This window comes from Streptomyces sp. NPDC093801 (assembly GCF_040701585.1).
Lineage (GTDB): Bacteria > Actinomycetota > Actinomycetes > Streptomycetales > Streptomycetaceae > Streptomyces.
Genome location: NZ_JBFBDP010000020.1, coordinates 1 through 57,531, shown reverse-complemented (window position 1 = coordinate 57,531; position 57,531 = coordinate 1). Strand labels below are relative to the sequence as shown.

Annotated in this window: 48 protein-coding genes (1 of these 48 only partly in view); 21 read left to right on the top strand and 27 right to left on the bottom strand. The window is 73.6% G+C overall.

The features are described from left to right. Window positions 1–223, bottom strand: partial view of a TetR/AcrR family transcriptional regulator gene (locus tag AB0469_RS23395; RefSeq protein WP_366453370.1) — the 5' portion only. It extends 521 nt beyond the left edge of the window; only the first 223 of its 744 coding nucleotides appear in the window; its start codon is at window positions 221–223; its stop codon lies beyond the left edge, outside the window. 271 nt (window positions 224–494) lie between these two features. Between AB0469_RS23395 and AB0469_RS23390 the strand changes: the two genes are divergently transcribed. Next, window positions 495–1,265, top strand: a complete 771-nt coding sequence (locus AB0469_RS23390; protein ID WP_366453369.1) for a class I SAM-dependent methyltransferase — start codon at window positions 495–497, stop codon at window positions 1,263–1,265. Window positions 1,266–1,367: 102 nt separating this feature from the next. Here the strand turns inward: AB0469_RS23390 and AB0469_RS23385 are convergent, their stop codons facing one another. The 4 genes from AB0469_RS23385 to AB0469_RS23370 form a co-directional block, all read right to left on the bottom strand. After that, complete coding sequence (locus AB0469_RS23385; RefSeq protein ID WP_366453368.1) at window positions 1,368–2,438, bottom strand: alpha/beta hydrolase-fold protein; 1,071 nt, start codon at window positions 2,436–2,438, stop codon at window positions 1,368–1,370. Between the two features lie 160 nt (window positions 2,439–2,598). Next, window positions 2,599–4,185 carry a molybdopterin-dependent oxidoreductase gene (locus tag AB0469_RS23380; RefSeq protein WP_366453367.1) on the bottom strand — a complete coding sequence of 529 codons (1,587 nt, stop codon included), beginning with the start codon at window positions 4,183–4,185 and terminating at the stop codon, window positions 2,599–2,601. A 444-nt stretch (window positions 4,186–4,629) separates the two neighbouring features. Then, window positions 4,630–4,800, bottom strand: coding sequence for a hypothetical protein (locus tag AB0469_RS23375; protein WP_366453366.1), 171 nt, complete (start codon window positions 4,798–4,800; stop codon window positions 4,630–4,632). Window positions 4,801–5,005: 205 nt separating this feature from the next. Beyond that, complete coding sequence (locus AB0469_RS23370; protein WP_366453365.1) at window positions 5,006–6,691, bottom strand: ricin-type beta-trefoil lectin domain protein; 1,686 nt, start codon at window positions 6,689–6,691, stop codon at window positions 5,006–5,008. Between the two features lie 203 nt (window positions 6,692–6,894). Here AB0469_RS23370 and AB0469_RS23365 point away from each other — a divergent pair, with 203 nt between their 5' ends. The 10 genes from AB0469_RS23365 (at window position 6,895) to AB0469_RS23320 (ending at window position 19,389) form a co-directional block, all read left to right on the top strand. Next, window positions 6,895–7,536: a TetR/AcrR family transcriptional regulator gene (locus tag AB0469_RS23365; RefSeq protein WP_366453364.1), complete on the top strand. Its 642-nt coding sequence runs from the start codon at window positions 6,895–6,897 to the stop codon at window positions 7,534–7,536. 39 nt (window positions 7,537–7,575) lie between these two features. Beyond that, entirely contained in the window at window positions 7,576–8,496 is a 921-nt protein-coding gene (locus AB0469_RS23360) for a serine/threonine dehydratase (protein WP_366453363.1), read from the top strand. Window positions 8,497–8,609: 113 nt separating this feature from the next. Further along, on the top strand, window positions 8,610–8,969 hold the full coding sequence (locus AB0469_RS23355) for a hypothetical protein (RefSeq protein WP_366453362.1): 360 nt from the start codon (window positions 8,610–8,612) through the stop codon (window positions 8,967–8,969). Window positions 8,970–9,321: 352 nt separating this feature from the next. Then, on the top strand, window positions 9,322–10,659 hold the full coding sequence (locus AB0469_RS23350) for a sugar ABC transporter substrate-binding protein (RefSeq protein WP_366453361.1): 1,338 nt from the start codon (window positions 9,322–9,324) through the stop codon (window positions 10,657–10,659). Further along, a complete protein-coding gene (locus AB0469_RS23345; protein ID WP_366453360.1) occupies window positions 10,656–11,558 on the top strand; it encodes a sugar ABC transporter permease in 903 nt (300 codons plus the stop codon). The genes AB0469_RS23350 and AB0469_RS23345 overlap by 4 nt, the downstream gene beginning before the upstream one ends. Beyond that, window positions 11,555–12,376 carry a carbohydrate ABC transporter permease gene (locus AB0469_RS23340; RefSeq protein WP_366453359.1) on the top strand — a complete coding sequence of 274 codons (822 nt, stop codon included), beginning with the start codon at window positions 11,555–11,557 and terminating at the stop codon, window positions 12,374–12,376. The genes AB0469_RS23345 and AB0469_RS23340 overlap by 4 nt, the downstream gene beginning before the upstream one ends. Before the next feature lie 33 nt (window positions 12,377–12,409). Further along, window positions 12,410–15,433 (top strand): glycoside hydrolase family 38 C-terminal domain-containing protein, encoded by a 3,024-nt coding sequence (locus tag AB0469_RS23335; protein WP_366453358.1) that lies wholly within the window; start codon window positions 12,410–12,412, stop codon window positions 15,431–15,433. 162 nt (window positions 15,434–15,595) lie between these two features. Next, window positions 15,596–17,611: an NADPH-dependent 2,4-dienoyl-CoA reductase gene (locus AB0469_RS23330; protein ID WP_366453357.1), complete on the top strand. Its 2,016-nt coding sequence runs from the start codon at window positions 15,596–15,598 to the stop codon at window positions 17,609–17,611. Window positions 17,612–17,666: 55 nt separating this feature from the next. After that, window positions 17,667–18,080: a PaaI family thioesterase gene (locus AB0469_RS23325; RefSeq protein ID WP_366453356.1), complete on the top strand. Its 414-nt coding sequence runs from the start codon at window positions 17,667–17,669 to the stop codon at window positions 18,078–18,080. A gap of 4 nt (window positions 18,081–18,084) precedes the next feature. Next, a complete protein-coding gene (locus AB0469_RS23320; protein ID WP_366453355.1) occupies window positions 18,085–19,389 on the top strand; it encodes an MFS transporter in 1,305 nt (434 codons plus the stop codon). Window positions 19,390–19,411: 22 nt separating this feature from the next. Here the strand turns inward: AB0469_RS23320 and AB0469_RS23315 are convergent, their stop codons facing one another. The 6 genes from AB0469_RS23315 to AB0469_RS23290 form a co-directional block, all read right to left on the bottom strand. Next, window positions 19,412–19,879 carry a hypothetical protein gene (locus tag AB0469_RS23315; RefSeq protein ID WP_366453354.1) on the bottom strand — a complete coding sequence of 156 codons (468 nt, stop codon included), beginning with the start codon at window positions 19,877–19,879 and terminating at the stop codon, window positions 19,412–19,414. Between the two features lie 160 nt (window positions 19,880–20,039). Then, window positions 20,040–21,605 carry an alpha/beta hydrolase gene (locus AB0469_RS23310; RefSeq protein WP_366453353.1) on the bottom strand — a complete coding sequence of 522 codons (1,566 nt, stop codon included), beginning with the start codon at window positions 21,603–21,605 and terminating at the stop codon, window positions 20,040–20,042. 174 nt (window positions 21,606–21,779) lie between these two features. Further along, entirely contained in the window at window positions 21,780–22,229 is a 450-nt protein-coding gene (locus AB0469_RS23305) for a hypothetical protein (protein ID WP_366453352.1), read from the bottom strand. Window positions 22,230–22,393: 164 nt separating this feature from the next. After that, entirely contained in the window at window positions 22,394–23,446 is a 1,053-nt protein-coding gene (locus tag AB0469_RS23300; protein WP_366453351.1) for an SCO0930 family lipoprotein, read from the bottom strand. A gap of 158 nt (window positions 23,447–23,604) precedes the next feature. Beyond that, window positions 23,605–25,065, bottom strand: coding sequence for an NADH-ubiquinone oxidoreductase-F iron-sulfur binding region domain-containing protein (locus tag AB0469_RS23295; protein ID WP_366453350.1), 1,461 nt, complete (start codon window positions 25,063–25,065; stop codon window positions 23,605–23,607). Then, complete coding sequence (locus tag AB0469_RS23290; protein ID WP_366453349.1) at window positions 25,062–26,093, bottom strand: hypothetical protein; 1,032 nt, start codon at window positions 26,091–26,093, stop codon at window positions 25,062–25,064. Before AB0469_RS23290 ends, AB0469_RS23295 begins: the two co-directional genes overlap by 4 nt. Before the next feature lie 456 nt (window positions 26,094–26,549). On the opposite strand from AB0469_RS23290, the gene AB0469_RS23285 reads away from it, so the two are divergent. Beyond that, window positions 26,550–27,830, top strand: coding sequence for a helix-turn-helix domain-containing protein (locus AB0469_RS23285; protein WP_366453348.1), 1,281 nt, complete (start codon window positions 26,550–26,552; stop codon window positions 27,828–27,830). An 83-nt stretch (window positions 27,831–27,913) separates the two neighbouring features. On the opposite strand, the gene AB0469_RS23280 is transcribed toward AB0469_RS23285, so the two are convergent. The 4 genes from AB0469_RS23280 to AB0469_RS23265 form a co-directional block, all read right to left on the bottom strand. Then, window positions 27,914–29,311 (bottom strand): DUF1996 domain-containing protein, encoded by a 1,398-nt coding sequence (locus tag AB0469_RS23280; RefSeq protein ID WP_366453347.1) that lies wholly within the window; start codon window positions 29,309–29,311, stop codon window positions 27,914–27,916. Window positions 29,312–29,325: 14 nt separating this feature from the next. Next, window positions 29,326–30,039, bottom strand: a complete 714-nt coding sequence (locus AB0469_RS23275) for a DUF4142 domain-containing protein (RefSeq protein ID WP_366453346.1) — start codon at window positions 30,037–30,039, stop codon at window positions 29,326–29,328. A 266-nt stretch (window positions 30,040–30,305) separates the two neighbouring features. After that, complete coding sequence (locus tag AB0469_RS23270; RefSeq protein ID WP_366453345.1) at window positions 30,306–31,664, bottom strand: radical SAM protein; 1,359 nt, start codon at window positions 31,662–31,664, stop codon at window positions 30,306–30,308. An 89-nt stretch (window positions 31,665–31,753) separates the two neighbouring features. Then, window positions 31,754–32,671 carry an AraC family transcriptional regulator gene (locus AB0469_RS23265; RefSeq protein ID WP_366453344.1) on the bottom strand — a complete coding sequence of 306 codons (918 nt, stop codon included), beginning with the start codon at window positions 32,669–32,671 and terminating at the stop codon, window positions 31,754–31,756. 104 nt (window positions 32,672–32,775) lie between these two features. Here AB0469_RS23265 and AB0469_RS23260 point away from each other — a divergent pair, with 104 nt between their 5' ends. Further along, a complete protein-coding gene (locus tag AB0469_RS23260) occupies window positions 32,776–33,684 on the top strand; it encodes an MBL fold metallo-hydrolase (RefSeq protein WP_366453343.1) in 909 nt (302 codons plus the stop codon). Window positions 33,685–33,754: 70 nt separating this feature from the next. Here the strand turns inward: AB0469_RS23260 and AB0469_RS23255 are convergent, their stop codons facing one another. Genes AB0469_RS23255 through AB0469_RS23240 form a run of 4 tightly spaced genes read right to left on the bottom strand, consistent with a single transcriptional unit; the run spans window position 33,755 to window position 36,681 of the window. After that, window positions 33,755–34,375, bottom strand: a complete 621-nt coding sequence (locus AB0469_RS23255) for an ATP/GTP-binding protein (RefSeq protein WP_366453342.1) — start codon at window positions 34,373–34,375, stop codon at window positions 33,755–33,757. Then, window positions 34,356–34,718, bottom strand: coding sequence for a DUF742 domain-containing protein (locus tag AB0469_RS23250; protein ID WP_042814753.1), 363 nt, complete (start codon window positions 34,716–34,718; stop codon window positions 34,356–34,358). Before AB0469_RS23250 ends, AB0469_RS23255 begins: the two co-directional genes overlap by 20 nt. Beyond that, a complete protein-coding gene (locus AB0469_RS23245) occupies window positions 34,715–35,101 on the bottom strand; it encodes a roadblock/LC7 domain-containing protein (RefSeq protein ID WP_366453482.1) in 387 nt (128 codons plus the stop codon). Before AB0469_RS23245 ends, AB0469_RS23250 begins: the two co-directional genes overlap by 4 nt. Before the next feature lie 17 nt (window positions 35,102–35,118). Further along, window positions 35,119–36,681 (bottom strand): ATP-binding protein, encoded by a 1,563-nt coding sequence (locus tag AB0469_RS23240; protein ID WP_366453341.1) that lies wholly within the window; start codon window positions 36,679–36,681, stop codon window positions 35,119–35,121. A 213-nt stretch (window positions 36,682–36,894) separates the two neighbouring features. Here AB0469_RS23240 and AB0469_RS23235 point away from each other — a divergent pair, with 213 nt between their 5' ends. Then, window positions 36,895–37,635, top strand: a complete 741-nt coding sequence (locus AB0469_RS23235; protein WP_366453340.1) for a PP2C family serine/threonine-protein phosphatase — start codon at window positions 36,895–36,897, stop codon at window positions 37,633–37,635. 10 nt (window positions 37,636–37,645) lie between these two features. Next, on the top strand, window positions 37,646–38,404 hold the full coding sequence (locus tag AB0469_RS23230) for a DUF72 domain-containing protein (RefSeq protein ID WP_366453339.1): 759 nt from the start codon (window positions 37,646–37,648) through the stop codon (window positions 38,402–38,404). Window positions 38,405–38,435: 31 nt separating this feature from the next. Here AB0469_RS23230 and AB0469_RS23225 read toward each other — a convergent pair whose 3' ends face one another. Next, window positions 38,436–39,386 (bottom strand): serine hydrolase, encoded by a 951-nt coding sequence (locus AB0469_RS23225; protein WP_366453338.1) that lies wholly within the window; start codon window positions 39,384–39,386, stop codon window positions 38,436–38,438. 251 nt (window positions 39,387–39,637) lie between these two features. Here AB0469_RS23225 and AB0469_RS23220 point away from each other — a divergent pair, with 251 nt between their 5' ends. Next, window positions 39,638–39,847 carry a hypothetical protein gene (locus AB0469_RS23220; protein ID WP_366453337.1) on the top strand — a complete coding sequence of 70 codons (210 nt, stop codon included), beginning with the start codon at window positions 39,638–39,640 and terminating at the stop codon, window positions 39,845–39,847. Here AB0469_RS23220 and AB0469_RS23215 read toward each other — a convergent pair. Then, window positions 39,813–40,958: an extracellular solute-binding protein gene (locus AB0469_RS23215; protein ID WP_366453336.1), complete on the bottom strand. Its 1,146-nt coding sequence runs from the start codon at window positions 40,956–40,958 to the stop codon at window positions 39,813–39,815. The genes AB0469_RS23220 and AB0469_RS23215 overlap by 35 nt on opposite strands. Window positions 40,959–41,080: 122 nt before the next feature. After that, window positions 41,081–43,789, bottom strand: coding sequence for a SpoIIE family protein phosphatase (locus tag AB0469_RS23210; RefSeq protein WP_366453335.1), 2,709 nt, complete (start codon window positions 43,787–43,789; stop codon window positions 41,081–41,083). A gap of 462 nt (window positions 43,790–44,251) precedes the next feature. On the opposite strand from AB0469_RS23210, the gene AB0469_RS23205 reads away from it, so the two are divergent. From AB0469_RS23205 to AB0469_RS23190, 4 genes are all read left to right on the top strand, one after another. Beyond that, window positions 44,252–45,328 carry a medium chain dehydrogenase/reductase family protein gene (locus AB0469_RS23205; protein WP_366453334.1) on the top strand — a complete coding sequence of 359 codons (1,077 nt, stop codon included), beginning with the start codon at window positions 44,252–44,254 and terminating at the stop codon, window positions 45,326–45,328. Window positions 45,329–45,475: 147 nt separating this feature from the next. Further along, entirely contained in the window at window positions 45,476–45,694 is a 219-nt protein-coding gene (locus AB0469_RS23200; protein ID WP_366453333.1) for a hypothetical protein, read from the top strand. Window positions 45,695–45,808: 114 nt separating this feature from the next. Further along, the gene (locus AB0469_RS23195; protein ID WP_366453332.1) at window positions 45,809–46,297 is read left to right on the top strand and encodes a hypothetical protein; all 489 of its coding nucleotides are present in this window, start codon (window positions 45,809–45,811) and stop codon (window positions 46,295–46,297) included. A 25-nt stretch (window positions 46,298–46,322) separates the two neighbouring features. Continuing rightward, complete coding sequence (locus tag AB0469_RS23190; protein ID WP_366453331.1) at window positions 46,323–49,670, top strand: CHAT domain-containing protein; 3,348 nt, start codon at window positions 46,323–46,325, stop codon at window positions 49,668–49,670. A gap of 25 nt (window positions 49,671–49,695) precedes the next feature. On the opposite strand, the gene AB0469_RS23185 is transcribed toward AB0469_RS23190, so the two are convergent. The 5 genes from AB0469_RS23185 to AB0469_RS23165 all read right to left on the bottom strand — a co-directional run bounded on the left by AB0469_RS23185 (window position 49,696) and on the right by AB0469_RS23165 (window position 55,019). Further along, a complete protein-coding gene (locus tag AB0469_RS23185) occupies window positions 49,696–51,312 on the bottom strand; it encodes a protein kinase (RefSeq protein WP_366453330.1) in 1,617 nt (538 codons plus the stop codon). A gap of 361 nt (window positions 51,313–51,673) precedes the next feature. After that, window positions 51,674–52,804: an alpha-hydroxy acid oxidase gene (locus AB0469_RS23180; protein ID WP_366453329.1), complete on the bottom strand. Its 1,131-nt coding sequence runs from the start codon at window positions 52,802–52,804 to the stop codon at window positions 51,674–51,676. After that, window positions 52,801–53,925, bottom strand: a complete 1,125-nt coding sequence (gene hppD / locus AB0469_RS23175) for a 4-hydroxyphenylpyruvate dioxygenase (protein WP_366453328.1) — start codon at window positions 53,923–53,925, stop codon at window positions 52,801–52,803. Before hppD ends, AB0469_RS23180 begins: the two co-directional genes overlap by 4 nt. 79 nt (window positions 53,926–54,004) lie before the next feature. Further along, on the bottom strand, window positions 54,005–54,220 hold the full coding sequence (locus AB0469_RS23170) for an MbtH family protein (protein WP_366453327.1): 216 nt from the start codon (window positions 54,218–54,220) through the stop codon (window positions 54,005–54,007). 25 nt (window positions 54,221–54,245) lie between these two features. Continuing rightward, window positions 54,246–55,019 carry an alpha/beta fold hydrolase gene (locus tag AB0469_RS23165; protein WP_366453326.1) on the bottom strand — a complete coding sequence of 258 codons (774 nt, stop codon included), beginning with the start codon at window positions 55,017–55,019 and terminating at the stop codon, window positions 54,246–54,248. A 584-nt stretch (window positions 55,020–55,603) separates the two neighbouring features. Here AB0469_RS23165 and AB0469_RS23160 point away from each other — a divergent pair. Next, a partial coding sequence (locus tag AB0469_RS23160) for a condensation domain-containing protein (RefSeq protein ID WP_366453325.1) occupies window positions 55,604–57,531 on the top strand: 1,928 nt, incomplete at its 3' end.

Genomic DNA, 57,531 nt, shown 5'->3' with positions numbered 1-57,531 from the left:
GCTCGTCCTTGTTGGCCACGTGCCGGTAGAGGGAGGTGGCGGCCGTGCCCATCTCGCTGCCGAGCTTGCGCATGCTCAGCGCCTCGATGCCTTCGGCGTCCAGCAGCCGTACGGCCGCCGCGACGATCTGCTCCTGGCTGAGCGCGGGCTGCTCCTTCTGCCGGCGGGGCCGCGTCCAGACGGAGGGGACGGGCGGCGGGCTCTGCTGCTCTGATGAGGACATGCTCCCAGCCTAGCGCGCTGCGCACACTGTACGCAGCGCGCGTACGCCCGGATGGAGCGCGGGCGGGAAAGGTGCTCCGGGTCCGGCCGGAACACCCTCGTGACGGGCCTGGACGGGGGTGGGGGCGGACGGGCGGGACGGGGCGGCAGGGCGCGGCCGGGTGGCCCCCAGACGGCCGCCAGGCGGCCGTGACGGCGATCCGCGCACAGGCTCTGACCTGGGGATATGAGGCCGATCTCGCTATGATGTCCCCCTGGTGAAAGGGGAGTTCATGGACCGGAACATACGCTCGGTGGACGACGTGCTCAGCCTGCTGGACGGCCTGTTCGCGCCGGGGGCGGACCGCTGGACGGCCGACGGCGCGGACTGGTGGGACGGCTTCTACGCCGACCGCTCCAGGCCGGTGCCGTTCTTCGTGGCCAAGCCGGACGAGAACCTCGTCTCCTACCTCGACCGCGGCCTGATCGTCCCCGGCCGCGCCCTCGACCTGGGCTGCGGGCCGGGCCGCAACGCCCTCCACCTCGCCTCCCTGGGCTTCGAGGTGGACGCCGTCGACCTGTCCCCGACCGCCCTCGACTGGGCCCGGGACCGCGCCCGGGAGGCGGGCGCCGACATCCGCTTCCACCACGGCGACGCCTTCGCGCTCGCCGCCTCCGGTGCCCTCGGCGGCCCCTACGACCTGGTCTACGACTCCGGCTGCTTCCACCACCTGCCGCCCCACCGCCGCATCAGCTACCTCGGCCTCCTCGAACGCTCCCTCGCCCCCGGCGGCCACCTCGGCCTCACCTGCTTCGCCGCCGGTGCGATGGGTTCCGAGCTCTCCGACGCCGAGCACTACCGCCGGGGCGGCCTCGGCGGCGGCCTCGCCTACGACCCCGAGTCCCTGCGCCGGATCTTCGCCGGCCTGGAGGAGCGCGAGCTGCGCCGGATGCACGACGAACCGGAGGAGGCCCCGCACTTCGGCGAGGCCTTCCTCTGGACGGCCCTCTTCCGCCGGCCCGCCGACGCCCCCACCGGCCCCGTCCGGCTCGGCACGGCGTGACGGACGCCCCTCGGGGCGCGCGGTGACGGGGAGGGCGGTGACGGGGAGGGCGGTGACGGGGAGGACGGTGACCGGGAGGACGGTGACCGGGGAGGACGGCCGCTACGACGGGTTGACGGGCGCGGACAGCTCCGAACTCAGCCAGCCCAGCGCGTCCGGGTACATCCCGGTCCAGGTCTGGAAGTTGTGGCCGCCGGCCGGGCGGACGAGGGTCTTCACCCGGACCCCGCTGCCCTGCGCCGCCCTGCTGAAGGCGGCCAGCTGCTTCGGCGGGCTGTCCCGGTCCTGTGCGGAGGTCGCCAGGAACAGCCCGACGTCCTCCCCCTTCGCCTGCCCGACCAGCCACATCGGGCTGTTGTGCTCCCGCAGAACCGGATCGGGCAGCACCTCGGGGTCCCCGGTCAGCGGATCCGGGTCCAGGGCCGCACCCGCGCGGAACACCTTCGGATACTGCAGGGGCAGCTTCGCCGCGCAGAACGCCCCCGTCGACACGCCCATCAGCCCCCACCCCTTCGGCTCGGGAAGGGTCCGGAAGTTCTTCTGCACCAGGTCCGGGACGTCCCGCGCGAGCCAGGTGGCGATCTTGCGCTGCGGGGTGTCGGTGCAGTCGGTGTTCACCCCGCCGGGATACACCTCGGGGATCACCAGGATGAACGGGTGCGCCGCCCCCAGCCGCACCAGCTGCTCCAGCGCGTCCGGCATCGAGCCCAGGTCGAGCCAGGAGCGCGGGGTGCCCGGGTAGCCGTGCAGCAGCGTCAGCACCGGGAAGCGGGTCTTCTGTGCGCCCGGGGCGTCGTACTCGGGTGGCGTCCACACGGTCACCTGGCCGGCCAGCTTCGAGTGGCTGCCCCGGAAGTAGGTGGTCCGCGTGCCGTTCTCCCCCGGGGTGAAGCGGGCCCGGCCGACCGGGGGACCGGTCATCGCCGAGGCGTTCGCGCCCGCGCCGGTGCCCAGCAGGTCGTCCCAGGAGGCGTAGAGCCCGTAGCCGTCGTTGATCCACGCCGCCACCACGCCGATCGCCGTCAGCTGGCACAGCCCGATCATCAGCACCCGGGCCGCCCAGCGCACCACGCGCGGCCCCGGCACCCGGTTCCACAGCAGCAGCGCGAGGAGCACCGCCAGCACGGTGACGGCGATCATCGTGGCGAGGAACGACGTGCTGGTCAGTTCCACGGCGTCGGCTCCTGACGTACGGCCCCACAGCGTCATGTCCCCGGGACGCCCGGCATCCACGGGTACTCCCGGAATCTACTGCCATCCCCGGAATCCACGGGTATACCCGGTATCCGCACGCACATCCGGTATTCCACCACAATGTACGACTCCGGAGCCGCTACGCGTGGACGCTCACCGTGACCGAGTGCCAGCCCGTCGCCCCGTCGGGGAGGGTGCCCCGGCGCTCCTGCGTCTGTGCCTCTCCCCGCCCGTCGGTGGCGCGGACCTCCAGCGTGTGCTCCCCGGGCGCCGCCTGCCACGGCCACACCCACTGCCGCCAGGTGTCGTTGCCGTCCGCGTCGCCGAGCCGGGCCTCGTGCCAGGGGCCGCCGTCCGCCCGGACCTCCACCCGGGAGATCCCCCGGTGCTGTGCCCACGCCACCCCGGCCACCGCCACGGGCCCCGGCGCGAGCTTCGAGAAGGGGCGGGGGGTGTCGATCCGCGACTGCGTCTTGACGGGGGCCTGCTGCGCCCAGGAGCGGCGCACCCAGTACGCGTCGTAGGCGGCGAAGGTGGTCAGCCGCAGCTCGGTCAGCCACTTGCAGGCGGACACGTACCCGTACAGGCCGGGTACGACCATCCGGACCGGGAAGCCGTGCGCGAAGGGCAGCGGCTCGCCGTTCATCCCGACGGCCAGCAGGGCGTCGCGGCCGTCCATCACCGTCTCGACGGGCGTGCCGATCGTCATCCCGTCCACCGAGCGCGCCACCAGCTGGTCGGCCGGGCCGCCCCGCGAGGGCGGCCGTACGCCGGCCTCGCGCAGCAGGTCGGCGAGGCGCGCGCCGAGCCAGCGGGCGTTGCCCACGTACGGGCCGCCGACCTCGTTGGACACGCAGCACAGGGTGATGTCGTGCTCGGTCAGCGGGCGGGCGAGCAGATCGGCCAGGGTGAGGGTCAGGGGCCGGGATACCCCCTCGCCGTGGACGGTCAGCCGCCAGGAGCCGGCGTCGACGCGGGGGACGACGAGGGCGGTGTCCACCCGGTAGAACTGCGCGGCCGGGGTCACGAACGGCCCCACGCCGGGCACCTCCAGGTCCGCCCCGGCGGGCACCGGCGGGGCGGGCACGGCCGGGGGCGGCAGGACCAGGTCCGCCCGGGAGGCGGTGGCCCCGGCCGAGCCGTGGGCGCCCAGCCGCCGTCCCGCGTACCCGGCCACCGCCGAGGCGGTGACGGTGGCGGCGAGGAGGCGGCCGAACCCGCGCCGGTCCATCGGCCAGGTCCCGCCGGGCCGCCCCGCCGCCGGCCGGGGCCGCCGCAGGGCCGTGACCAGCAGGTACAAGACCGAGGCGGCGACCGCTCCGGCGACCAGGGAGGGCAGCGCGTCCTTCCACCCGGCCTCTGGGCGGCCGAGCGCGGCCGCGGCCCCCAGCAGTCCCACGGCCGCCGCGAGCGCGCATCCGGCGCGCAGACGGCGTACGGCGAGGATCCCGGTGGCGGCGGAGAGCACGGCGAGGACGACGACGACCCCGAGGGCCAGCACCAGCTTGTCGGAGGTGCCGAAGGAGCGGACGGCCCACTCCTTGACGGTGGCGGGCGTCCGGTCCACCACGGCCCCGCCCACCGCGGTGAGCGGGGCGGCCTCCGGCCGGACGAAGGCGGCCGCGAGCGCGGCCGCCGCCAGCCCGGCGAACGCGGCGGCCCCTCCGCAGACGGCGCCGGCCCAGTCCGGGGGGCGGTGCGCCGGGTCGGCCTGCACACGTGTCATGGGGTCACCTCCGCGCCGGCCGGCCGGACGACACGGACCCGGAGCGGTCCGCGCGGCCGCCTCGCAGCCCTCCCGCCAACATAGCGCCGCCCACCCCGTCCGCTACCCCGCCACCACCCCGCCGCGCCCGCCCCGCCGTGCCCGCGCCGGCCCGCCGTGCCGCGCCCGTCCCGCCGCGCCCGGCCCGTCCCGCCGCGCCCGCCCCGTCGTGCTGCGCCCGCCCCGCCGTGCCCGCGCCGGCCCGCCGTGCCGTCCGTGCCGCGCCCGTGCCGTTGCGCCCGCGCCGTTGCGCCCGCGCCGGTCAGCCGTGCCGTGCCCGTGCCGGCGAGCCCGCCCTGCCCGTGCCCGCGTCGGCCCTGCCCGCCCCGCCTCGCCCGCGCCGGGCGGGCGCGCCCTGTCACGGCCGCGTCCGTTGCCGCCCCGTCTTCCGTCCGCGGCGGCCGGTCAGGTGTCCGGGGCCCCCGGGGGATCCGCCGCCGTCTCCCGGCCGTCGCGCCCGGCGGACGCCGGGGCGGGGGCGGACGGTCTGCGTTTGCGGAGTTCCACCACGCCGTCGGTGATCCCGGCGGCCGGCGGCGCGGGGGGCCGGGGGCCCTCCTGCGCGTTCTCGTACATCTCGGTGCACTCCTGTCGGCTGGCCCGGCCCGTGGGCGCCGGAAGGGGGCGGCCGCAGGATCGTTCCGGCTGCCGCCCCCGCTGTTGCGGGCCAGTGAACCCAGCGCCCGTGCCGGGCGGGGCCGCCCCCGAGGCGATTCCCCCGGACGAGTGAAGCCCCGCCCGCCGGGAGCCGCCGCCGCCCCCGGACCGGCGCTCCGTGCCGTCAGACCGGCAGGGACCAGGCCTGGTCGGCCCGGTGGTCGCCGCAGTCGGCCAGCCGCAGCCGTTCGGCCGGGGCGTCCGCCGTCGCCGGAGCCGGCGGGGCCGTCAGGCACGTCCCGCTCGACTCCTCCACCAGGGAGCCGTCCCGCCGGTGCCGCCAGCTCTGCCCGGCCCGGCGCCCCGGTGCGCAGTCCGCCAGCTGTACGAGCCCCCCGCCGCCCGCGGTGAGGCACTGGCCGGCCAGCCTCAGCCGTCCGCCGCCGCCCAGGGTCCAGCGCTGGTCGGCCCCGGCGGTGCAGGCCGCGAGGACGACCGCGCCGACGCCGCTGGTGCTCGCCCCGTCGGCGCACTTCGCCCCGAGGCCGTTGATCTGCCCGGTGGGCACGGCCGCGGCACAGCCCCGCGGGGTGAGCCGCCACACCGCCGTGTCGTGCGCGGCGAGCCGCCCGGTCAGCGCGTCGCCGGCCTCCGTGCGCCGGCCGCTCCACAGGTCCTCGGCGTCCACGGCGCAGGGGGCGGGCAGCCCGATGTCGGCCAGCGGCACGGACACGGCCCGTGCCGTGCCGGAGCGGTTGAGCACCGCCACGGCCCGGTCCCCGTTCGCGAGCGGCCGGACCAGCACGTCGAAGCCGGCGTTGGAGGAGACGACCGCGCCCTGACGGCCCAGCGGGTCCTGGTCCAGCGCGATCAGGCGGGTGTTCCCGAGGGCCGCGAGTCCGCCCGGGCTGAGCGAGGCGACGTCGGAGGACAGGATGAAGGGGGCCGCCATCATCGCCCACAGGCCCACCTGGCTGCGGCCCTCCGCGTCGCTCAGACCGGGGGCGCCCGCGATCAGGAAGTCGGGGTCGTTCCAGTTGCCGGGGGCCGCGTACCGGCCGAGCCAGCGGTTGTACCCGTAGTTCCCCAGCACCGAAGCCCAGCGCGAGGTCTGCGGCGCGGCCGGCGCGTAGACCTTGATGTCCTTGCCCTCGCGCCACAACTGGCCGCTCTCGCCGACCCAGTCGAGGACCTTGTGCCAGTCGGAACCGCCCCACTCGCCCTGTTGGAAGTAGGCGGGGGCGGAGGCGGAGAGCACCATCGCGCGCCCGCTGTCGCGCAGCGCCCGGGCCACCGAGCCGTACGCGTCCCGGTAGGCCTGCTCCTTCGTCTTCCCGGGCGGCACCCACAGGTTGCAGCCGTCCATCTTCACGTAGTCCACGTTCCACGAGGCGAACAGCCTGGCGTCGCGGGCGTAGTGGTCCGCGCCGCCGCCCTGGGGGGCGCCGCTGCCGGGGTAGCGCTCGCAGGTGAGGGAGCCGGCGTCCTCGTAGATCCCGAACTTCAGCCCCTTGGCGTGGAGGTGGTCGCCGAGCCAGGCCATGCCGTGCGGGAACTTCACCGGGTCGGCGACCAGGTTCCCCTGCGCGTCGCGCTCCTTGAGCATCCAGCAGTCGTCCACGGTGACGGTGTCGTACCCCTTGGCGGCGAGGCCGCTGGAGACGAGCGCCGCGGCGTTGGCGACCACCTTCGCCTCGTCGATGTCGCACATGTAGTGCGCCCAGTTGTTCCAGCCCATGGGCGGGGTCAGGGCGAGCGGGGTGTCCGAGGTCGCGGTCGGCTCCGCCGTCGCCGGGGCGGGGCAGAGCGTGAGGGCGAGCAGGGCGGCCGCGGTCAGACAGGGGAGTGAGGCGCGCAGGCGAGGCGGCACGGGGTCTCCTTGGCGTGGTGCGTACCGACGGGGATCGTGCCTCAGTGCAGCGGTGCGGCTACCCGCTGTCAACACGAGTCGATGCATATGTCCCGATGACCAGCAATTTGGCCGCAGCTGCCGTCCCGCGGCCGTGTCGGGGAGCGGGGGAGGGGGGTCATTGCGATACGCTGTATGTGACGATGGCTGATACGGTGTATCCCATGCCGAGACGATCAGCGGCCCTCGACCGCGCCACCCCCGAGGCCATCGCCGTCGCCGCCCTGCGCATCCTCGACGAGGAAGGGCCGGCGGCCCTGAGCTTCCGCGCCCTCGCCGACCGCCTCGACGTCTCCCACGCCACCGTCCAGCGCCGCTGCACCGACCTCGCCGGCCTGCTGGACCTGTGCACCGAGCACCTCGCCGCCCGGCTCCCCGACATCCCCGCGGGCACCGACTGGGCCGAGGCCGCCGAACTGCGCTTCGGCGCCCTCTACCGGCTGCTCACCGCCCACCCCGGGCTGCTCGTCCTGCGCGGCGGACGGCCCTGGCTGGGCCGCCAGCTGCTGGCCCGGCTCGTCGAACCCGCGCTCGCCGACAGCGTCGCCGCCGGGATGAGCCCCGCCGAGGCCATGACGGTCTACCGCCGGATGTACCTCCTGACCCTGGGCAGCGCCGCCTTCGTCGACCACCGCGATCCCGCCGGGGCCACCGCCGCCTCCCGGGCCGCGCTCGCCGCGCTCGACCCGGCCGAGTTCCCGGTCCTCGGCGGCGCCCCCGCCGAGCTGCTGCCCCCGCTGACCGACCACGAGGTGTACTACGGCGCCCTGCGCCAGCTCATCGCCGCCGCCCGGCCCACCGCCTGAGCGGCCACCGCCCCGCACCACGAGAGAGGCCGCCCCGCCATGGAACTGCAGCTCGACCACGCCGCCGTCCGCGCCGCCGCCGCCCGCACGGCCGGCGCCGTCCGGCCCGTCGCCGTCGCACCCGCCGCCGAGGGCCTCTGGTTCGCCCTGGAACACCTCCAGCACACCGGCTCCTTCAAGGCCCGCGGCGCCCACAACTTCCTCGCCGCCCACCGCGAGGCCGGGGCCCTCCCGGCCGCCGGCGTCACCATCGCCTCCGGCGGCAACGCGGGCCTCGCCTGCGCCTGGGCGGCCCGCGCCCAGGGCGTGCCCGCCACCGTGTTCCTCCCCGTCACCGCCCCGCGCGTCAAGGTGGAGCGGCTGCGCGGCTACGGTGCCGACGTACGGCTCGTCGGCGACCGGTACGCCGAGGCGCTGGAGGCCTGCCACCGGTTCGCCGCCGACAGCGGGGCCCTGAGCAGCCACGCCTACGACCACCCGCTCGTCGCGGCCGGCGCCGGAACCCTGCTCGACGAGATCCGCGCCGCCCTGCCCGGGCTGGACACCGTGGTCGTCGCGGTCGGCGGGGGCGGGCTGTTCGCCGGAGTCGCCACCGCCGCACGGGCCCACGGCGTACGGGTGGTCGCCGCCGAGCCGGAGCACTGCCGGGCCCTGAACGCCGCCCTGGAGGCGGGCCGCCCCGTCGACGTCCCCGTGGACTCCGTCGCCTCCGACTCCCTCGGGGCCACCCGCGCGTCCGCCGACGCCCTGGCCGCCGCCCGGCAGGACAACGCCGTGTCCGTCCTCGTCCCGGACGAGGCGATCACCGCCGCCCGGCGCGCCCTCTGGGAGGAGCACCGGATCGTCGTCGAGGCCGGGGCCGCGACCGCCCTGGCGGCCGTGCGCACCGCCCCGCGGCCCCTGGGCGAGCGGGTCGCCGTCGTCCTGTGCGGGGCGAACACCGACCCCGGGGACCTCTGACTCCGAGACGATCGTCGCCCCGGCCCGCGACTTTCGAGTACGGCGCGCCCGTCCCGGCCCCTGCGAGGCTCCGCGGTGTCAGCAGGAAACACGAGGGCACGGAGGAACGGGCCATGGCTCAGCGCAAGGGTTGTCTCATCGGTTGCGGAGTGGCGCTGGTGCTGGGAGTCGGAGTCCTCGCCGCCCTCTTCCTCGGCCTGGGGAAGATGGTCGACGTGGCCGAGAAGACCCTGCTGGACCCGAAGGTCTACGCATCGGTGAACGTCGGCGACCCCGAGGCCGAGGTCCGCGCCAAGCTGCCCTCGGGCGAGACCTTCGTCAAGAGCGCCCTCAAGGAGGGCGGTCCCGCCGAGCCCGCGGGCAGCGTGTGCGCCTGGTACGTGTCCAGCGACGACAAGGCCGCCGAGGACGTGCTGCGCCTCTGCTTCAAGGACGGCAAGCTGGCCGAGAAGGCCCGGTACCGGATGAAGTAGCGCCCCGTGGCTTCGTCACGGCCGGGGAGCCCCTTTGCGGTAAACCGCATTAGTGCGCCGCGCCGATTCCCCGTCGCGGCCCTCCGGCGGACCGTCGATAAGAAGTCAAACCCGGCCCGGGAAGCCCCTCGGGCGGCCCGGGTCCGGTGCGGGTACGAAGCCTTCTGCCGAAACGCATCAGTCCAGTTCGGGACCTTCGGGACGGCCCGGTTCCCGCCTTCTGCCGGCGGCTGCGGACGCGGGTTCCCCCGGCCACCGGGATTCCGGCCGCATTGACGCGCCCGGCGCGTGCGGACAGCCTGGGGCACCGCCCTCCGGCGCCGGAGCCGGAACTCCCACGAAGGCGGCGACGATGACCCGTTCCCACCCGATCCGCACGGCCGTCGCCACCGCGGCGGCGGCCGGCCTCCTCTCCCTCTCCGCCTGCGGCCTCGGCGGCGGCAGCGGCGGCGGTGCGGGCGAGGCGCACAGGACCGGCAGGGTGGCCGGGGAGATCACCTTCCGGACCCTCCAGCTGAAGCCCGTGTACACGGCCTACGTCCAGGGGGTCATCGACTCCTTCGAGCGCAAGTACCCCGACGTCACGGTGAAGTGGGAGGACGTCCCGGGCGACGGCTACAACGAGAAGCTCGTCGCCGACGCCCGGGCCGGGGCCCTGCCCGACGTGGTCAACCTCTCCACCGACTCCTTCCAGCTCCTCGCGGACCGCGGCATGCTCGCCGACGTGGCCGCCCTCGACGGGGGGCTCGTCCGGGAGTACGTCCCCGGCGCCTGGGAGCAGTTCAAGCTGCCGGGCAAGGGCGACGGGGTCTACGCCTACCCCTGGTACGTGACCCCCGAGATCCTCACCTACAACCAGGACCTGTTCACCGCGTCCGGCCTCGACCCCGACCGGCCGCCCACCACCGTCGAGCAGTTCTTCGACTGCGCCGAGCAGATCGCCGCGCGCTCCGGCGGCCGGTACGCGGCCTTCATGGCCGACCCCAAGGGCCGGCTGCCCGGCGACTGGCAGAAGATGGGCGTGCCCCTGCTCGACCCGGCCGGCGACCGCTTCACCTTCGACACCGACCGGGCCGTCGCCTGGGCCGAACGCATGAAGGACCTGTACGCCAAGGGCGCCATGCCCAAGGAGTCCCTCCTGAAGGCCGACGACATCAACCAGCTCTACGGCAGCGGCAGACTCGTCTTCGGCCCCGGCTCCCCGGGCTTCGTCAAGGACGTCAAGGCCAACGCCCCGCAGGTCTACGCGAAGACCAGGGTCGCGGGCGCCGTCACCGGCACCCTCGGCCACATCGGGATCTACGCGCAGTCCCTCGGCATCCGCAAGGACACCGCGCACCCGGACGCCGCCGCGGAGTTCGCCGCCTGGGTCACCAACGGCCCCAACCAGGTGGAGTTCTCCCGCCGGGCCACCATCTACCCCTCCAACGCCCGGGGCCTGGCCGACCCGCGCTTCGCCGACCGGGGCGACGGCAAGGACGCCGAGACGCTGGCCCGCGCGATCGGCGCCGAGCAGCTCAGGACGGCCGCACTCGACGCCAACACCCCCGTCCAGTGGACCAGCCAGGTCGGCGACGCGGTCACGCGCGAGATGCAGAAGGCCATCACGGGGGAGCAGGACGCCCGGACGGCCGTGCGCAAGGCCCAGGAGGAGGCCAACCGGCTGCTGGCCGCAGCGGACAAGAGGTGACGGCGCCGCAGCGCGCAGGGGGGCTGCCGCACCGCAGGTGGTGGAGCCCGTACCTGTTTCTCGCCCCCGGGCTGGCCGCCGTGCTGCTGTTCAGCCTGTGGCCGTTCGTCAACACCGTCGTCCTGTCCCTCACCGACGCCCGGGTCCTGGACGGCGGGAGCTTCGTCGGCCTCGCCAACTACCGGCGGGCCCTGGCCGACCCCGACTTCTGGGTGGCGGCCGCCAACAGCGTGCTCTACCTGCTGGTCGTCGTGCCCTGCCTGGTCGTGCTGCCGCTGGGGCTGGCCGTCCTGGTCCGGCGGGAGGTCCCGGGCATCGGCCTGTTCCGGTCCGCCTTCTACACGCCGGTGATCGCCTCCGCCGTGGTCGTCGGCCTGATCTGGCAGTGGCTGCTGCGCAGCGACGGGGCGGTCAACGCCGTCCTGGGCCGGCTGCGGCTGGTCTCGGAGCCCGTGCCCTTCCTGACCGAGAGCACCCTGCTGCTGGCCTCCGCGATGATCGTCACGGTGTGGAAGGGCCTGGGCTACTACATGGTCTTCTACCTGGCCGCCCTGGGGAACGTGCCGGGCGCGCTCTACGAGGCGGCCGCCCTCGACGGCGCGGGCCCGGTGCGCCGGTTCGTCAGCATCACCGTCCCGTCCGTGAAGCCGATGATGCTGCTGGTCGGGACGCTGTCGGCGATCTCGGCCCTGCGGGTGTTCACCGAGGTCTACATCCTGGGCGGGGAGAGCGGCGGCCCCGGCGGGGGCGCCCGCACCCTGCCGTTCCTGATCCGGCAGGTCGGCCTGGGCTTCGCGGGGGAGACCGGCTACGCCTCCGCACTCTCCCTGCTGCTGTTCCTGCTCACCCTGGCCTTCAGCCTGCTGGGCCGCCGGCTGGCGAAGGGCGACGAGGCGTGAACGGGCGCCTGGCCGGCCTGGCGGCCCGCTACCTGACGCTCTGCCTGGCCCTCGTGGTCACCACCGGCCCCCTCGCCTGGCAGTTCCTGACCTCGCTGCGCGGACGCGGCGAGAACGTCTACGAGGGGGTCCTGCCGGCCGAGCCCACCCTCGGCAACTACGTCCGCGTCGCCGAGTCCTTCCCGCTGCTCCCGTACACGGCCAACACCCTCGTGGTCGCGGCCCTCGCCGTCACCTCGAACCTGGTGTTCGCCGCCATGGGCGGCTACGCCCTGTCCCGGGAGGGCTGGAGGGGCCGCAGGGCGGTCTTCACCGTGCTGACCGCCACCCTGATGTTCCCCTTCGAGTCCGTGATGATCTCGATGTTCCTCACCGTGCGCGGGATGGGCCTGGTCGACACCCTCGTCGGCGTGTGGCTGCCCGGCGCGGTCTCCGTCCTCAACATCATGATCATGCGGGCGGCGTTCCTCGCCGTCCCCAGGGAGCTGGAGGAGGCCGCGGTGCTCGACGGGGCGAACGAGTGGACCCGTTTCACCCGCGTCTTCGTCCCGTCGGCCAGGGGCGCCCTGGCCGTGGTGTGCATCACGAGCTTCATGGGGGCCTGGGACGACTTCCTGTGGCCCCTGATCGTCCTGACCGACAGCGAGCACTACACCCTCCAGCTCGGCCTGAAGAGCCTGGCCGGCGCCACGACCGTCAACGACCAGCGGCTGATCGCGGCCGGGGCGATGGCCGCCCTGCTGCCGATGGTGCTGCTCTTCCTCGCCCTCCAGCGCTTCTTCTTCCGGGGCGTGGGCGAGGGAGCCGTCAAAGTCTGAACCGCACCCGACCCTCCCCCTGGAGCCGCCGTCATGCACGACGACCGCAGCATCACCGAGCAACGCCTCCGCCGGGTCCTGGGCGAACGCATCAGGCCCGCCGTGCGCTCCCGCACGGTCCCGCTCACCGTGGAACGCTGGGACGCCCCCGGGGAGCCGGTGCCCGTCGCCGAGGCGCTGGCCGCCCGCTACGCGCCCTGCGCGCCCGGCGACGCCTGGGGCCCGGCCTGGGGCACCACCTGGTTCCGGGTCACCGGCGCCGTACCCGCCGACTGGGCGGGCCTCACCGTCGAGGCCGTCCTCGACCCCGGCTTCGACCGGATGATGCCCGGCTTCCAGTGCGAGGGCCTGGTCCACCGGGCCGACGGCTCCGAGGTCAAGGCCCTCAACCCGTACAACGACTGGGTGCGCGTGGCCGACCGGGCGGTCGGCGGCGAGCGGATCGAGTGGTACGTCGAGGCCGCCGCCAACCCCGTCCTGGTCGAGCACCGCCCCACCGCCGAGGGGGACCGGCTGACCAGCGGCGACCGGCCCCTGTACCGGCTGGCGCGGATGGAGCTGGCCGTCTTCGAGACCGAGGTCTGGGAGCTCGTGCAGGACCTCGACGTCCTCGAAGGGCTGATGGGCCAGCTCGCGGAGGACGACGCCCGCCGCCACACGGTCCTGCACGCCGTCGCCTCCGCCCTCGACGAGGTGGACCTCGACGACGTCCCGGGCACGGCCCCCGCCGCCCGCGCCCGCCTCGCCGGGGTGCTGGCCGCCCCCGCGCACGCCTCCGCGCACCGGATCAGCGCCGTCGGCCACGCCCACATCGACTCGGCCTGGCTGTGGCCGCTGCGCGAGACGGTCCGCAAGGTGTCCCGGACCGCCTCCAACGTGGTCGCCCTCATGGACGAGCACCCCGGGTTCGTCTTCGCCATGTCCCAGGCCCAGCAGCTCGACTGGATCAAGGCCCACCGGCCCGAGCTCTTCGAACGGGTCAAGAAGAAGATCGCGGACGGGCAGTTCGTACCGGTCGGCGGCATGTGGGTGGAGTCGGACACCAACATGGTCGGCGGCGAGGCCATGGTCCGCCAGTTCCTCTACGGCAAGAAGTTCTTCCTGGAGGAGTTCGGCATCGACACCAAGGGGGTCTGGCTGCCCGACTCCTTCGGCTACACCGCCGCGCTGCCGCAGATCGTCCGGCTGGCGGGCAACCAGTGGTTCCTCACCCAGAAGATCTGCTGGTCCCAGACCAACCGGTTCCCGCACCACACCTTCTGGTGGGAGGGCATCGACGGCTCCCGCGTCTTCACCCACTTCCCGCCCGTCGACACCTACAACAGCGACCTCGGCGGCGCCCAGCTCGCGCACGCCGCCCGCAACTACCGGGAGAAGGGCCGGGGTTCACGCTCCCTGGTGCCCTTCGGATGGGGGGACGGCGGTGGCGGCCCCACCCGCGAGCAACTGGCCCGGGCCCGCCGCCTGCGGGACCTCGAAGGCTCCCCGCGGGTGGAGATCGAGCGTCCGGACGCCTTCTTCGACAAGGCCCGCGCCGAGTACGCGGACGCCCCCGTCTGGGCCGGCGAGCTGTACCTGGAACTGCACCGCGGCACCTACACCTCCCAGGCCGGGACCAAGCAGGGCAACCGCCGCAGCGAGTCGATGCTGCGCGAGGCCGAGCTGTGGGCGGCGACCGCGGCCGTGCGCGTCCCCGGCTTCGCCTACCCGTACGAGGACCTGGAACGCCTCTGGAAGACCGTCCTGCTCCACCAGTTCCACGACATCCTGCCCGGCTCCTCCATCGCCTGGGTCCACCGCGAGGCCCGCGAGACGTACGCGCGGGTGGAGGAGGAGCTGCGCGCCCTCACCCTGGGCGCGCAGACCGCCCTTGCGGGGGAGGGCGGGCGGGAGCTCGTCTTCAACTGCGCCCCGCACGCCCGGCGCGGGGTCCCGGCCGGCGGCGCGGACCGCCCCGCCGCGGCCCCGCAGCCGGTCACCGTGGAGGAGCGGCACGGCGGCGGGTACGTCCTGGCGAACGGACGGCTGCTGGTGGAGGTCGACGGCCGCGGCCTGATCGTCTCCGCGTACGACCTCGAACAGGGCCGGGAGGCCGTCGCCCCGGGCGCCGCCGCCAACCTGCTCCAGATCCACCCGGACTTCCCGAACATGTGGGACGCCTGGGACGTCGAGGCCTTCTACCGCAACAAGGTCACCGACCTCGACGCCCTCGACGCCCTGGAGGTCTCCGGGAGCGGCCCCGACGCCTGCACCGTCGCCGTCACCCGCTCCTTCGGCTCCTCGGCCGTCTCCCAGACGATCACCCTGCGGGCCGGGGCCAAGACCGTGGACCTGGTCACCGAGGTGGACTGGCACGAGACGGAGAAGTTCCTCAAGGCCGCCTTCCCCCTCGACGTGAAGGCCGAACGGACCGCCTCCGAGACCCAGTTCGGCCACGTCCACCGCGCCACCCACACCAACACCTCCTGGGAGGCCGCGCGGTTCGAGATCTGCGCCCACCGCTGGATCCACGCGGAGGAGCCCGGCTGGGGCGTGGCCCTGCTCAACGACTCCACGTACGGCCACGACGTCACCCGCGACGTCCGCCCCGACGGCGGCCAGACCACCACCGTCCGCCTCTCCCTGCTGCGCGCCCCGCGCTACCCGGACCCGGAGACCGACCAGGGCCGCCACACCCTGCGCTTCGCGCTCGCACCGGGCGCGGACGTCGGGGACGCGGTGCGCGAGGGACACGCGCTCAACCTGCCCGAGCGCGTCCTGCGCGGCGCGGGCCCCGTCGCTCCGCTGCTGTCCGTCGACAACGACGCGGTCGTCGTGGAGTCGGTCAAGCTCGCCGAGGACCGGGGCGGCGACGTGGTCGTGCGGCTCTACGAGTCCCGGGGCGGCCGCGCCCGGGCCGTCCTCACCGCCGGCTTCCCCGTCGGCGGGGCGACCGAGACCGACCTGCTGGAGCGGCCCCTGCCGCCCACGGCCGTCGGCGCCGCCACCCCGTCGGGGGAGGTCCCGCTGAACCTGCGCCCGTTCCAGATCGTCACGGTCCGCCTGCACCGCTCCTGACGGGCCGCGGCCCGGGCCGGGCCCGCCCCGCCGTCCCCGTGGCCCGGCCGCGGGGGCGGCGCGCCCGTGAGAGTCGCCACAGCTCTTTTGCACCTAGTTGCAAAAACGTCTCCCGCTCCCTTACAACAGGGGTCAGGACACCGCGCGAGGAGACACGCACCCATGAGCCCGTACCCGCACCTGCTGAGCCCCCTGGACCTCGGCTTCACCACCCTGCCGAACCGCGTGATCATGGGCTCGATGCACACCGGCCTGGAAGAGCACCAGGGCGGCTTCGAGCGCCTCGCCGCCTTCTACGCCGAGCGCGCCAAGGGCGGCGCCGGCCTGATCGTCACCGGCGGCATCGCCCCCAACGACGCCGGGCGCCCCTTCGAGGGCGGCTCCCGCCTCACCACCGAGGAGGAGGCCGCCGAGCACCGGGTGATCACCGACGCGGTGCACGCCGAGGGCGGGAAGATCGCGATGCAGATCCTCCACTTCGGCCGCTACGCCTACCACAAGGACCTCGTCGCCCCCAGCGCGATCCAGGCCCCCATCAGCCCCTTCGTCCCGAACGAGCTCAGCGGCGAGGAGGTCGAGCAGACGGTGGAGGACTTCGTCCGCGCCGCCCGCCTCGCCCAGCTGGCCGGCTACGACGGCGTCGAGATCATGGGCTCCGAGGGCTACCTGATCAACGAGTTCATCGCCGCCGCCACCAACCGGCGCACCGACCGCTGGGGCGGCGCGTACGAGAACCGCGTGCGCTTCCCGCTGGAGATCGTCCGCCGCACCCGCGCCGCCGTCGGCGAGGACTTCATCCTGATCTACCGCCTGTCCATGCTGGACCTGGTCCCCGGCGGCTCCACCCTCGACGAGGTCGTCCACCTCGCCAAGGAGATCGAGGCGGCCGGTGCCACCATCATCAACACCGGCATCGGCTGGCACGAGGCCCGCATCCCCACCATCGCGACCTCCGTCCCGCGCGGCGCCTACACCTGGGTCACGCAGAAGCTCATGGGCGCGGTCTCCGTCCCGCTCGTCACCAGCAACCGCATCAACACCCCCGAGAAGGCCGAGGAGATCCTCGCCGACGGCCGCGCCGACCTGGTCTCGCTCGCCCGCCCCTTCCTCGCGGACGCCGAGTTCGTCGCCAAGGCCGCGGCCGGCCGCCCCGAGACCGTCAACACCTGCATCGGATGCAACCAGGCCTGCCTCGACCACACCTTCAGCGGGAAGATCACCAGCTGCCTGGTCAACCCGCGCGCCTGCCACGAGACCGAGCTCGTCCTGTCCCCGACCCGGACGAAGAAGACCGTCGCCGTCGTCGGCGCCGGCCCGGCCGGCCTGGCCTGCGCCGTCTCGGCCGCCGAACGCGGCCACGCCGTCACCCTCTTCGAGGCCTCCGGCCACATCGGCGGCCAGCTCGACATCGCCCGCCGGATCCCCGGCAAGGAGGAGTTCGAGGAGACCATCCGCTACTTCGGCAACCGGCTCGAAGCCCGCGGCGTCGACGTGCGCCTGGGCACCCCGGCCGACGTGGACACCCTGCGCGGCTACGACGAGGTCGTCGTCGCCACCGGCGTCACCCCCCGCACCCCCGCCATCGAGGGCGTGGACCGGGACAACGTCGTCAGCTACCTCGACGTGCTCCGCGACGGCGCCCCCGTCGGCGAGCGCGTGGCCGTCGTCGGCGCCGGCGGCATCGGCTTCGACGTCGCCGAGTTCCTCACCGACAGCGGCGAGGGCGCCTCCCAGGACCCCGCCGTCTACTTCCGGCACTGGGGCGTCGACACCGCGTACGCCGGCCCCGGCGGCCTCACCGCCCCCGAGCGGCCCGCGGCCCCGCGCAAGGTGACGCTCCTCCAGCGCAAGACCACCAAGGTCGGGGCCGGCCTCGGCACCACCACCGGCTGGATCCACCGCGCCGAGCTCAAGCACCGCGGCGTCGTCTCCGTCGCCGGCGCCACGTACGAGCGGATCGACGACGAGGGCCTGCACATCACGGTCGACGGCGAGCCGCACCTGGTCCCCGCCGACACGGTCGTCCTGTGCACCGGCCAGGAGCCGCGCCGCGACCTGTACGAGGCGCTGCGCGCCGAGGGCATCGGGGCGCACCTGATCGGCGGCGCCGACGTGGCGGCCGAACTCGACGCCAAGCGGGCCATCCGCCAGGGCACCGAGCTGGCCGCCTCCCTCTGATCCTCCCGGCGGAAAGGCAGTTGTGGCGACCCGGCCGGGCCGCCACAATCGCCGGGTGACGCTGACACCCGCAGAAGCCGACAGGATCCTCGCCGACAACTTCGCCCCCTGGGTGCTCGCCCTCGGCCTCACCGTCGAGGAGACCGGAGAGCGGCACGCCGTCCTGCGGCTGCCCTGGTCCGACTCCCTGGCCCGCGACGGCGGCGGTCTGTCCGGCCAGGCCCTGATGGCCGCCGCCGACACCGCGACCGTCATCGCGGTCTCCGCCGCGCGCGGGGCGTACGGCCCGATGACCACCGTCCAGCAGTCCACGAGCTTCCAGCGGCCGGTCGTCGGCACCGACGTGCTCGTCACCGTCCGGGTCACCAAGCTCGGCAGGCGGATGGCCTTCGCCGACGCCGCCATGACGCCCGTCGGCGCCGAGGACCCCGCCGCCACCGCCTCCACCGTGTACGCCCTCCTGGGCTGACGGGGTGCCCGCCCCCGCCTCCCTCTGGCGCAACCGCGACTTCACCGTCTTCTGGCTCGGCCAGGCCCTGTCCGTCATCGGTGGGTCCCTCACCCTGATGGCGCTGCCCGTGCTCGTCCTGCTCGCCACCGGGTCGCTCGTCCAGATGGGCCTGATCACCGTCGTCTCCGGGGTCACCGCCATCCTCACCGGGCTGTTCGCCGGCCACGTGGTGGACCGTTCGGACCGCCGCCGCCTGATGATCGCCTGCGATCTCGCCCGGGCCGTGCTGCTCGGCGCCGTCCCCCTGGTCTGGCTGACGGCCGGCCCCCGCCTGTGGGTGCTCTACGTCCTGACCGCGCTGGTCACCGCCCTGAAGACGGTGTTCGACGTGGCGTACGTGTCCGCCGTGCCGCACCTGGTGCGCGGAGAGGACCTCACCGCCGCCAACGGACGCCTGATGGGCACCTTCGCCCTCGGGACCCTGGTGGGACCGGTGGCCGCGGGGCTGCTCACCGCCGAGGCGTCCGCCGAATGGGCCCTGGGGGTGGACGGGGCCACCTTCCTGGTCTCGGCGCTGACCCTGCGCTGGGTGCGCTTCGGACGCCACGCGGCGGCCCCGGACGGGGCCCCCGCCCCCGCTCCGGGAGGCGCGCGCCTGCGCGAGACCTTCGTCGTGGGCTTCCGCTTCCTGTGGGGCCACGCCCTGCTGCGTCCCCTGACCGTCCTGCTCACCCTGCTGACCTTCGTCACCATGGGCGCCACCGACCTGCTGATCTACCGGGTCGAGGAGGACCTGGGGCACGGCCCGGCCACCCTCGGCTACGTGCTCGCCGTGAGCGGGGCGGGCGTCATCGGCGCGGCCCTCGCGGCCGGCCGGCTGCGCCGGGCCCTCGGCTTCGGTCCCTGCTGGCTGGGCGCCGTCGGGCTGATCGCGGTGGCGGTCGCGGGGACCGGCCTCAGCCGCAGCGTGCCCGTGATCGCCGTACTGGCCGCCGTGTTCATGTTCGGCACGACCCTCGGCGGGGTCTGCTCGATGACCCTGCGCCAGGAGGTGACCCCGGACGCGCTGCTCGGCCGGGTCACCTCCGCCTTCTGGGCGGTGCACAACGCCGGCGGCCCCGTGGGCGCCGCCGTCCTGACCGTGACGGGCAAGCACTACGGGGTGCCGGCGGCGAGCCTCGCCGGCGGCGCGCTGTGCCTGCTCATCCTCGGCGCGGGGCTGGCGACACCGCTGCGCGGCGGCCGCCCGGCGGCCGCGTCGCCCGGGGCGCCCGCTGCGGCCGGACGCGGGGTGCGGCGGGCGGAGGAGACGGCGCCGGGGGCGTGACGGACGCCCCCGGCGGCCGGGATCAGATGTCGATCACGCGGTAGGCGATCGTGTACACCCCGCCGGAGCCCTCCAGCGAGCGGTACTGCACCTCGCCGTTGAACTCGCTGCCGGTGACCAGCGTCGAGCCCAGCTTGTCGTCCGCGCTGGTCGTGTCGTAGTCCCACAGGGTCAGGGTGCGGGCCTGCTGCTTGCCGAGGATCAGGGCGCCGTTGCCGTTGCCGTCCGTCAGCGAGCGCACGTAGTTGGTGCCCATCGTCTGGTACTTGACGTTGTTGCCGGGCCAGACCTTGACCTGGTTGCCGTTGGCGTCGGTGATGTTGAGGTACGCCTCGTCGTGGTCGCCCTCGCTCTGCTGGTGGCAGGTCAGTTCGAGCAGCTCGATCTTCACGTAGTCGATCGGCTCGGCCTGCGCGGTCCCGGCGAAGCCCGCGAGGCTGCCCAGGGCGATGAGGGAGGCGGCGGCGAAGCGGGCGGTGATGCGGCTCATGGTGGTGTCCCCCGGTGTCGGTTCCGTCCTGCGGGCCGCCGTGGCGGCCCGGAGCGCCGGTCCCCCCGGCGCGTTCACCACGATGCCGCGCCGGACGGCCCCCGCTCCACGCGTGTTCCGCTGAGCGGAACTCCGCGCGGGGCGGGGGCCGCAGCCGGGGTCAGAACCGCTGCGGTCCGGCCGGGAACGGCAGCGGCTCCCCGCCCGGCCGGGCGTCGCGCCGCTGGGCCGGGGCCGGCACGGTCGTGCAGGCCACGTCCCGCGCGGGCAGCCGGCCGGTGGCCAGGTAGGAGGTGACGGGGGCGTTCACACAGGAGCCGGGGTCGGACAGGTACACCGTGTGCCCCTCCCCGCCCCGGGCGAGGACCATCCGCGAACCCCGCAGGACGGAGTGCAGTCCCAGCCCGCTGACCAGCGGGGTCTGCGAGTCCCACTCGTTCTGCACGGTCAGTGCGTCCGCCCGGGTCCGCATCGGCGTGGCCGCCTCGGCCGGCCGCTGCCAGAAGGCGCACGGCTTGATGTTGGAGGCCATGTCCCCGTACAGCGGGTACCGGGCCTTGTCCCGCTCCGCGTCGCGCCGGTACTGCTCGGGATCGCGCGGCCAGGCGTCGGTGTCCCCGCACACCACCGACCAGAACACGGCGGTGGCGTTGTCCGAAGGGGGCTCGGCGGAGCCGCGCAGGGCGGCGCGCACGTCCGGCACGGCGAGGCCCTGCGGCGGCGGGGTGCCGTCGGCCGCGGCCTTCAGCGCGCCGATCGCCGGGGCCGCCTGGGCCGGGGAGAAGAACAGCGGCCGCCCCCGGCGGATGTCGTCACCCGTGATCTTCTGGCCCTGGAACTCGATCGGGTCGCGGTCCGCCCGCGCCACCAGGTCCCAGAAGGTGGCCGACACCGCCTCAGGGGTGGCCCCCAGGCGGTACTCGGCGTCGCGCTCCGCCGTCCACCGCGTCCAGCGGGCGAACGCCGGCTCGGCCTCCGAGGCCCACACCTGGAGCATCCCCCGCCAGATCCGCTGCGGGTCCACCGCGCTGTCCAGCACGAACCGGTCGGTCCGGGACGGGAACATCTGGGTGTACACGGCGCCGAGGTAGGTCCCGTAGGAGTAGCCCAGGTACGAGATCCTCCGCTCGCCCAGGGCCGAGCGGATCGCGTCCATGTCGCGGGCGGTGTTGCGGGTGGTGAGGTACGGGAGCACCGCGCCGGCCTTCTCGCGGCACTTGTCCGCCACCGTGCGCGCCCAGGCCACGTCGGAGGGGAAGGTCTCGGGCCGGTAGGCGCGCTGGAACTCCTGCTCCGCGTCGGTCAGTCCGCAGCCGACCGGGCTGCTGGCGCCGACCCCGCGCGGGTCGAAGCCGATCAGGTCGTACTGCTCCCGGACCTCCGGGGGCAGGGCCGCACCCGCCGTCAGCGGCAGGTCGAGGCCCGGGCCGCCCGGGCCTCCGGGGTTCATCAGCAGGACGCCGTGCCGCTTGGCCGGGGCCGGGCTCTTCACCCGGGATATCGCGAGGTCGAGGGTGCGCCCCCGGGGCTGCCGGTAGTCGAGCGGCACCGTGAGGGTCGCGCACTCATACGCGGCCGGCTGCTCGGCACTGCACCGGTGCCAGGCGGGCTTCGCCGGCCCGTACTCCTGGACGGCGGGGTCGGCGGCGGCCGGGGCGGCGGCCAGGAAGGGCAGGGAGCCGGCGAGGAGCCCGGCGGTGGCGAGCAGGGGAGCGAGGCGTTTCATGCGCGGCACGGGAGGGCCGTTCCTTTCGGCGGACGACGGTTCCCTGACACCTTGGAGCACGGCGGGGCGGAGCGAATCATCCCTCGCGGCGGCTCTCGTCCTCCTCGCGAATGAGGGGATTTCCGGACAACTGGCCGATGTCTGACGGGGGTTCGGGGAGCCCCGGACGGGCGCTCAGTGGCCGGTGTGCTCGGCGCCGGTCTCGAAGCTGCCGCCGAGGCGCCCGCGCAGCCCGGCCAGGGCGTCCGCCGACTGCGCGGTGACCACCCAGCGGTCCCCGACCAGGTAGACGCCGCCGTACGGCTCGGCCTCGGCCAGCCACGAGCGCAGGCCCTCCTCGGCGCGGAAGGTGGTCATGCGGTAGGTGCCCTGGGCGGTCTCGCAGGCGCCCTGGCGCAGTTCCTCGGCCTGGGTGCCCAGTTCGGCGGTGCAGCCGAGGGCGGTGGCGATCTGCTCGACCGTCGCCGAGGCGGCGGGGGAGGCGGTCGAGGCGTGGGCGGCGTGCTCCGCGTGCGCGGCCCCCGGGCGGGCGGGCGATGCGGCGCAGGCACCGGCCGCCGACACGGCGCACAGGGCGGCGCCCAGGGCGAGCGCCCGGCGGATCCGGCGGTCGGACGGGAACATCGGCAACCTCACGGGAGGGGTCGGAGGGAAGGGGGCCGTGGTGCCCGGCGGGGGAGGGGGGCCGGGCACCACGGGATCGGGGACGGCGCGCCGGCGGCTCAGGCCGTCTCTTCCGGATCTCGCCCGACCCGCGGGCCTGACCGGCGAGATCCGAAAGGGACGGCCTAGCCGGCGGACTTCGCCTTCTTGCCCTTGTCGGTGACGGCGAACCAGAGGCCCTGCTTGCCCTGCCCGTTGACGTCGCCCGCCTGCTTGTCACCGGTGAACGTGTAGACGGGCCAGCAGGCGATCGTCAGCTGCTCCGACCCGTCCGGCCGTTTCACCGTTCCGACCAGTTCGGCGGGAATTCCGGAGACCTCCGACTTGTCCACGGGTTTCGCGGGCTTCCAGGTGTCCAGGCAGGCGTCGAGGCAGCCGAATTTCATCGGCCAGGCACTGTCCTTGTCGAAACGGTAGAGCGTCCAGCCCTCCGCGTTCTGCAGAATTCCGCCCAGCTGGGCGTTCTGCCGGACCGAGAGCGAGACCTTCTTCCCGTCCGTCGGGGCATTCGCCCCCGACCCCATGTTCATTCCCGTTCCGGAGCCCATTCCCGACCCCATGTTCATTCCGGATCCCGAACCCGAGCCGGAGCCCGCGCCCTTGCCGGCCGAGGCCGGCCTGCCGTCGGGTCCCAGGACGTGCCAGGTGCCGCCGACGCCCTCGCCGAGCGCGTCGCCCGCCTTGGTGTCCTTCGCGTAGCGGTACACCGGCCAGCCCCCGAGCGTGAGCTGGCGGATGCCGTCGGCCCGGGTGACCGAGCCCAGCATCGAGGCGTCGACACCCGCCCCGGCCTGCGCGTCGTCCGCGAGGACGACCGGCCAGGCCTTGGCGCAGTCGCCCTCGCAGTTGGACTTCGGGGGCTTGGCCGTGTCCTTGTCGAACCGGTAGAGGGTGAAGCCCTCGCCGTCGGTGACCCCGGAGCCGACGCCGGCCATCTCCTGCACCTTCAGCTGCCCGGCCGGGCCGCTCTTCGCGCCCCCGCCCGCCGGGGCGTCGGCGGCCCCGCCGCCGTCACCCGACCCCGATCCGTATCCCGACCCGTACAGGTCGAGCTGCTTGCTGTCGCTCACGGGCTTCACCGCATTCCCCTTCGCAGTGGAATTCCCGTCGGCACCGCACCCGGCCGTCAACAGCAGTACCGCGACCGCCGCCGACCCGGCGATTATTTCACGGCGCATTGTCTTCACGATCTCTCCTTGAGGTTCTGGTTCGATCCCGTGGGCTCACTGCCTTCGCCCATTGATACGGGGCCCGGGCCGGTCGGAGTCGAATTCCCCGGGAATTTGTCAGATCGCGACAGGAATGAACTCGGGCCCCCGCCGCGCCCGTGCGCGCCTCATTCCCGGAAGCGCAGCGCGAGCGCCGGACAGCGCCGCACCGCGCGCAGCGCCTTGGGCCGCAGCCGCGCGGGGACCGGCATGGAGGCCTGGGCCGGGTAGCCGTCCGCGTCGAGCCGTACGACGTCGGGGAGGACGTCCACGCACAGCCCGTGCCCCTTGCACAGCGTCCAGTCCACGACCAGCCGCTCCTCGCCCCCGGCGGCCTCGTCCCGTGGCAGGGGCAGCGCCCCGGTCACCGGGCGGCCACAGCCGCTGCCGAGGGCGTGGTCGCGGAACTCCTCGGGGAAGGAGGCGAGCGCCGAGGCCACGAAGTGCGAGGTGCCGTCCGGATGACTGCAGGCGCCGCGCCGCCGGACCGCTCTCATCCGGGCCTCCACGGCCTCCAGCGCGGCCCGGCCGCCGCCCCGGACGGCGTCGTCCAGTACGTCGGCCAGTCCCGGCAGCCCCCGTACACACGGCCCGCACTGTCCGGCCGACTCGTTGGCCATCCAGCGCGTCACCGCCGCCACCTCCCCCGCCGGACAGGTCTCCTCGGGCAGCGGCAGCACCGCCCCGGCGCCCAGCACCGCGCCGAAGGCGGCCAGGGACTGCCGGGACAGGCCCGCGGAGCGCGCCGCCCCCGGGTCCAGCCAGCGGCCGTGGTACCCGCCGACCAGCACCCCCTGGCCCACGCCGCTCCCGCACAGGTCCAGGACGTAGGCCAGGGAGGTGCCGGACGGGGTCTCGACGACCGTGGAGCCGGCGACGGTGAGCAGCACCGTCCCCGGCTCCGAGGGCAGGCCCACCGAGCGGTAGCCCGCGGCGCCCAGCCGGGCGGCGACGGCGAGCTGGGCGTAGGTCTCGGTGTTCGACAGCAGGGTCGGCATCCCGCCCAGGCCCCGTTCGCTGGTGCGCACCCGCTGCCCGGACGGCAGCGTCGGCCCGCCGTTCAGGCCGCTGACGAGGGCGGTGCCCTCGCCCGTCACGAACCGCTCGGGGAGCCGGGCCACGCGCACGCGCCGCCCGCCCGGGCCCCGTTCGTCGACGGCGTCCCGCACCGACTGCTCCACGTCCGCCCGGGTGACGGCCACCACCACTTCCTCGGCGGACACGGCGGCCGCGGCCAGCAGGGCTCCGTCCAGCACCAGGTGCGGGGCGTGCAGCAGCAGGGCCGTGTCCTTGAGGCAACTCGGCTCGCCCTCGCTGCCGTTGACGACGACCGCGGTGGCGGACTCCTTCTCCCGGGCCGACCGCGTCACGGCCTGCAGCTTGCGTGCGAAGGGGAACCCCGCGCCGCCGCGCCCCCGCAGGTCGATGTCCGCGGCCAGGTCGACGAGTTCGTCGGGGTGGAAGCGGGGCAGCGGGCCGTGGGCCGCCAGGTGGGCGTCGCGGTCGAGCCACCCGGTCCGGTCGAGCCCGGTCAGCAGCCGGGGCGCGCCCACGCAGCCGAGGCCCGGCCGCTCCGCCGGGCCGCTCACAGCCGCCCCTCGAAGTCGGCGAGACGCCCGCCGAGCGGCCCGCCGCTCCCGCCGCCCGGGTCCACCGGGGCCGTGGCGGCTGCCGCGTACGGCTGGGCCCCGGGCCGGGGCTGGGGCACCGGCCGGGCGGCGGCCGGTTCGACCGCGGGGCGCTGCCCGGGGACGGCCGGCATCCCGGTGAGGGGCGTGTCCTGCACGAAGTACGCCCGCTCGCGCGCGGGTTGGTCCGACGGTCGCGCGGGGGCGGGCTGCGGGACGGCGGCACGCGGGGCGGCGGCCGGACGCGGGGGAGCCTCGCCGAGCCGCCGGGCGCGCAGGCGCAGCACGATGACGCCGGCGACCCCGGCCAGGCACAGGGCGTACGAGGCCGTCACCCAGGGGTCCGCGGCGCGGCCGGCCTTCAGCCCGTGCACCAGCGAGGCCCCCCATGCCGGGTAGGCGCCGATGTGCAGCGCCCGCCACCACACGGAGCGGTTCTTGACCGCGAACACACTACGCACGGCGCCGGAGACCGCGACGGAGACGAAGAGATATCCGGCCAGGGTGCCGAGGCCGATCAGGACGGGCCGGTCCGCGTCGGCGAACGGCAGGAACGCGCCCGCCGCGGTGGTGTGGCCCTGGGCGACCTTGACCCAGACGTGCAGGGCGAGGAAGCCCAGCCCGGCCACGGCCAGGCCGCGGTGCACGCCCTGGGCCAGCAGCCGGTGGCCGGAGCCGAGGACCGCCCGGTCGGTGGCCGCCAGGCCCCACAGGACGGTGGCGGTGAGGCTGACGAGCGAGAGCACGCCCACACCGAAGTCGAGGAACTCCCACAGGTGGGACAGGGCTCCCGCGCGGACCGTCACGAGGAGCGAGACGGCGGCGGCGCCGGCGGCGAAGAGCACGCTGGGGCGCAGCCCGCCGGAGCCGGGCAGGAGCGGGGGCCGCCGGACGGCCCGCCGTCCCGCGGCCTGGGCGGCCGCCGCCGCGTGGCGGCTCCTGCGTCGCGACCGGTGGGAGCGGGGTATGTGCGGCTGGGGCAGGGGCATCCAGTTCTCCTGTGCACCGGGGCTCCGAGCACAGTCCACCTGGCGCTCGGCACCCGGGGTCGTGGTGGTGACGGCCGGCAGCGCTGTGGAATTCCCGCGCCGGCCGAAGGGGCTCGGGGCCGGAGTGCAGCAGCATCGTGGAGCTGCGCAGCATCTCCACAGGATTTATCGAAACGTGATAATTTCTCGCACCGCGTCTCCGGCGCATCGAACAACGCCGGAAGATTCCCCTCCAGTGGAGGTCGTGACAGGCCACCGCGTCGCGCGCCATCCATGCGTCCCCGGGGGCAAAATCAAGGCAAACCCACGGGGAGCAAAAGTGGCCGGATCCCTCCAGAAGGGCGCGCGGGGGCTGCAACTCTCTTGACAGGCAGGGTGGTTGGCGAGGCAGACCATCCTGGCGGGCTTGTCGCTCCTCCACCGGACAGGCCTCACCCCGGCAAGAACGAGGAAACGATGTGCGAACTTCTGAACCGCATCTGGTCCCGCCCGCGAGGAGAGTGGACGCGTGCCGTGCGCAGGGAACTCCCCGCACTGGCCGCGGAGATAGTGGAGGAGCTCCTGCATGGAATTCCCGGATTTTCCACACTTGTCGACGGTAATGACGCCATCGACGACGATCTGATCAGACATCGGGTGGAAGAGGCGCTCCTCACCGCCCTCGGCTACCGCGACGAAACCCACCGCGAAGAGGGCGAGGACAAGGACGTCCTCGCGGCCGGCCTCGGCTGCGGAGACGGTGTCGGGGAGGCGGCCGGACCGGACGCCGGACACGACGTCAGGCACGACGGCCGCCGCGACGACCCCCGCGAGGACGCCCGCGGGGCGGCCCGCGGCGACGGCCACACCCACGGCCACACGCACGGCCACCACCACGGCCACACGCACGGCCACGGCCACGCGCACGCCCACGGAGCCCGGCAGGAGACCCCCGCCGCGCCCGACCGGGTGCGCCAGGAGCTCTTCAAGGCCCTCACCGACGACCGGGCCGCCTCCCAGGACTCCCTCGATGACCTCGCCCGGGCCGCCGGCTGGGCCCTCCCCGCCGCCGTACGGGCCGTCGCCCTCGCCACCCCCGGCGAGGCCCAGCAGCTGGCGGCCGTCCTCGACGACGCGCTCGCCGGGATGTTCGCGGGCCGCCCCTGCCTGCTGCTCCCGAGTGCGGAACCGGACGCCCGGGCGGCCCTGGAGCCCACCCTGCGCGGCCGCCTGGCCGCCGTCGGCCACGCCGTCCCCCTCCGGGACACCGCCTCCTCCCTGCGCTGGGCCCTGCGCCTGCTCACCCTCACCCCCGCCCGCGCCGGCGTCGACGCCCGGGCCGTCTTCGTGGACGACCACCTCTCCACCCTCCTGCTCCTCCAGGACGAGCCCCTGGCCCACGCCCTGGCCGCCCGCTGGCTGCGGCCGCTCGCCGACCTGACCCCGCGCCAGAGCGAGCGGCTGGAGGTGACCCTGCTCGCCTGGCTGGAGGGGGGCGGCGCACCCGAGGCCGCCAAGGCCCTCAACGTGCACCCCCAGACCGTCCGTTACCGGATGCGCCAGCTGGAGAAGCTCTTCGGGCCCGGGCTGCGCGACCCCCGGACCCGCTTCGAACTGGAGATGGCCCTGCGCAGCCGCCGCCTGATGGCCCAGGTGCGCCGCCAGCACTCCCGGGTGGCCCGCCGGGCCGCCCGCGTGGTCACCGCCGACTTCACCCCGCTGGTCGTCGGCCGGATGGCCCGCGTCAACGGCCTCTGACCTCGGGCCGCCGGTCCCGTACGCACGGCCGGCCCGGAGCCGAGGGGCTCCGGGCCGGCCGTGCGCGTGCGGCGCGCGGGTGGTCAGCGGCAGGACCGCCCGCTGTTGACGCAGCCCACCGCCCGCGCCATCAGGCCGTCCGACATCACGTTGATGAAGTCCCCGTGGTCGGTCACCGGCTTGTGCAGCTGCTCGGGGAAGCTGTCCACCGCGAACCGCGCCCCGGGCGCGACCCCGTACGTCACCCGCTCCACCAGCTGCGGAATGGCGGTGAAGCCCTTCTTGCAGCGCCCGGAGGCGTCCGGGAAGGCCACGTGCGTACGGTGGTTGGCGCTGTCGGTGTTGCGGCCGTCCCAGCAGCTCTGGAAGGTGAACGTGCGCACCACGTCGCTGCCCTTGGGGCAGACCGGGTACTTGTCCTTCAGCTGCCGGTCCTCGAAACCGGTGCAGCTCCAGGAGGCGTTGGCGTTGGCGGTCCCGTTGCTGAAGGCCTTCGCGTCGCCCGTGATGATCCTCAGGAACCGGGGCATCGCCTTGACCTGGCTCACCGGACTGCCCTTGAAGCTGATGCTGACCTGCTTGGGTCGCAGGATCGTGCCCACGTTGGCGTCCTGCCCGCCGCCCGGGGCCTTCGCGTCGCGCTCCGCCTTCCCGTCGCGCAGCCGCAGCACCGGCCAGTAGTAGGTGGACTGGTCGCCGTTGGCGCAGGTGGTCCCGGAGGCGGCCAGGCTGTTGTTCGTGGAGAAGGCGCTGGTCGTCTTGTTGCCCACGTAGTCGTGCATGTGGTGCGCGCCGTTGGAGACGCCCGGCGCGACGATCACGTTGTCCGGGTTGAAGTGGCCGTTCTCGTTGCGCCCGCACTCCGAGGTGAACGAGCCCTTCGACGCGGCCGCCGACTGCGCGGGGGCCTTCACGTTGGGCCGCACCCTGGTGATGTCGACGAAGTCGCTCTTCGCCGGCCCGCCCTTCTGGCCGATGCTCCGGGCCCCGTCCTGGGCGGCCCCGGACAGGGCGGCGGGCTCCGCCGCGGCCGCGTCGTCCTGCGCCGGCGCCTCCTTCATCGAGCACCCGCTCAGCGCCCCCAGCCCCTCGGGGCGCCCGCCCGAGCGGCCTATCGCGTCGGACACCTTGGAGATGGTCGTGCCGCGCTGGTCGCGCAGCCGGCCCAGCAGGGCGTCCTGCTGCGTCTTGCCCTTGACCTGGCCGCCCGCGAGCTGGCGGTAGGCGTCGGCCACCTGGACGTCCAGCTGCGCGAGGTTCTCGTCCACCTCCGCCCTGGCCTGGTCGGGGACGTTCGTGAGCTTGTCCCCCACGTCGGGGCAGTCGATGGTGGCCGTCACCTGTCCGGTACGGGAGGCGTCCTGGCCGGCGTTGGCGTTGCCGGCGACGATCGCCACCCCGCCGCCGCCCAGCACCAGGGCGCTGACCACGGCCAGGAGCTTCTTCGACAACCGGGGGCGCCTGTGGCCCTGCTGACTCATGCGATCACTTCACTTCAGTTCGTCGGTCGGACATTCGGAGGGGTCGAGGCCCCCTGGGGACGGGCGGGAACGGGGGAGGAGGGCGAGGGGCCCGCGTCGGAGAGGGAGTCGAAGTCGACGAGGCCGCTCTCCTCCAGGACCGTGATGTGGTCCAGGACGGTGGTGTTGGCCGAGGTCGCGAGGGCGCGCACCATGGAGTTGCGGGTCTGCGCCCGTACCTGCGCCAGCAGGGCGAACACCTTGCCGTGCGCCCGGCGCAGCAGCTGCACGAACAGCCGCTCGTACTCCGGCCCTTGGGCGGCGGACAGCTGGTCCAGCCACGCCTGCTGCTGCGCGGACGGCCGGTCGGGCAGGTCCATCCCGAGGGCCTGGCCGACCTGGAGCACCTGGCGGTCCAGCTCGGTGTGGCCCTCCACCAGGTGCTGCCCGGCGGTGCGCACCGAGGGGCGGGTCCCGCGCTGCTGCGCCTGCCGTCCGGCGGGGAGCTCCCACAGGCCGGCGAGCCGCACCTTGCGGACGAAGTCCCGGTCCACGGCGCTCAGCGGCCCGTACGCCGTGCTCATGGTCCCGGCGCCGTCGTCCTCGACCCCGGCGGGCAGGGCCGCCGACCCCGCCGGTGCCGCGGCCGCCCGGTCGCCGAACTTCGACACCGGGATCAGCAGGGCGACCAGCGTGACCACCAGCGCGCTGATGACCAGGCCGCTCCCGATCGTGTACCTCGTGGCCACGGACAGGCCGCCGGTGGATCGCCGCCGCAATGACAGCACACTGCCTCCTCGCTCGGTGGGCTGGGGTGGCACGGGACGCTAGTGCCCGCCGGGGCGCCGTCGCGGAAGGACCATCACCATCGGACAAACATCCGCGCGGCCCCTCGAAAGGCTGCTACCTTGCCGCGTTCCGGGAGCGGGACCGGCGGCCCGACGCACGGCGAAGGGGCCCGGTCCGTGCGGACCGGGCCGCTGGGCGGTGCGGGGGAGGAGCGGAGGGAGGCGGGTCAGGGGGCGGCGGGCGCGTCCTCCCCGGGCTCCTCCAGCCCCTCCAGGCTGTCCATGAACGAGCTGACGGAGAACACCGCGCGCCCGGGGCCGGCCGGCCCGTAGCCGGGCGGGGAGCTCAGGCCGAACTCCTCCAGCGTCGCCCGGTAGGTCTCGAGCAGCCGGATGTGGTACTCCAGCGGGGCGCCCAGCGGGTTGGCCTTGCCCAGCGGGGTCGTCGGCTCCGGGCACCAGGTCGTGAAGCGCGGCACGACGCCGTGCGACATGAAGAACCGCAGGCCCTCGGCGGTCGAGTCGATGGCCTCGCCCACCTTCGTGAACCCGAAGGGCTCGGCCATTTCGATGCCCGCCACGAAGTTGGGGATCACGTGGCGGGGCCCGAACACCTCGGTGGAGTCGAGGATCCTGCGGTGCCATTCGTCACGCCCCACGTACCGTTCCTTGCCCGGGCAGTGGAGCTGGAACAGCCGGCGGTCCCACACCTCGAAGTTGGGGTGGTAGATCCGCACGCCGTGGTCGTGGAAGCGCTGCACCGCGTCGCGCGGCAGGGCCTGGGCGACGACCTTGCCGATCCAGCGGCCGGGGAAGCGCTCCTCGATGGCCTGGGCGTAGTGGCCGTAGAAGTCGGCCTCGTCGCGGCCCCCGACCTGCGAGGTGATGGACCCGCCGGTGAGGGTGTAGGCGCGCGAGGTGCCCGCGGTGTCGTACCGGTCGATGATCTCCAGGGCCTCCAGTACCTCCTCGACCGGCTTCACCCCGGTGTAGGGGCGGCCCGCCGCCTTGTGCTGGCGCCAGTTGTGGTTGATGTCGCAGAACTGGCACTCCTCCTTGGCGCCGAAGTACTGGCACACCCGGAAGACGGTCAGGTAGATCAGGTAGCCCCACTGGATGGTCGGCGCGACCTCCATCACCGACTTGCCGTTCGACAGCTTGTGCCGGTAGTACTCCGGCATCGGCGGGAGCCCGACGTCGGAGATCCGCACGCCGTCCAGGTACAGGCCCAGCGTGCCGTCCTCGCCGCCGCGCACCACGTACGGGGAGTCCGGGTTCACCCGTACGGACACCACCGTGCGGCGCAGCCCGTACGGGCCGCCGGTGAGGACGATCTCCTCGGGCGGCCGGTTGAGCGCGGCGGCGCCCAGCTCCGGCAGGGTGCGGTGGTCGAAGGAGAAGATGAAGTACGACTTCGGCTTGACGTCGCCGCCGCCCGGCCCGTCGGCACCGCCGCCGCTGAGTGCGGACTCGTCGAAGGCCATGCCGCCCCGCAGCAGGTCCTCCTTGATCACGGCCTCCCGCGGCACGTGGGGGAAGCGCTCCATCAGGCCCTCGACCAGTGCGGTACGGGTCTGGCTTGCCATGTGAACTCCTCGGGCAGACGGGTGCCCGGGAGGCCTGCGCGCTCCGGGCACATCCATGGGAGCCACGGTATCCGCTCGTTTGAACAGGTTCAGCGCGGGGTGGCGGAGACCAGCGCGCGGTAGCGCCCCGGAGTGGTGCCGAACTCCCGCACGAAGGCGTGGGAGAGGGCGTACGGGCTGCCGTAGCCGACCCGGGCCGCGATGGCGGCCAGGGAGTCCGGCGTGTCGCGCAGCCGGGTGGCGGCCAGGGTCAGGCGCCACCACGTCAGGTACGCCATCGGGGGACGGCCGACCAGCGGGGTGAACCGGCGCGCCAGGGTCGGCCGGGAGACGCCCGCCTCGGCGGCCAGGCGGTCCACGCTCCAGGGGGCCGCGGGGTCCGCGTGCATCGCCTGGAGGGCGGCGGCCGTCACCGGGTCGCCCAGGGCGGCCGACCAGGAACCCGCCGCCGCCCCGGCCACCGAGGCGCGGACCATGTAGACGAGCAGCAGGTCGAGCAGGCTCGGCAGGGCGAGGGAGGACCCCGGCCGCCGCGCGTCCAGTTCGCCGCCCAACAGCTGTATCGCCGCCTGGAGTTCGCCGTGCGCGGCGCCCGGCAGGCGTACCACGCCGGGCAGTTCGGCCAGCAGCGGGTGCACCCGGCTGCGGTCGAGCCGGTACTTGCCGCACAGCATCTCCACCGTCCCGCGGCCCGGCAGCGGGACGCGGGGTGCCCGCCCGTCGCGGTACCGCTCCAGCGGAAGGGCCCGCGCCGCGGCCGCCGCGTCGACCGGCGCGTCCGCGAGCACGTGGCCGGCCCCGTGCGGCAGCAGCACCGCGTCGCCGGTGGTGAGGGCGACCGGCTCGCCGCCGTCGGCCAGCAGCCAGCAGTCGCCCGCGAGGACGACGTGGAACCCCGCCCCCTCGTACGGGTCCAGCCGGACGCACCAGCTGCCGGCCACCCGCACCCGGTCGGAGGAGGGGCGCCCCAGGCGCACGGCGGAGATCGCGTCGCTCACCACGTCCATGCGCGCAGGGTACCGCCGACGCCGAAGGCCGGTGAGAGGGATGCGCATCCTCTTGAGCGGAAGGAGCATTGGGCGGCTCGCCCCGCCTGCCTAGGGTGGTGTACATGACCAACGAGAACACGCAGAGCATCGTCCTGGGGGACGTCGAGATCACCCGTGTCGTCGAAGCGCGGGGCCCCTTCGCGGCCGCACGGGACCTGGTCCCGCAGTCCGGCGCCGAGTTGTGGAAGGAGAACGAGGAGTGGCTGGCACCGGACCACTGGCGGCCCGACGCCGACCAGGCCGTGCTCGCCCTGCAGACCTGGGTGCTGCGCAGCGGCGGCCGCACCGTCCTGGTGGACACCGGGGTGGGCAACGGGCGCGAGCGGCCCGGCTCGCCGCTGTTCCACCAGCGCCAGGGCGACTTCATGGCGGACCTCGCCGCCGCCGGAGTCCGCCCCGAGGAGGTGGACGTCGTCGTCAACACCCACCTGCACGCCGACCACGTCGGCTGGAACACCCTGGACGCCGACGGGGAGTGGGTCCCGGCCTTCCCCAACGCCCGGTACCTCATTCCCGCCGCCGACGACGCCCACTTCGGGCCGCGCGGCGGATACGGCGGCGGCGCGCGGGAGATCGACCGGCTCGTCTACGAGGACAGCGTCGCCCCCGTCCACCGGTCCGGGCAGGCGGTCCTCTGGGAGGACTCCCACCGCATCGACGACCGGCTCACCCTGGAGGCGGCCCCCGGCCACACGCCCGGCTCCTCGGTGCTGAGGCTGGAGTCCGGGACCGACCGGGCGGTCTTCGTCGGGGACATGCTGCACAGCCCGGTGCAGGTCCTGCGGCCCTCCTGCAACAGCTGCTTCTGCATGGACGCGGCGCAGGCGGCACGGACCCGCCGCCGCACCCTGGGGCGGGCGGCGGAGCGCGGGGAGCTGGTCGTGCCCGCGCACTTCGGCGGAAGCGGAGCCTTCGAAGTGCGCGAGGAGGGCGGCCGGTTCACCATCGGAGGCTGGGCCTCCGGGATCTGACCGCTCCGGCCCCCGGCCCGCTTCCCCGCGGGGCGCGGGGGCCGGCCGCGGGGCCGGCCCGGAGGCGGTCCTACGAGGCCTCCGGGGCCGCGGCGAGGGAGTGCAGGTAGTGCATCAGCGCCATCAGGACGTCGCGGCTGGAGTCGCGCTGCCGGGCGTCGCAGGCGACGAGGGGGACGGACTGCGGCAGGTCGAGCGCGCCGCGCAGCTCGTCGAGGGGGTACACGGGAGCGTCGGGGAAGGTGTTCACGGCGACGACGAACGGCACGCCCCGCTCCTCCAGCCGGCCGATCACGTCGAAGCTGACCTCCAGCCGGCGGGTGTCGACGAGGACCACCGCACCCAGCGCACCCTCGAACAGGCCGTTCCACAGGAACCAGAACCGCTGCTGGCCCGGCGTCCCGAAGAGGTACAGCACCAGCTCCTCGTTGATGCTGATGCGGCCGAAGTCCATGGCCACGGTGGTCGACTTCTTGCGCTCCACGCCCGCCGTGTCGTCGACCCCGACCCCGGCCTGGGTCATGGTCTCCTCGGTGGTCAATGGCCGGATCTCGCTCACCGAGCCGACCAGGGTCGTCTTGCCGACCCCGAACCCGCCCACGATCACCACCTTGACCGCGGCCGTCGCCGTCGCCGGCAGGATGTCCTCGCGCCGCGGCCCCGCGGGATGCTCAGAGCTTTCGAAGTCCATCGATGACTGCCTCAATCAATGCCAGGTCGGGGAGTTGGGCGGGGGCGACGGGTGCGCGCGAGAGCACCCGCTTCGCGGTGAGGAGGTCGTCGAGGAGCACGGTGACCACGCTCACCGGCAGACCCAGGTAGGCCGAGATCTCGGCCACCGACAGCGGCGACTGGCACAACCGCACGATGGCCGAGTGTTCCGGCTGCATGCCGGGCCGCGGCCCCGACGTGGCGACGATGAGCGTCACCAGGTCGAGGCCGGAGGGGCCCAGCGGTTCGCTGCGGCCGCCCGTGATGACGTAGAGCCGTTCCGGGCTGCCGTCTTCCCAGCTTGTGTTGCCAGGGTCGCTCACGCGGTCAGCCTGTCGCTGCGCGGCGGGCTGCTGAGGTGCTCTCCGATCCGCGCCACGAGGTCCCGCATGCGCTGGCCCATCAGTCCGGCGTCGACGCCTTCGTCGGCCAGCACCGCGAGGTAGGCTCCGGCGCCGGCGGCCATCAGGTAGAAGAAGCCGCCGTCCATCTCGATCACGACCAGCCTCATCCGCCCGCTGCTGTGCGGGATTTCGGCGGCGACCGCGCCGGCCAGGCTCTGGAGGCCGGCGCAGGCGGCGGCGAGCCGGTCGGCCGTGTCGGTCTCCGCGCCGTACTGGGCCATCCGCAGGCCGTCGGCCGACAGCACGATGACGTGCCGGGTCTGCGGGACGCTCTCGGCCAGGTCCTTGAGCATCCAGTCCATGTTGCTCTGCTGCTGACTCACGGCTGTTCCCCCTTGGTCGCCGAGGCCGGCGAGCTGTGCGTGTGGTGCTGGTAGTCCGCCGTGTGGTCCTCGGCGGGCCGGGTGTCCCCGGACAGGCCGCTCTGGAAGGCGGCGAGCCACATTCCGGGCTGGGCCTCGGCCTGCTCCGGTGCGGCGGTGGTGCTGGTGGTCCCCGTCGGCTCCGCGACGGCCGGTCCCGCCGGCGCGGTGACGCGGGTCCTGCGCCGGCGCTGCGGCAGGCCGTTCGGCGTCCGCTCGGTCACGACCGGCCCCTCGTCGTAGTCGTCCGCCGGGAGCGCCTGCGGCCCCGTGGCCCGGCGCGGTCGCGGCGATCCGGACGCCCCGTCGGCCTTCGCCGGGAGCGCCGCGGCCCGCGGGCCCGAGGAGGTGCCGATGCCGTGCGCGAGACCGGTCGCCGCGGAGACCGTGGTGATCAGGCCCTGCGGGACCACGAGGACGGCGCGCACGCCGCCGTACGCCGAGGAGCGCAGCGAGACCTGGAAGCCGTACGCCTGCGCCAGCCGGCCGACCACGGCGAGGCCCAGTCGCGGGGTCTCGCCCAGGTCGGTGAGGTCGATGCCCTCCTGCGCCTGGCGCAGCATCCGCTCGGCCCGGTTGCGGGCCTCCTCGCTCATGCTCAGGCCGCCGTCCTCGATCTCGATGGCGATGCCCGAGTTCACCTCGACCGCGGTCAGGTGCACCCTGGTCTGCGGCGGCGAGTAGCGGGTGGCGTTGTCCAGCAGCTCCGCCAGCGCGTGGATGAGCGGCTCGACGGCGGGACCGACGACGGCCACCTGGGTCACCGAGTGCAGCTCCACGCGCTGGTAGTCGATGATCCGGGACATGGCGCCGCGCAGCACGCTGTACAGCGGCACCGACTTGCTCCACTGGCGGCCGGGCCGCGCACCGCCGAGGACGGCGATGGAGTCCGCGAGCCGGCCGATGAGCGCGGTGCCGTGGTCGAGCCGCAGCAGGTCGCCGAAGACGGCCGGGTCCTGCCCGTGCCGGTCCTCCATCTCCCGCATTTCCTGGGCCTGCTGGTGCACGATGGCCTGGACGCGGCGGGCGATGTTCACGAAGGCCCGCTGCGCGGAGTCGCGCAGGTCCTCCTCGGCGACCACGGCGTCGAGCACCGACCGCAGCACCGCCTGGTGGGCCGCCCTGAACTCGGGGGTCAGCCCCGGCCGGTGGACGTCGTCGTCCTCGAGGGAGGTGAGCACGTCCTCGGGGAACTCGCCCTTGCGCAGCCGTCCCACGATGTCGGGCAGCAGCACCTCGGCCAGCCACACGGTCTCCGCCTGCTGGACCGCCAGGGCCTCCTCACGGGCCGCCACGGCGGCCCGCAGCGCGGCCACCGCCCGGCCGCGCCGGGCGGCCTCGGCACAGGCCAGCGCGACGGCCACGCAGGCGGCCGCGCCGATCCAGGCGACGGAGGCGCGCGCGGACCCGGGGACCAGCGCGGCGGCCGCCGCGGATATCGCGGCGGTCACCAGGGCGGGCAGCGCCCATGCGACGGGTGAGGCGGGCCCTGGACTGCCGGGCGATCCCTCTCGAACCATCAGAACCCTCAAACGATCGGTTGCGGAAGATCTTGGACAACAGCCCGGGATCCTAGCCGCTCCGTGCACGGGTATTGACAGGAGGTCATGATACGGACGGACCGCGGCAGTTGGCTTGGCCGAAAGTCGATGGATCGGGCCGTTCCGCTCCGGTCGGAGAGGCCCCTCCGGCCCGGTGGTGCCGCACACCGCGCGCCGCGCGACAATGGTGGGGTGCCGTACATAGCGGTGACCGCGCTCAGCCACGCCGGCCTGGTCCGCGAGCACAACGAGGACAGCCTCGTCGTCGGACCGTGGACCCTGTGCGCCACCGTGACCGACAGCCCCCAGACCCTCGTGTTCCCGCTCGGCCGCCCGCTGGTCGTCGCCGTCGCCGACGGGCTCGGCGGACAGCCGGCCGGGGAGGTCGCCAGCGCCCTCGTCGCCCGCCGCCTCTCCGCCCTCGGTCCCACCCTGCGGGGCCCGGACACGCTCCGTGACGCCCTGGACGTCTGCGACTACGAGGTGAACGCGGCCGCCGAGGGCCGCCCGGAGCTGTTCACCATGGCCACCACCGTCGCCGGCGTCCTCGTCCTCGGGGAGTCACTGCTCGTGTTCAACGTGGGCGACAGCCGGGTCTACGCCGCCGGCGCCGACGGCCTGCGCCGGGTCAGCGTGGACGACAGCCCGCCCCCGGAGCCCGGGCGGCGCACGACCTCCGCCGTCACCCAGACCCTCGGCGGCAGCCGCGCCTCCGGTACCCCCGTACCCCACGTGACCTCCTTCGAGCTCTCCGGGGGCGACCGCTACCTGGTGTGCAGCGACGGGCTCAGCGACCCGCTGCCCGACGAGGAGATCGACGCCGTGCTCAGGGTCCACGACGACGGCCGCGCCGCCTTCGAGCTCTGGAAGGCCGCCATCGAGGCCGGCGGCCCCGACAACATCACCCTGGCCCTGGTACGGGTCGGCAGCTAGGGCCCCGGGCATGCCCCTGCACGTCGGGACCTCGGGATGGCAGTACCGGGACTGGCGCGGCCCCCTCTACCCGGAGGGCCTGCCGCAGCGGCTCTGGCTGGAGGAGTACGCCCGCCGCTTCGCCACCGTCGAGAACAACAACGCCTTCTACCGGCTCCCCGAGGCCTCGGTCTTCGCCTCCTGGCGCGAGCGCACCCCCGAGGACTTCGTGATGGCGGTCAAGGCATCCCGCTACCTGACCCACCTCAAGCGCCTGCACGACCCCGAGGAGCCGGTCCGGCGGCTCCTGGAGCACGCCGAGGGCCTCGGCCCCCGCCTGGGCCCCGTCCTGCTCCAGCTGCCGCCGAACCTCCGGGCGGACCCCGCCTCGCTCGACGCCTGCCTGGACTGCTTCCCCCGCGGCGTCCGGGTGGCCGTCGAACCGCGCCACCCCTCGTGGTGGGAGGCGGAACCCGCACTGCGGGCCGTCCTGGAACGCCACGCCAGCGCCCTGTGCTGGGCCGACCGGTGGTCACGGCCGGTGGCCCCGCTGTGGCGGACCGCGTCCTGGGGTTACGTACGCCTCCACGCCGGCGCCGCGAGCCCGCCGCCCCGCTACGGCCGCCAGGCGCTGGACTCCTGGGCCCGGCGCATCGCCGACGCCTGGCCGGACCGGGCCGACGTCTACGTCTACTTCAACAACGACACGGGCGGCGCGGCCGTCGCCGACGCCGCCCGCTTCGCCCGGGCCGCCGCCGCCCACGGCCGCACGGCGACCCGCACGCCGTAGACCCCCGGGGCCCGCGGGGCCCGCGGGGCGGTCAGTCGAGGACGTCCGGGACGGGTTCGGTGCTGCTGCGCTGCAGGGCCGTCCTGGAGCCCGCGGCCGGGCCGAGGGCCCAGTCCGACAGGGCCATCGAGTCCCTGTACCGCTCCTCGTCCTTCAGCAGCACGCCGATGACGGTCTTTCCGTTGCGGGTGACGGAGAAGACCAGGCACTTGCCGGCGGCCGTGGTGGTGCCGGTCTTGACGCCGACGGCGCCGGGGTAGCCGTAGCCGGCGGGCCGGGGCTGGACCAGCAGGTTGCTGTTCGACCAGGTGGCGAGGGCCGAGGTGCCGCCGGTGGCGTAGGCGGCGGTCTTCACGACGGTCTGCAACAGCGGGACGGACAGGGCGTGCCGGGTGAGCCGGGCCAGGTCGCGCGGGGTGGTGACGTTCCTGCCGGTCGGCGAGATGCCGTCGAAGCTGTCGTAGACGGTGCGGGTCATGCCCAGGGCCTTCGCCTCGGCGTTCATCCTCGCGATGAAGTCCGCGGTGCGCCCGGCGCTGGTGGTGCCCGTGCCGAAGGCGTCCGCGAGCGCGTACGCGGCGTCGCATCCCGACGGCAGCATCATCGCGTACAGCAGCTGACGCACCGTCGGGGTGGCCCCCGCCCTCAGCTGCGCGGAGCTCGCCCCCTGCCGGTGGACGTAGTCGAGGTACGCCTGCCGGACGGTGACCTTCCGATCCAGGTTCAGACCGGGTTGCGACGCGACCACGACCGCCGTCATGATCTTGGTCGTACTGGCCGTCTGCCGCGGGGTGTCGGGGGCCTTGGAGGTGAGCGTGGCGCCCGTGGCGGCGTCGACGAGGATCGCGCCGGCGGCGGTGAGGGCGGGCGCGGCGGCGGCCCGGGCGGGTACCGCGGCCGTGAGCAGGGCGCCGGTGACGACGGCGACCGCGAGCGCGCCCCGGGCGCGCCGCATCAGGTTGGCGATCATTCGGCCTCGCATGAAGGAGAGGGGGAACCCGGTGGGGGACACGACCTGGCTTCCCCATCCGCCCGCCCGCCGACACCGCCGCCGGCCGGGGCCGGGTCGACCTCGGTGAAGACCGGCGCCTGTGCCACGCCGTTCATTCGAGCGGACGGGCGGTTTGGGGGAGGGCTTCGTCGTAGAGGCGGTAGAGGCGGAAGAGGCGCAGGCGGTCCGATTCCCCGGCGTCGCCGACCAGGGCCTCCCAGCACCGGGCGGCCAGGGCGCGGGTGCCGGGCCCGTTCCTGCACCTCGCCCACTACCCCGACGCCACGCACGGCCTGGTCGAACACACCGTCGAGCGCTCCTCCCCGCGCCTGACCCCGACCGCGCTGTTCGCCCCCAGGTCCCTGTTCGCCGACGGCTTCCCGGCCGACCAGCAGCGCTTCCTGAGCGCCCCCGCCCTCAGCCCGAGACGGCCTTGGTCCAGCCGCGGTTGACGGTCTCCTTCGCCTTCGCCGTCTGCGCCTCCGTCGGAAACGTCGGGGTGCCCTCGACCGTCGGCAGTTTCTCCGCCGCGGCCTTGTCGAGCGTGCCGTCCTTCTTCATCGCCTCCATGAGGACGGGGCGCGCGTAGGCGGCGAGCCGGAGGTTCTGCCCCTCCGGGCTGAAGACGTACTCCTGCCACAGACGTGCCGCCGCCGGGTGCGGGGCGTCCTTGTTCACCCCGTGCGCGTAGTACTCGGCGAAGCTGCCGTCGAACGGGATGGCGGTCCGCCAGTCGACGTCCGCGCCCTTCTTCCGGAATTCTTCGGCGTACCCGAGGTTGAGGAAGTCCCAGTCGATGCTGATCGGGGTCCGGCCGTTCGCGATCGTTTCCGGAGTGGATTGGACCGGGATGAAGTTCCCGTTCTTGCTGAGCTCGGCGAAGAAGTCGAGACCGGGCTGGATGTCGTCGAAGGAACCCCCGTTCGCCAGGGCTGCCGCGTACACGCCGGCGAAGGCGGAGCCGGACTTGGTGGGGTCGCCGTTGAGCGCGACCTGGCCCTTGTACTCGGGCTTGCGCAGGTCGGCGAAGGTCGAGGGGCAGTTCTTGACGCGCTTGGCGTCACAGCCGATCGAGACGTAGCCCCCGTAGTTGTTGTACCAGCGGGCCCGCGGGTCCTTCTGCTCTTCGGGGATCTGGTCGTACGCGGCGACCTCGTAGGGCGCGAGCAGGCCCTGCCGGGCCGCGGACTGCGCGAACGAGCCGCCCACGTCGATCACGTCGGGGGCGCGGCCCGCACCCCTGTGCTCCTTCAGGGCGGTGATCTCGTCCTCGCTGGAACCCTCCGGGTTCTCCACCCTGACCTTGATCCCGTACTTCTTCTCGAAGCCGTCGATCAGCGCGCCGTAGCCGGCCCAGTCGCGCGGGAGGGCGATGGCATTGAGCACGCCCTCCTTCTTCGCCGCTGCGGTCAGCGCCGCCGTGCCGCCGGCGTCCGCCGCCGAGGTCGCGACCGCGGGCGCGGTGGGCGCGGCGGTGGGCTTGTCCCCGCAGGCGCCCAGGGGCGCCGCCGCGAGGGCCAGGGAGAAGGCGACGAAGGCCGTTCGGAGACGGGGTGCAGGCACGAAGGCTCCATAACAGGCGGTCGTGTACAGATCGAAGCCAGAGTACGTTCGTCGGCCTCGGCAGAGCGGTCCCGGGAGGTGGTGTCCGTTGTGTTCCGTGCGGCTGCCGTACCGGCGCGTTCTCAGAACCCCTCGTCGTCCCACCCGGCCAAGATCGCCTCCCCGAGGTCCACCGGGGGCGGCGGGGCCCCCTCGTGGAGGGCCTGCTCACTCCAGATGATCTTGCCGCGGACGGTGTAGCGGGTGCCCCAGCGCTCGGCGAACTGCGCGACGAGGAACAGGCCGCGGCCGCCCTCGTCGGTGGCCGCGGCCCGGCGCAGGTGCGGGGAGGTGCTGGAACCGTCGGAGACCTCGCAGACCAGGCTGCGGTCGTACAGCAGCCTCACCCGGATGGGCTCGGTGCCGTAGCGGATCGCGTTGGTGATCAGCTCGCTGAGGATCAGCTCCGTGGTGAAGGCGATGTCCTCCAGGCCCCAGTCCGCCAGCCGGCGGGCGCAGGCGTTGCGCACCCGGGACACCGCCGCCGGGTCGGGGGGCACGTCCCACTCGGCGATCCGCTCGGGATCCAGCCGGCGGGTGCGGGCCACCAGCAGCGCGACGTCGTCGCTCGGCCGGGAGGGCAGCATCGCCTCGATCACCGCGGTGCAGGTCTCCTCGGGGGTGCGTGCGGGGCCCTCCAGGGCGGCGCGCAGCGCTGCGAGGCCCGCGTCCGGATCGCGGTCGCGGCTCTCGATCAGCCCGTCGGTGAAGAGCGCCAGCAGGGAGCCTTCCGGCAGGGTGACCGTCGTGGTCTCGATGGGCAGGCCCGCCCCCAGGCCCAGCGGCGGGGAGACCGGCACCTCGGGGAAGGACACGGTCCCGTCGGGGCCGACCAGAGCCGGGCCCGGATGCCCCGCCGTGGCGGCGGTCACGTGCCCCGAGACGGGATCGTAGATGGCGCACAGGCAGGTGGCCCCGGTGATCCCCTGCCATTCCTGCCCGTCGGTGTCGATGTGGGCGACCAGCTCGTCCAGGTGGCTCAGGAGTTCGTCCGGGGGCAGGTCGAGGGTGGAGAAGTTGTACACGGCGGTGCGCAGGCGGCCCATGGTGGCGGCGGCGTGCAGACCGTGGCCGACGACGTCGCCGACGACCAGGGCCACCCGGGTGCCCGGCAGCGGGATGACGTCGAACCAGTCACCGCCCACCCCCGCCTGGGCGGCCAGGTAGCGGTGCGCGACCTCGACGGCGGACTGCTCCGGTACGCCCCGGGGCAGCAGGCTGCGCTGGAGGGTGACGGCCATGGTGTGCTCGCGGGTGTAGCGGCGGGCGTTGTCGACGGACAGGGCCGCCCGGGCGGTCAGCTCCTCGGCGAGGGACACGTCCTCCTCGTCGAACGGCGGGGATTCCTGCCCCCGCCAGTAGCCGGCCATGCCCAGCACCACGCCCCGCGCCCGCAGGGGCACGACGATCAGGGAGTGGATGCCGCGGGCCAGGATCTGCAGGGCGTTGGCCTGGTCCTGTGACCGCCAGCGGCGGCCGGCGCGCAGGTCCGCCTCCAGGACCGCACGGCCGCCGGCCAGCCCGGCGGCCATGGGGCCGGTGGGAGCGAACCGGATCAGCTCGCCGACGGGGGAGAGCGGGTGGTCGCCCCCGAGGCCGACGACGGCGGTGCGGCGCATCTCGGTGATCGCTTCGGGCGGCTCCTCGCCGCGCAGCACCGGGTCCAGCAGGTCGACCGTGACCACGTCGGCGAACCGCGGGACCGCCACCTCCGCCAGTTCCTCCGCGGTGCGCTCCACGTTGAGCGTCGTTCCGACCCGCACCCCCGCGTCGTAGAGCAGCTTCAGGCGCTCCCGGGCCACATCGGCCCTGCCGGTGAGTGCCCGCAGCTCGGTGGTGTCCCGCAGCGTGACGACGGTGCCCGCCTGCCCGTACGGGGCGGTGGGCCGGATGTTCACCGCCAGCAGCCGATCGCCCGCCAGGTGCACCTCGTCGGTCGCGGACCGGCCCGATGCGATCGGCTCGGCGATCGCCTCCTCCAGACCCAGGTCCGTGACGGGGCGCCCCTCCGCGTCCGGGGGCAGGTCCAGCAGCCGGCGCGCCTCGTCATTGGCGAGCAGCAGCCGTCCGCCGCCGCCGACGATCAGTACGCCCTCCCGCACCGCGTGCAGCACCGCGTCGTGGTGCTCGTACATCCTCGTCATCTCGGCCGGTCCCAGACCACGGGTCCGGCGCAGCAGCCGATGGCTCACCAGAGCCGTCCCGCCGGCGGACAGGGCGAGCACCGCGGCCGCGGTCCCCAGGACGACCGGCAGCTGCCGGTTCACCATGCCCTGGACGTTCTGGACCGTGACCGGGGAGGAGACGACGGCGATGACGTGGCCGTCGCGGTCCTTGACGGGGACCACCGAGACCACCGACTGCCCCAGGGACCCTTCGAACGTCTCGGTGAACGAGGTGCCGGCCGCCGCCTTGGCGAAGGGGCCCACGACGCGTTTCCCGATCTGCCCGGGGTCGCTGTGGGCGACGGTGACCCCGTCGAGCGTGTACACGTTGATGCCGTCGACCCCGGCGATCTTCCGGGCCGCCTCGGCGCTCGGCTGCAGCACCGCACTCGGATGGGCGCTGTGCAGGGCCGGCACGATCCCCGGGGATTCCGCGAACGTTCCGGCGGCGGCGAGCGTACGGTGCCGGGCGTCCAGCATGGCGTCGCTCCGGGCCTGCACCACGAGGGCCACCACCGCGGCGGCCACGAGGAGCACCACGACGGCCAGCTGCAGGAGGAACACCTCCCCCGCCACGCTGCGCACGCTCAGCAGGGAGGACAGGCGCTGCGGCCGTGACGTCGCCATCGGGGGCCGGCCGGCTTCCTGAGCTTCCTGACCGTGTCCTGGTCGGGCGCGCCGGGGGGGAGGGTGAGAGCCCGTGGTAGAGCGGAGCAGCCGACGCCTGAAGGGTCCCAGGAGGTTGCTCATAATCCATTCTCTTACCTCCGTGGGCCGTCGGCAGCGGGGACGGCCGCCGCCGGGCGCGCGGGGGCGATCCGGAGGCGGGTCGCGCCCCTCCCCGGAGGGCGAGCCCGAGGAGGAGCCGGCCCGCGGCCCACGGGCGGGCGTGGGTCCCGGGGGACCCGGTACAGCTGACCGGACAGGCGAATCGCCGCAGTCTCCGAAGACCGCCCCTGACCGGGGCGTGTCGGCGCGTCGCCACTGCCTCCGTCACAGGATTCGAACCTGCGACACCCGCTTCAGGAGATCATCGAGCCGGAGAATCGACCGCATGCGAGGGCCGTGCGGCCTGCCTAGGCTGAAGGCATGAAACGCGTCATCGTTGATCATTTCGGCGGTCCCGAGGTCTTGCGGGTCGTTGAGGACGACGATCCCCGACCGGGACCTGGTGAGGTGTGCGTCAGGGTGCTGGCCGCAGGCGTGTCCTTCACCGATGCCCAACTGCGCGCCGGCACGTACCTCGGCGTACCGAAGCCTCCGTTCACGCCCGGCTACGAGCTCGTCGGCGTTGTCGAGGAGCTCGGCCCCGGCTGTTCGAGACTGCGCGAGGGAGACCGCATCGGCGCGCTGACGGTGTGGGGCGCGGACGCAGAGCGAGTCTGCGTGCCGGAGGCGGAGGCGGTCCCGGTACCCGAGAACCTCGACCCGGGGGAGGTTCTGAACCTCGTTTTCACCTACATGACCGCCTACCAGCTACTGCATCGCGTGGCGAGGGTGAAGAGCGGCGAGACGGTGCTCGTGCACGGTGCGGCCGGAAGGGTGGGCACCGCAGTCCTGGAGCTCGGATCGCAGGCCGGGCTTGAGATGTACGGGACCGCGTCGGCCCGCGACCGTGCCGCGGTCGAACGGCTCGGCGCAGTCGCGATCGACTACCGCAACGAGGACTTCCTGGCGCGGGTGCGCGAGCTCCCCGGCATGGGCGTGGACGTCGTGCTCGACGGGCTCGGCGGTGCGCTGTCGGTTCGCTCCTTCCGCGCGTTGCGGCCCGGTGGACGGCTTGTCGTGTACGGCCACTACGCCACACTCGAACACGGGCACAAGAACTGGCGGCGGTGGGCGGAGTGGTATGCGGCGACCGGGACCGTATGGTTCTGGAGCCTGCTCTCGCCCCGCCGACAGGCGCTCGCCTACCGGATCCAGAAACTGCACGACCACCACCGCCAAGTGCTGCCCGTGGCCGGAAGCCACCGAGCGCTTCTGGTGGGTGGAGGCCCCCGCGACCCGCGTCGGTTCCGCGAGGACTTCGGCGCGCTGCTCGGCCTGCTCCGTGAGGGCAAGATCCACCCGGTCGTGGCCGAGCGCCTGCCGCTGTCCGAGGCGCGTCACGCGCACGAGCTGCTTGAGAGTTCGGCGGCGAAGGGAAAGCTCGTGCTCGTGCCATGAGCCGAGGCCGAGGAGGACGCTCGCGATGGTGCGCGAAGGCCCTGCAGGCCCTGCTGGCCGGGCGGAGGAGGCCGTGCCCCGCGGGCACCGCGGGCGTGCTACCTGCCCATCGCCGAGCACGGCCTGACCGGTGACCTGCACACCGTCGTGCTCGTCGGCACCAACGGGACGATCGACCGGTACTGCTGCACGCACTTCGACTCGCCGAGCGTGTTCGCGGCGATCGACGAGGCCGGCGCGTTCGTGGAGTGGCTGCAGCAGCGCTTCCGCCACGCGTCCGACTACGGCGGCTGGCCTTCGAGAAGATGCTCACCTACGCGGGCACTGATCAGCGCCGCCGACAACCTCGACCGCCGGCTCGGGTGAGCGCCGGAGGGCTCGCCGTCCCGGGAGGCTCGCCTGACCGCGATCGCCGCCCCTCACACCCCCAACTCCCGTATTCAGGCATGAACATGCGCCGCAAGAGACAGAATTGCGAGCATGTCGAATCAATGTGATCTGGAACGGGACATCCGCAGTCTCGCCGACGACGAGGCCGTCCGCGCGCTGACGGCGCTGGCGGAGGAGCACGGGCTGCTCCCCGCCGCGCGGCAGCTGTCCGAGGTCGGCGATGAGCTGCGGGCGGAGGTGGCCGCCGTGGAGCTGGCGCGGTACGTGGGGCCGGACCAACCTGAAATTTCCGACGGTGAGTTGGCACGCCGCTTACTGGAGTATGCGGCGGCGCTGCGAGAGGACCTGGCGGACACGGTGGGCGAGGCCGTCGCCTACGCATGCTCGCCGATGGAACGGCTCGACCCCGTCACGCTGCCGGTCGCGGCGCTCGCCGTCACGCTCCTGCAGACCGAGGTGGTCCTGAATCGGGATCCGCGCGGGAGGTGGAGCCTGACCATCCACAAGCGGGCCCTGCGGGACTCCTCCCTCGGCCGCGTCCTGACGGCCCTGCTCTCGCAGATCACCAGCGGCAAGTAGCCGGAGGACCGGGAGGGGGTTCGCGATGACGGTCTCGGTGAGGGCGCCCTACGCGTGGCACTGCGAGCAGTGTGCCCAGGAGCGGGGGGCTCCGGTCTGGCGCGTCATCGACGCGCGGGAGCGGGCCGACGTGCTGGCGGCACCCGTCCCCGGCGTCCCGGGCGTCTCCTGGGTGGACTGCCCCGTCTGCGGGACCAGGACGCACATCGAGGCGCCGCTGCTGGTCCTGCGCCCGGGCGCTGCAGCGCCCCTGCTGCTGGCGGTCTCCGTCACGGAGCTCGGGGGCGGTCCGCCGCCCTCCGGGGAGCCCCTGCTGGCGGAGGCCGCGCGGGCCGGGGCCTTCCTGGGCGGCGTCTTCCCCGGGGCGGCGATCCCGCTGCCGCGCAGGCTGCTCCCCCATGTCCTGGCCCGCGACCTCGAACGGGACCTGGAGGATCCCGAGTCGGCGTGCAGGGAGCTGGAGCCCGAGGGGGCGCCGACGGTCGCGAACTACCGGATCTTCCTTGAGTACCTGGGGGAGGCACGCGCCGACTCCCCGGTCGGGGAGCTGCTGACCGCCATGCTGCACGGCCTGCCGGACGCCCTCGCGGAACTCGTCCGCACGCACCCGGAGCTGACGGACGGCACCCGGGTGCGCGACGCGGGCCGCGAGGAACTGCGCAGGGCGGCCGAGACCCCCCTCAAAGAGGTGCTGCGCATACGGCAGCGGCTCCTGGACGAACTGTGCGACGGCCGGACCGCTGCGGACACCGCCATACGCCGCTACTTCGAGTCCCTGGGGCGCTTCGACGCCGGTCTGCGGACCCGGCTGCACGCGATGTACCTGGAGGCCCGCGACACCGACGGGCCCGAAGGCATCCCGCTCGCCCGCGAGGCGCTGGAGCTCGCCGCCGGGCTGGGCGAGGAGGGCATGGAGACCGAGCTGGCCGCGCGGCTCGGCGAACGCCTGGTGCTCGCTGTGCACGCGGGGCTCGACGCCGACCCCTCCGAGGCCGTCCGGGTCCTCGAACGCGCCCTGAGCCGGCTGCGCGAGGGGACTCTCCCGTGGGTGGAGGTGGCGAACAACCTGGCCAGCGCCCACCACCTGCGGGACGACGGCGACCGGCTGGAGATCTGGGAAGCCGCCCGCGACCTGCTGGCACGCGCCACGGTGCTGGACCGGGGCGAGTACCCCGAGTACTGGGCGCGGGTCCAGACCAACTACGGCCTGCTCCTCTCGGAGCGGCCCGGCGGCGGCCCCGAGGACCTCACCCTCGGCATCGAGCACATCAGGGCGGGGCTGGAGGAGCGGGCCCCCGAGCGGGACAGGGTCGCCTGGGCCTACTCGATGGTCAACCTCGGCCTGCTGCTGTACCGGCGCGCCGGGGTGGACGACCTCAGGGAGGCGGAGCAGTGCTACCGGGACGCCCTGAGCCACCTCGGCGCAGGTGACGACCCGGCTCTGTGGTCCCGGATCCAGTGCAATCTGGGCGACCTGCTGCTGTCCCGGGAACCCGTCGACGCGCGCGGCGCCCGGGAGGCGGCGACGGCAGCGCTCGCCCTGTCCACCGCGCGCCCCGGCCTCCTGGACACGGGCCGCATCGCCTGGCTGCTGGCCCGGGCCATGGACCACATCGACGGCCCGGGCAGCGCAGACGGCCTCCGGCTGCGCCACGCGGCCCTGGGGGCCACACCGGCCACGGTGTCGCCGTCCCTGCACCTCGGCATCGCCCGGGAACTGGTCAGCGCGCACGCCTCGGCGGAACGCTGGAGCGAGGCGGCCGATGTCGCGTCCGGCATGCTGACCGCCGCGACCGCGCTCTACGACGCCCAGGTCACCGGGACGGGCCGCCGGAGCGTCCTCGCCCAGGTCAACAGGATCGCCCGCTGGGCCGCCTTCCTGCTGGCCCGGGCGGGGCGTCCGGAGCGTGCGGTCGAGGCGATCGAGGGCGGAGTGGCCTGTGAGCTCTCGGTGGTGGCCGGGCGAGGGGCGGCCGACCTCGAGGCCCTGGAACGGATCGACCCCGCCGCCGCCCACCGCTACCGGCTGGCACAGGCCCGGTACCGGTCCTCGGTCGGAGAGGCGTCCGCGGCGGCGTCCGGCGCCGCCGTCGCCGGCTCCCCTGTGAAGGGGGAGGCCGCTGCCGAACGCGGCGTGCGTGCGGCGATCGCGGAGATCCGCGCGATCCCGGGCTTCCAGCGCTTCCTGCGCACCGACGGGCTGGGCGACATCGTCCGCGCGGCGGGCGGGCGTCCGCTCGTCTACCTGGTGAACGCGCCCTGGGGCAGCTACGCCCTCGTGCTTCCCCGCAGCTCGGGCGAGCCGCCCGCTGTACGGGCCGTTCCCGTTCCGGAGGTGAGCAGCCGGACCGTCACCGGCCTCCTGGTGCTGGACCCGGCCGACGGCGCCCTGGGCCTGCTCCTCGTACAGGAGGCCGGAGCGCTCCGGCGCAGGCGTCTGCTCCCGCAGGCCCTGGACCGGCTCGCAGCACTCGGGCCGCTCCTGCGCCCGGTCGCGAGTCTCCTCGCGGAGGACCCGGAGCAGGAGGCCGTCGTCGTACCGACCGGTCTGCTGGGCCTGGTCCCCCTGCACGCCGTGCCGCTCGGGCCGGGGGCGGGAGAAGTCCTCGACGACATCGGCACCGTGATCCTCTCCCCGTCCGCGGCCGTGTACGCGTCCTCCCGCCTCGCGGCCGCCCGGCTGCCGGATCCGGTGCCACGCCTGGTGGCGGTCACCGACCCCGACGGTTCGCTCCCCGGCGGACGCGGCGAACTCGCCCAGATCCGGCAGCTGTTCGAGCCGCACGGCGAGGCCCGCTGCGCGGCGGGGCCCGAAGCCACCGTGGACTGGCTGCTCGCCCGGCTCGCCGAGGCCTCGTATCTCCACATCATCTGCCACGGCAGCGGCGAGTTCGACGGCCGGGGCGCCTCCCTGGCCCTGGCCGACGGCCGCCTGGACATGGACACCCTGGGCGCCCACCGGCTCCCCGCCTGCCGGCTCGCGGTGGCCAGTGCCTGCCAGTCCGGCCACTACGAGGTGGTTCGGGCTCCCGACGAGTTCCGCGGGCTCGCGGCGGGCCTCCTCCAGGCCGGGGCCGCATGCGCGGTGGCCGGGCTGTGGCTGGTGGACGACATGGTGACCGCGGTGCTGATGGCGCGGTTCTACGAGCTGCTCGCCCCCGCTCAGGGGCCCGGCGGGCTCCCCCCGGTGGCCGCCCTGCGCCGGGCCCGTACCTGGCTGCGCCGGCTCACCTGGGAGGAGCTCGCCCGGTACACGGCCTCCCGGCCCCACTTGGCGGCCCAGACCGAGCGGTACACCGCCCGGGCGACGATCGGCGGGCGCCCCTTCGCCTCTCCGGTCCACTGGGCCGCGTTCACAGCGTGGGGGGTGTGAGAGCGCCCTGCCCCGGGCCCCGTCGTCAGCCCGTCTGCACCGGCCCGTGCGAGTCGAGCCGGTACCGGGAGACGGGGCCGTAGGGCGATTGCGGGGCCCTGATCTGCATCGTCGTGTAGCGCCCTCCGACGAGGCCCGTGAGGGTCACGGTGGCCGGGTAGTGGACCTCGCTGCCGTTCGCGCAGCTGGGCCGGCAGATCACGTCCCACTCCTGTCCGCTGGCGTGGGCGGTGGACAGTCCCCAGTCCGACCAGGTCAGGCCCTTGAGCATGCCGTTGCCGTCTCCGCAGTGGAGCAGGAGCGACTCGGGTTCCTCCAGGTAGTCACCGAAGCAGCTCACGATCGAGGCGGGCCGCGTGCTCGACCGCGTGGTGACCGTCGTCGGCGCCTGCTCGGAAGGCTCGGGTGAGGCGGAGGGCTCGGGCTCGGGCGGGGTCGGCTCGACGGCCGGCGCGCGGGGCGCCTCGGTGGTCGGGTCGGGGGCCGGTCGCGTGGGCGCCGAGGCGGTCGGGTCACCGGTCGGGTGCCCCGAGGCCGTGACGGTCGCCTCGGGGTCGGCAACGGTGACGGTGCCGCCGTCGCGGCCGGGCACCAGGGCGACCACCGCCGCGGCGATCGCGAGGCCGACGGCGATGCCCGCGCCGACGGCGAAGCCGCGCCGGGCCGAGGCCGGCGGGGGCCCCGGGTACGGCGGCGCGGGCTTGTCGAGGACCGGTGCCGCGGACTCCGGGACGGCAGGCCGTTTCCCCAGCTCGGCCCGGAGCCGCTCGATCTCGGCCTGCTGCTCCGCGATCAACTCGTGGATCTCCTGCGGCCAGGGACGCGGCGAGGGCGCCAGGCTCCCGAGGGACTCCCGCAGTTGGGCCGCGCTCGGCCGGGCGGCGGGGTCCTTGGCGAGGCAGCCGGCCACGATCGGGCGGATCTTCGCCGGCAGCCCGCTGAGATCGGGTTCGGTGTGCACGACGTTGTACAGGGTCTGCGGCAGGGAGGGCCCGGTGAACGGGCACGCACCGGTGCACGCCATGACGAGCACCGTCCCGAGGGAGAAGATGTCGCTGGCCGAGTCGAGCGGCGCGCCCTGGGCCTGCTCCGGGGACATGAACCCGGGTGAGCCGACCAGCCAGCCCGTGGTCGTCAGCTCGCTTCCGTCCTCGCTGTCGGCGGCCCGGGCGATGCCGAAGTCGATCACTCGGGGCCCGTCGTCGGCGAGCAGCACGTTCGACGGTTTCAGGTCCCGGTGCACCAGCCCGACCCGGTGGATGTCGCTCAGGGCCGAGGCCAGTCCCGCGGTCATGCGCAGCACCGACTCCTCGGGCAGCGCCCCGACGGTGGCCACCGCGTGCTGGAGCGACGGTCCGGGGACGAACTCCGAGGTCAGCCAGGGCTCGGGGGCATCGGCGTCCGCGTCGATGATCGCGGACGTATACGCTCCGGAGACCTTGCGGGAGGCTTCCACCTCCCGGCGGAACCGGGCCCGGAACCCGTCGTCCTCGACGAACTGCGAGCGCACCTGCTTCAGCGCGACCAACCGGCCGTCCGGGGCGCTGCTCAGCAGGACCCGGCCCATCCCGCCCCGGCCGAGTTCCGCGATGGTCCGGTACTTGCCGACCGTCACCGGGTCGGCGCTTTCTAACTGCTTCATCCTGTCCCCCTGCAGCGGACGATCCGTCAGGACCGAGTCTCCGCGCCCGACTGGCCCCGGACAAGACGATCGGGCCTCCTGCACGGATCGCCACGGAGTTCGGGGTTCTTTGCCCGAGGAAGGCGGCGGGCTGGTCGATCGCGGACGGCATGCACACCTCGGTGGTCACCGACGCGATCGAGATGGCCGTGGCCGTCCGGGGCGGCCGGATTCACGGAGTTGTCTTCCACACCGACAGGGCCCCACTACAGCGGGGCCGCCTTCGCCGACGTCTGCCGCCGGCATGGCACCGCCGCAGCACGGGCCGGGCCGGCTGCCCGGAGGGACCCTCCGTCGGTCTCGGCTCCGGGCGGGGCAGCGCTCAGTGGGCCGTTGGCGGGGCGAAGGGGACGGAGCCCGTCGTGCTGAGCGAACGGGCCTCAGCGACGGAGGCGCATCCGGCGAGGCCCAGGGCATCGCGGACTTCCTCCGCGAGCAGCCGGAAGACCGTGTCGGCTCCGGCCTCGCCGTCGACCGCCAGGCCCCACAGCAGGGGACGGCCCACCAGAACGCCCGACGCGCCCAGGGCCAGGGCCCTGAGGACGTCGGTGCCGCCGCGGACACCGCTGTCGAAGAGGACCTCGCAGTGGCCTTCGACCGCTTCCCGGACGGCGGGCAGCATCCCGATCGCGGGGACGGCACCGTCGAGCTGCCGCCCTCCGTGGTTGGACACCACCAGGGCATCGACACCGCAGTCCGCGGCCCGGCGGGCGTCGCGCGGGTCGAGGACACCCTTGAGGATCAACGGCAGATCCGTACGCGCACGCAGAGCCGTGACGTGCTCCCAGGTCAGCGCCGCCGTCATGGCCACACTGGTGTGGGCGGCCACCGCGGATGCGCCGTGGTGCGTGGCATGCGCGGCGGACGAGACACCGTCGGCGAGGTGGGCGGCCGTCACGTGCGGCGGCAGGCTGAACTGGTTGCGGACGTCGCGCAGCCGACGGCCCATCCAGGGAACGTCGACGGTGAGCATCAACGCTTCGCAGCCGGCCGCCTCGGCCCTCTCGACGAGCTCGAAGAGCTTGTCCTCGTCGCGCAGCCAGTACAGCTGGAACCAGGTGCGGCCCGCCTCGGCGACGATCTCCTCGAGCGGGCAACTGCTCAACGTGGCGATGGTGAACGGCACACCGGCCCGACGCGCCGCGCGGGCCATCGCGAGCTCGCCTTCGGGATGCAGCAGCTTGTGGTACGCCATCGGTGCCACGGCCAGGGGCATCGCGGCCGGGCCGCCGAGCAGCTCGGTCCGCGTCGTGGTTCCCGATACGTCGCGCAGCACACGCGGGACGATGTGGATCTGGTCCAGCGCCGTACGGTTGGCCCGCAGCGTGCATTCCCGGCCGCTGCCTCCGGCCACGAAGTCCCGGACTTCCCTGGGCAGCGTCGCGGCCGCGGCGGCTTCCAGATCCTCCAGGCAGACGGCGGCGGCCCGGTCGGTGAGGAGTGTGGGGTTCATGAGGCGGGACCGCTCTGCCGGGACCTCTCCAACTCGACTGCTTCGTAGAGCGCCTTGATGTTCGAGCTGCCGAAGGTCTCCGCCCCGATCCGTTCGATGACCTCGAAGAATATGGTGCGGCGGGGGTGCGTGGAGCGGGTGAAGATCTGGAACAGCTGTCCGCCGTGGTCCTCGTCGACCAGCAGGTTCAGTTCCCGGAGTTCGTCCAGCTCATGGTTCTTGGGCGTGATGCGCTCGCCGAGGAGGTCGTAGTAGGAGCCCGGAGTCGTCAGGAACGCGACGCCGAGATCGCTGAGGACGCGGACCGAGCGCACGGCGTCGAAGGACGAGAACGCGACGTGCTGGATGCCGGCGCCGCCGTGACTGGCGAGGAACCCGTCGATCTGACCGGGCTGGGCCGTGGTGTCCGGCTCGATGATCGTGAACGTGACCGACCCGGAGGCACTCTGGACCACCTTGGAGTTCATAGCCTGGGGGCCGACGACTATGTGCTCCTCGAATATCTCCCGGAAGCCCAGAGCCGTCCGGTAGAAGTCCACGGTCGACCGGAGTTCGCCGGCGCTCACGCACACGGCGAAATGGTCGATCTCCTGGAGCCCCACGGCCGGGCCGTCCTCGTCGCCGGCGGAGGCCGAGGCGGATGCGGACTCGGATACGGACGACGCCGGGACGGCGGCGAAGCCGGGCGGCAGACCGGGCACGTGCTCCCCGTCGTTCTGCACGAAGGTGTGCACCACGTCGCCGAAGCCGGCGATGGTGGCCGTGACGGTCCGCCCGCCGATGACGGCCGGTCCGGCGACGGCACGCGCACCACGGCGCACGGCCTCCGCGAACGCCGCCCGTGCGTCCGTGGTGCGCAGCGCGATGTCCGCGACGCCGTCGCCGTGCGCACGGACGTAGGCGCGCGCCGGGTGCTCGTCCGTACCGCCCTCGGTCAGCACGAGGACGATGCGGCCCTGGCGAAGGGCCACGCTGCGGAAGCCCTCGTCGACGGACCCGCGCCTCGCGGTGACCGAGAACGCGTAGCGGTCGACCCACTCCGAGGTCCTCGCCTCAAGATCCTCTACGTAGAGCTCGACGTATTCGATGTCGAGCTCGGTGCAGAACGTCGAACTGTCCAAGATACTCGTGCCTCGAAATTCATTGGGTCAGGACGGATGGGCAGGTCCGGACGCGCCACCGGAGCGGGGTGGCGACGGATCAGCTGCCCTGCTGCATGGCGTCGATCAGGCTCTTCGGGCGCATGTCGGTCCAGGAGGCTTCGATGAAGTCGAGGCATTCCTGTCGCCCGGACTCGCCGAAGACCACCGTCCAGCCGGCGGGGACCTCGCTGAACGTCGGCCAGAGCGAGTGCTGTCCCTCGTCGTTCACCAGGACGACGTAGGTGGCGGTCGGGTCCTCGAACGGGTTCGTCATCACAAAATCCTTTCGCGTTGGATGGTCAAGACTTCTTCACCGGGGTTCCGAGACGGGTGAAGAGGTCTTCCAGGAGCGCCCCGGGCTGGTCGGCGAGATAGAAGTGCCCGCCGTCGAAGGCTCTGGTGGTGAAGGTGGACCGCGTCACCGACGACCATGCCTCGACGGCGTGTTCGTCCACACGCGGGTCCTGGTTCCCGAAGTAGGCGACCACCGGTGCGTCCACACCGGCGCCCGCCACAGGGGGTTCGTAGCGGTCGATCAGCCGGTAGTCGGCACGGATGGGCGGCAGGATCAGTTCGAGCAGCTCGGGATCCTCGAACGCCTGAGGATTCGTGCCGCCCAGGAGGCCGACGGATTCCATGAGTTCCGCGTCGCTCACCTCCGCGAGGCCGCTCGGCTTCTGGCGCCCCGGTCCCGCGCGACCCGACACGAACAGTGCGGCCAAGGTCGTGCCGTTCGCGTGCTGCAGACGCTGGGCGACCTCCGCCGCCACCGAGGCGCCCATACTGTGCCCGAAGAACACCAGAGGCGCGTCGGTGAACCGGGAGCATGATCGGGCCAGCGGCTCGGCCAGCCCTTCCATCGTCTCGACGGGAGGATCGAGCAGCCGGTCCTCCCGTCCCGGATAGCGGACCGCGACGAGTTCCACGCCGTCCGGCACGAGCGGGGCCCAGGGTCGGAAGAAGCTCGCCGCGCCTCCCGCATGGGGAAAGCAAACGAGGCGAATACCAGGATTCGGACAGTGCTTCAGTATCCGGAACCATCGGTCGGCGAGCTCGTCATCCTTGCCGCGCATACCCGCTCTTCCTGAGTCGGCTTCGTATCGCTGATGAGGGGATTCGCCAGGAGGGCGTCTGGTGATGACGCTATGCGGCAATTCGCTGACGTGTTGTCAGTTCGCTGCGGTGAGAAAGGGCATGGGTTGCGCCCCCTCCTCCGGATTCCCCCGTCACCGGCCGAAGGGCCTGAGTCTTAAGGATTGCGCGACGATGGTACCTGATCTTCGTTGGCCGAAACGCGTCGGTCCGGGACGTGTTGCGGGCAGCTCGCGGGCGCCCGTCCAACGGCTAGCACGGGCATGATTGACGGTATGTCACGATCTCGCGACAGTACGGCACGGAACTGCCCTTCATGGCCGCCGAGCTGCGGGAACGTGGTGGATGACGCTCTCCGGCGGTGTTCTATACTGCCCCGTCTGATTGATCATGATGGGGAGCTTCGCGCCACACGGACGAGGGTGCGCGGGATCCGGGACGCCTCATGTCCGTGGCTTGTCCCGGAACTTGGGCGACCAGGGCCGTGAGCGAATTGGCGGCGCGCCCGATTCACAGCGCTCCTCGGATGACGTCATCTGAGCTGAGTGAACGGGGATCTGCAAGCATGTCTGGATCTGCAACCGAGCGGCGGCACCTGACGGGTGGACAGCTTGGCATTTGGCAAGCCCAGCAGCTCGACCTCGACAACCCGATCTACAGCATCGGGGAATACCTGGAGATCCAGGGCGACCTCGACCTGGATCTCTTCGAACTCGCTCTGCGTCGCACGATCGGCGAGGTCGAGACCTTCCACCTGCGTTTCTCCGGCGACGGGAATTCGCTCCGGCAGCACGTGGAAGTCTCGGACCGCTGGCCCCTTCACATGATCGACGTCAGTTCCTCGGCCGATCCCCGCGGAACGGCGGAGGAATGGATGTGGGCGGACATGCGCCGCCCCGTCGACCTCAGGGAGGGAGCCCTCTTCACACAGGCCGTCTTCCGGGCCGCACCGGACCGGTTCTTCTGGTACCACAGGGCTCACCACATCGTCGCGGACGGGTTCACCGCGTCCATCATCGTCTGCCGGGTGGCAGAGGTCTACGCGAGCCTGGTGGCCGACTCATCGCCGGAGGACGGCGCTCTCGCCCCCCTGTCCGTCCTGCTGGACGCCGACGCCTCCTACAGGGCATCGGAAGACCTGGAGCTGGACCGGGAATTCTGGGCCGGAACCTTCCCCGACCGCCCGGAGTCGGTCAGCCTCAGCGGGCAGCGGCCCACCCTCACGCCGCACGCCTTGATACAGCACCTGAAGGACGTGGGCGCGGAAGACGCCGCCGGTCTGAGGGCGGCGGCCCGCCGTCTGAGGACGAGTTTCTCCGGCCTGGTCATCAGCGCAGCCGCGGCGTTCCTGCACCGCGTCACCGGTGCGCAGGACATCGTCCTCGGCATCCCCGTCCTCGGCAGGACGGGAAGCGAGCAGCGCGGGATTCCCGGCATGATGGCGAACATCCTCCCGATCCGCCTCGCGGTGCGTCCGGGAATGCGTCTGGAAGAACTCGTGAGGCAGGTGTCCACGACGGTCCGCCAGGCCTTGCCGCACCAACGGTACCGCTACGAGGACATCGTCAGGGACCTCAAGCTCGCCGGCCGCGGCAACCTGGCCGGCCTGCTCGTGAACGTGATGTCCTTCGACTACGACGTGAAGTTCGGCGATTGCAGCGTCCGCGCCCACGGGCTGTGCGGGCCGCACTTCAACGACTTTTCGATCTCCGTTTACGACAGGTACGCCGACGGTCACATCGAGATCGCCTCGGAGGCCAATCCGGACCTCTACACCGAGGAATCGGCGGCGGAGAACGCGAACCGGTTCCGATCCGTCCTGCACTGGGTGGCGAACGCATCGCCCCGTGACCCCATCGCCCGCGTGGACGTGTTGTCGGCGGTGGAGCGGGACCGGATCGTCGGCGAGTGGAACGACACTGTGCGTGAGGTGCCGGCGGGGACGTTGCCGGAGTTGTTCGCGGCTCAGGTGGGTCGGACTCCCGGGGCGGTGGCGGTGGTCGCCGGCGGTGTGGAGCTGTCGTATGCGGAGCTGAACGGCCGGGTGGACCGGCTGGCACGGTTGTTGGTCCTGCGGGGTGTGGGTCCGGAGTCGCTGGTCGGCGTGGTGATGGACCGCTCCGCCGATCTGGTCGTGGTTCTGCTGGCCGTGCTGAAGGCCGGGGGCGCGTATGTGCCGATCGATCCGGACTATCCGGCGGAGCGGATCGGCTACATGCTGGATGACGCCCGGCCGGTGCTGGTTGTCGCCAGTGGTGTGACCCGCCATCACATTCCGGTGAGCGCTGACGCGCTACCGCTGCTGGTGGTGGATGCGCCGGAGACGGTGGCGCGGCTCTCCGAACCGGACGATGCCGAACCGGCCGGTCCTGGCGTCGGGTTGTCGTCCTCGCATCCAGCGTATGTGATCTACACGTCGGGTTCGACGGGTCGGCCGAAGGGCGTCGTGGTCCCGCACGGCGCGCTGGTGAACTATGTGGCGCGGTGCTGGGA

Coding starts and splice junctions, on each gene's coding strand:
- AB0469_RS23390 (WP_366453369.1), top strand. CDS start 495: ATGGACCGGAACATACGCTCGGTGGACGACGTGCTCAGCCTGCTGGAC.
- AB0469_RS23380 (WP_366453367.1), bottom strand. CDS start 4,185: ATGACACGTGTGCAGGCCGACCCGGCGCACCGCCCCCCGGACTGGGCC.
- AB0469_RS23375 (WP_366453366.1), bottom strand. CDS start 4,800: ATGTACGAGAACGCGCAGGAGGGCCCCCGGCCCCCCGCGCCGCCGGCC.
- AB0469_RS23365 (WP_366453364.1), top strand. CDS start 6,895: ATGCCGAGACGATCAGCGGCCCTCGACCGCGCCACCCCCGAGGCCATC.
- AB0469_RS23360 (WP_366453363.1), top strand. CDS start 7,576: ATGGAACTGCAGCTCGACCACGCCGCCGTCCGCGCCGCCGCCGCCCGC.
- AB0469_RS23355 (WP_366453362.1), top strand. CDS start 8,610: ATGGCTCAGCGCAAGGGTTGTCTCATCGGTTGCGGAGTGGCGCTGGTG.
- AB0469_RS23350 (WP_366453361.1), top strand. CDS start 9,322: ATGACCCGTTCCCACCCGATCCGCACGGCCGTCGCCACCGCGGCGGCG.
- AB0469_RS23335 (WP_366453358.1), top strand. CDS start 12,410: ATGCACGACGACCGCAGCATCACCGAGCAACGCCTCCGCCGGGTCCTG.
- AB0469_RS23330 (WP_366453357.1), top strand. CDS start 15,596: ATGAGCCCGTACCCGCACCTGCTGAGCCCCCTGGACCTCGGCTTCACC.
- AB0469_RS23315 (WP_366453354.1), bottom strand. CDS start 19,879: ATGAGCCGCATCACCGCCCGCTTCGCCGCCGCCTCCCTCATCGCCCTG.
- AB0469_RS23310 (WP_366453353.1), bottom strand. CDS start 21,605: ATGAAACGCCTCGCTCCCCTGCTCGCCACCGCCGGGCTCCTCGCCGGC.
- AB0469_RS23305 (WP_366453352.1), bottom strand. CDS start 22,229: ATGTTCCCGTCCGACCGCCGGATCCGCCGGGCGCTCGCCCTGGGCGCC.
- AB0469_RS23300 (WP_366453351.1), bottom strand. CDS start 23,446: ATGCGCCGTGAAATAATCGCCGGGTCGGCGGCGGTCGCGGTACTGCTG.
- AB0469_RS23290 (WP_366453349.1), bottom strand. CDS start 26,093: ATGCCCCTGCCCCAGCCGCACATACCCCGCTCCCACCGGTCGCGACGC.
- AB0469_RS23285 (WP_366453348.1), top strand. CDS start 26,550: ATGTGCGAACTTCTGAACCGCATCTGGTCCCGCCCGCGAGGAGAGTGG.
- AB0469_RS23280 (WP_366453347.1), bottom strand. CDS start 29,311: ATGAGTCAGCAGGGCCACAGGCGCCCCCGGTTGTCGAAGAAGCTCCTG.
- AB0469_RS23270 (WP_366453345.1), bottom strand. CDS start 31,664: ATGGCAAGCCAGACCCGTACCGCACTGGTCGAGGGCCTGATGGAGCGC.
- AB0469_RS23265 (WP_366453344.1), bottom strand. CDS start 32,671: ATGGACGTGGTGAGCGACGCGATCTCCGCCGTGCGCCTGGGGCGCCCC.
- AB0469_RS23260 (WP_366453343.1), top strand. CDS start 32,776: ATGACCAACGAGAACACGCAGAGCATCGTCCTGGGGGACGTCGAGATC.
- AB0469_RS23255 (WP_366453342.1), bottom strand. CDS start 34,375: ATGGACTTCGAAAGCTCTGAGCATCCCGCGGGGCCGCGGCGCGAGGAC.
- AB0469_RS23245 (WP_366453482.1), bottom strand. CDS start 35,101: ATGGACTGGATGCTCAAGGACCTGGCCGAGAGCGTCCCGCAGACCCGG.
- AB0469_RS23240 (WP_366453341.1), bottom strand. CDS start 36,681: ATGGTTCGAGAGGGATCGCCCGGCAGTCCAGGGCCCGCCTCACCCGTC.
- AB0469_RS23230 (WP_366453339.1), top strand. CDS start 37,646: ATGCCCCTGCACGTCGGGACCTCGGGATGGCAGTACCGGGACTGGCGC.
- AB0469_RS23225 (WP_366453338.1), bottom strand. CDS start 39,386: ATGCGAGGCCGAATGATCGCCAACCTGATGCGGCGCGCCCGGGGCGCG.
- AB0469_RS23210 (WP_366453335.1), bottom strand. CDS start 43,789: ATGGCGACGTCACGGCCGCAGCGCCTGTCCTCCCTGCTGAGCGTGCGC.
- AB0469_RS23205 (WP_366453334.1), top strand. CDS start 44,252: ATGAAACGCGTCATCGTTGATCATTTCGGCGGTCCCGAGGTCTTGCGG.
- AB0469_RS23195 (WP_366453332.1), top strand. CDS start 45,809: ATGTCGAATCAATGTGATCTGGAACGGGACATCCGCAGTCTCGCCGAC.
- AB0469_RS23190 (WP_366453331.1), top strand. CDS start 46,323: ATGACGGTCTCGGTGAGGGCGCCCTACGCGTGGCACTGCGAGCAGTGT.
- AB0469_RS23185 (WP_366453330.1), bottom strand. CDS start 51,312: ATGAAGCAGTTAGAAAGCGCCGACCCGGTGACGGTCGGCAAGTACCGG.
- AB0469_RS23180 (WP_366453329.1), bottom strand. CDS start 52,804: ATGAACCCCACACTCCTCACCGACCGGGCCGCCGCCGTCTGCCTGGAG.
- AB0469_RS23170 (WP_366453327.1), bottom strand. CDS start 54,220: ATGACGAACCCGTTCGAGGACCCGACCGCCACCTACGTCGTCCTGGTG.
- AB0469_RS23165 (WP_366453326.1), bottom strand. CDS start 55,019: ATGCGCGGCAAGGATGACGAGCTCGCCGACCGATGGTTCCGGATACTG.